52 protein-coding genes and 1 tRNA gene (1 of these 53 only partly in view) are annotated in these 56,307 nt (G+C 66.3%); 26 read left to right on the top strand and 27 right to left on the bottom strand.

From position 1 onward, the window contains the following. The 3 genes from POM99_RS09980 to POM99_RS09970 all read right to left on the bottom strand — a co-directional run. Window positions 1-152: the beginning of a hypothetical protein gene (locus POM99_RS09980; protein WP_277277313.1), read on the bottom strand. The gene continues 271 nt to the left of window position 1, outside the view; 152 of the gene's 423 nt are visible here — the first part of the coding sequence; the start codon lies at window positions 150-152; the stop codon falls past the left edge of the window. A 109-nt stretch (window positions 153-261) separates the two neighbouring features. Continuing rightward, window positions 262-1,704, bottom strand: a complete 1,443-nt coding sequence (gene tldD / locus POM99_RS09975; protein ID WP_277277311.1) for a metalloprotease TldD — start codon at window positions 1,702-1,704, stop codon at window positions 262-264. A 128-nt stretch (window positions 1,705-1,832) separates the two neighbouring features. After that, window positions 1,833-2,075, bottom strand: coding sequence for a zinc-finger domain-containing protein (locus tag POM99_RS09970; protein WP_277277309.1), 243 nt, complete (start codon window positions 2,073-2,075; stop codon window positions 1,833-1,835). Window positions 2,076-2,146: 71 nt separating this feature from the next. Between POM99_RS09970 and POM99_RS09965 the strand changes: the two genes are divergently transcribed. Further along, the gene (locus POM99_RS09965; protein WP_277277307.1) at window positions 2,147-3,085 is read left to right on the top strand and encodes an ABC transporter ATP-binding protein; all 939 of its coding nucleotides are present in this window, start codon (window positions 2,147-2,149) and stop codon (window positions 3,083-3,085) included. Window positions 3,086-3,091: 6 nt separating this feature from the next. Here POM99_RS09965 and POM99_RS09960 read toward each other — a convergent pair whose 3' ends face one another. After that, a complete protein-coding gene (locus POM99_RS09960) occupies window positions 3,092-3,238 on the bottom strand; it encodes a hypothetical protein (RefSeq protein WP_277277306.1) in 147 nt (48 codons plus the stop codon). Window positions 3,239-3,477: 239 nt separating this feature from the next. Between POM99_RS09960 and nadB the strand changes: the two genes are divergently transcribed. After that, entirely contained in the window at window positions 3,478-5,070 is a 1,593-nt protein-coding gene (nadB, locus tag POM99_RS09955; protein WP_277277555.1) for an L-aspartate oxidase, read from the top strand. Between the two features lie 159 nt (window positions 5,071-5,229). On the opposite strand, the gene POM99_RS09950 is transcribed toward nadB, so the two are convergent. Further along, window positions 5,230-5,478 (bottom strand): GlsB/YeaQ/YmgE family stress response membrane protein, encoded by a 249-nt coding sequence (locus POM99_RS09950; protein ID WP_277277553.1) that lies wholly within the window; start codon window positions 5,476-5,478, stop codon window positions 5,230-5,232. A gap of 526 nt (window positions 5,479-6,004) precedes the next feature. On the opposite strand from POM99_RS09950, the gene POM99_RS09945 reads away from it, so the two are divergent. Both POM99_RS09945 and POM99_RS09940 read left to right on the top strand, forming a co-directional pair. Then, window positions 6,005-8,011 carry a ribonucleoside-diphosphate reductase subunit alpha gene (locus POM99_RS09945; RefSeq protein WP_277277304.1) on the top strand — a complete coding sequence of 669 codons (2,007 nt, stop codon included), beginning with the start codon at window positions 6,005-6,007 and terminating at the stop codon, window positions 8,009-8,011. Window positions 8,012-8,279: 268 nt separating this feature from the next. Then, window positions 8,280-8,669: a PepSY-associated TM helix domain-containing protein gene (locus POM99_RS09940; RefSeq protein ID WP_277277302.1), complete on the top strand. Its 390-nt coding sequence runs from the start codon at window positions 8,280-8,282 to the stop codon at window positions 8,667-8,669. A gap of 374 nt (window positions 8,670-9,043) precedes the next feature. Here POM99_RS09940 and POM99_RS09935 read toward each other — a convergent pair whose 3' ends face one another. Further along, window positions 9,044-9,304 (bottom strand): DUF2171 domain-containing protein, encoded by a 261-nt coding sequence (locus POM99_RS09935; protein ID WP_277277551.1) that lies wholly within the window; start codon window positions 9,302-9,304, stop codon window positions 9,044-9,046. 672 nt (window positions 9,305-9,976) lie between these two features. On the opposite strand from POM99_RS09935, the gene POM99_RS09930 reads away from it, so the two are divergent. The 3 genes from POM99_RS09930 to socB all read left to right on the top strand — a co-directional run bounded on the left by POM99_RS09930 (window position 9,977) and on the right by socB (window position 12,359). Beyond that, the gene (locus POM99_RS09930) at window positions 9,977-11,026 is read left to right on the top strand and encodes a ribonucleotide-diphosphate reductase subunit beta (protein ID WP_277277300.1); all 1,050 of its coding nucleotides are present in this window, start codon (window positions 9,977-9,979) and stop codon (window positions 11,024-11,026) included. Between the two features lie 81 nt (window positions 11,027-11,107). After that, window positions 11,108-11,662 (top strand): type VI toxin-antitoxin system SocA family antitoxin, encoded by a 555-nt coding sequence (gene socA / locus POM99_RS22480; RefSeq protein ID WP_369011638.1) that lies wholly within the window; start codon window positions 11,108-11,110, stop codon window positions 11,660-11,662. Next, complete coding sequence (gene socB / locus POM99_RS09925) at window positions 11,643-12,359, top strand: type VI toxin-antitoxin system SocB family DNA replication inhibitor toxin (RefSeq protein WP_277277299.1); 717 nt, start codon at window positions 11,643-11,645, stop codon at window positions 12,357-12,359. Before socA ends, socB begins: the two co-directional genes overlap by 20 nt. A 690-nt stretch (window positions 12,360-13,049) precedes the next feature. Here socB and fumC read toward each other — a convergent pair. The 3 genes from fumC to POM99_RS09910 form a co-directional block, all read right to left on the bottom strand. After that, entirely contained in the window at window positions 13,050-14,426 is a 1,377-nt protein-coding gene (gene fumC, locus POM99_RS09920) for a class II fumarate hydratase (protein WP_277277297.1), read from the bottom strand. Window positions 14,427-14,623: 197 nt separating this feature from the next. Then, complete coding sequence (locus POM99_RS09915) at window positions 14,624-14,881, bottom strand: hypothetical protein (protein ID WP_277277296.1); 258 nt, start codon at window positions 14,879-14,881, stop codon at window positions 14,624-14,626. A 123-nt stretch (window positions 14,882-15,004) separates the two neighbouring features. Continuing rightward, window positions 15,005-15,310, bottom strand: coding sequence for a hypothetical protein (locus POM99_RS09910; RefSeq protein WP_277277294.1), 306 nt, complete (start codon window positions 15,308-15,310; stop codon window positions 15,005-15,007). Window positions 15,311-15,395: 85 nt separating this feature from the next. Here POM99_RS09910 and POM99_RS09905 point away from each other — a divergent pair, with 85 nt between their 5' ends. After that, window positions 15,396-16,592, top strand: coding sequence for a cation:proton antiporter (locus POM99_RS09905; RefSeq protein WP_277277549.1), 1,197 nt, complete (start codon window positions 15,396-15,398; stop codon window positions 16,590-16,592). Window positions 16,593-16,752: 160 nt separating this feature from the next. Further along, window positions 16,753-17,556 (top strand): hypothetical protein, encoded by an 804-nt coding sequence (locus tag POM99_RS09900; protein ID WP_277277292.1) that lies wholly within the window; start codon window positions 16,753-16,755, stop codon window positions 17,554-17,556. Window positions 17,557-17,722: 166 nt separating this feature from the next. On the opposite strand, the gene POM99_RS09895 is transcribed toward POM99_RS09900, so the two are convergent. From POM99_RS09895 to POM99_RS09885, 3 genes are all read right to left on the bottom strand, one after another. Further along, window positions 17,723-18,169: a hypothetical protein gene (locus tag POM99_RS09895; protein WP_277277290.1), complete on the bottom strand. Its 447-nt coding sequence runs from the start codon at window positions 18,167-18,169 to the stop codon at window positions 17,723-17,725. Between the two features lie 42 nt (window positions 18,170-18,211). Further along, the gene (locus POM99_RS09890; protein WP_277277288.1) at window positions 18,212-20,647 is read right to left on the bottom strand and encodes an FtsK/SpoIIIE family DNA translocase; all 2,436 of its coding nucleotides are present in this window, start codon (window positions 20,645-20,647) and stop codon (window positions 18,212-18,214) included. Window positions 20,648-20,731: 84 nt separating this feature from the next. Beyond that, a complete protein-coding gene (locus POM99_RS09885) occupies window positions 20,732-21,229 on the bottom strand; it encodes a thiamine phosphate synthase (RefSeq protein ID WP_277277286.1) in 498 nt (165 codons plus the stop codon). A gap of 22 nt (window positions 21,230-21,251) precedes the next feature. Between POM99_RS09885 and POM99_RS09880 the strand changes: the two genes are divergently transcribed. Together POM99_RS09880 and POM99_RS22395 are read left to right on the top strand one after the other, a co-directional pair. Next, window positions 21,252-21,911 carry a YggS family pyridoxal phosphate-dependent enzyme gene (locus POM99_RS09880; protein ID WP_277277284.1) on the top strand — a complete coding sequence of 220 codons (660 nt, stop codon included), beginning with the start codon at window positions 21,252-21,254 and terminating at the stop codon, window positions 21,909-21,911. Window positions 21,912-22,053: 142 nt separating this feature from the next. Beyond that, window positions 22,054-23,343: a GGDEF domain-containing protein gene (locus tag POM99_RS22395; protein ID WP_277277282.1), complete on the top strand. Its 1,290-nt coding sequence runs from the start codon at window positions 22,054-22,056 to the stop codon at window positions 23,341-23,343. Between the two features lie 7 nt (window positions 23,344-23,350). On the opposite strand, the gene pyk is transcribed toward POM99_RS22395, so the two are convergent. Continuing rightward, a complete protein-coding gene (pyk, locus tag POM99_RS09870) occupies window positions 23,351-24,814 on the bottom strand; it encodes a pyruvate kinase (RefSeq protein WP_277277280.1) in 1,464 nt (487 codons plus the stop codon). A gap of 109 nt (window positions 24,815-24,923) precedes the next feature. On the opposite strand from pyk, the gene POM99_RS09865 reads away from it, so the two are divergent. Together POM99_RS09865 and POM99_RS09860 are read left to right on the top strand one after the other, a co-directional pair. Further along, window positions 24,924-25,235, top strand: coding sequence for a DUF1244 domain-containing protein (locus POM99_RS09865; RefSeq protein ID WP_277277279.1), 312 nt, complete (start codon window positions 24,924-24,926; stop codon window positions 25,233-25,235). A gap of 143 nt (window positions 25,236-25,378) precedes the next feature. Beyond that, a complete protein-coding gene (locus POM99_RS09860) occupies window positions 25,379-27,457 on the top strand; it encodes an acyltransferase family protein (protein WP_313792127.1) in 2,079 nt (692 codons plus the stop codon). On the opposite strand, the gene POM99_RS09855 is transcribed toward POM99_RS09860, so the two are convergent. The 5 genes from POM99_RS09855 to POM99_RS09835 form a co-directional block, all read right to left on the bottom strand. After that, window positions 27,454-28,149: an HPP family protein gene (locus tag POM99_RS09855; protein WP_277277546.1), complete on the bottom strand. Its 696-nt coding sequence runs from the start codon at window positions 28,147-28,149 to the stop codon at window positions 27,454-27,456. The two genes, POM99_RS09860 and POM99_RS09855, sit on opposite strands and share 4 nt — an antisense overlap. Before the next feature lie 163 nt (window positions 28,150-28,312). Next, window positions 28,313-28,852 (bottom strand): 30S ribosomal protein S9, encoded by a 540-nt coding sequence (gene rpsI, locus POM99_RS09850; protein ID WP_277277277.1) that lies wholly within the window; start codon window positions 28,850-28,852, stop codon window positions 28,313-28,315. Window positions 28,853-28,855: 3 nt separating this feature from the next. Beyond that, entirely contained in the window at window positions 28,856-29,335 is a 480-nt protein-coding gene (rplM, locus tag POM99_RS09845; RefSeq protein ID WP_277277274.1) for a 50S ribosomal protein L13, read from the bottom strand. Between the two features lie 149 nt (window positions 29,336-29,484). Next, window positions 29,485-29,814 (bottom strand): divalent-cation tolerance protein CutA, encoded by a 330-nt coding sequence (gene cutA, locus POM99_RS09840; protein WP_277277272.1) that lies wholly within the window; start codon window positions 29,812-29,814, stop codon window positions 29,485-29,487. 1 nt (window position 29,815) lies between these two features. Next, complete coding sequence (locus tag POM99_RS09835; protein WP_277277270.1) at window positions 29,816-30,883, bottom strand: COX15/CtaA family protein; 1,068 nt, start codon at window positions 30,881-30,883, stop codon at window positions 29,816-29,818. A 148-nt stretch (window positions 30,884-31,031) separates the two neighbouring features. Between POM99_RS09835 and POM99_RS09830 the strand changes: the two genes are divergently transcribed. From POM99_RS09830 to POM99_RS09820, 3 genes are read left to right on the top strand one after another with little or no spacing between them, the layout of a single operon-like run. After that, window positions 31,032-31,415 carry a MerC domain-containing protein gene (locus POM99_RS09830; RefSeq protein WP_279644578.1) on the top strand — a complete coding sequence of 128 codons (384 nt, stop codon included), beginning with the start codon at window positions 31,032-31,034 and terminating at the stop codon, window positions 31,413-31,415. A 51-nt stretch (window positions 31,416-31,466) separates the two neighbouring features. Next, on the top strand, window positions 31,467-32,456 hold the full coding sequence (gene thiS, locus POM99_RS09825; protein ID WP_277277267.1) for a sulfur carrier protein ThiS: 990 nt from the start codon (window positions 31,467-31,469) through the stop codon (window positions 32,454-32,456). Beyond that, on the top strand, window positions 32,456-32,800 hold the full coding sequence (locus tag POM99_RS09820) for a DUF2322 family protein (RefSeq protein WP_277277265.1): 345 nt from the start codon (window positions 32,456-32,458) through the stop codon (window positions 32,798-32,800). Before thiS ends, POM99_RS09820 begins: the two co-directional genes overlap by 1 nt. A 39-nt stretch (window positions 32,801-32,839) precedes the next feature. Here the strand turns inward: POM99_RS09820 and POM99_RS09815 are convergent, their stop codons facing one another. Together POM99_RS09815 and POM99_RS09810 are read right to left on the bottom strand one after the other, a co-directional pair. Further along, window positions 32,840-35,101, bottom strand: coding sequence for an NADP-dependent malic enzyme (locus tag POM99_RS09815; RefSeq protein WP_277277263.1), 2,262 nt, complete (start codon window positions 35,099-35,101; stop codon window positions 32,840-32,842). A 153-nt stretch (window positions 35,102-35,254) separates the two neighbouring features. Continuing rightward, window positions 35,255-36,892 (bottom strand): hypothetical protein, encoded by a 1,638-nt coding sequence (locus POM99_RS09810; RefSeq protein WP_277277261.1) that lies wholly within the window; start codon window positions 36,890-36,892, stop codon window positions 35,255-35,257. Window positions 36,893-37,000: 108 nt separating this feature from the next. On the opposite strand from POM99_RS09810, the gene mutS reads away from it, so the two are divergent. Together mutS and POM99_RS09800 are read left to right on the top strand one after the other, a co-directional pair. Further along, a complete protein-coding gene (gene mutS, locus POM99_RS09805; protein WP_277277259.1) occupies window positions 37,001-39,577 on the top strand; it encodes a DNA mismatch repair protein MutS in 2,577 nt (858 codons plus the stop codon). Window positions 39,578-39,585: 8 nt separating this feature from the next. Continuing rightward, complete coding sequence (locus POM99_RS09800) at window positions 39,586-40,206, top strand: 5'-methylthioadenosine/S-adenosylhomocysteine nucleosidase (RefSeq protein WP_277277257.1); 621 nt, start codon at window positions 39,586-39,588, stop codon at window positions 40,204-40,206. Between the two features lie 116 nt (window positions 40,207-40,322). On the opposite strand, the gene POM99_RS09795 is transcribed toward POM99_RS09800, so the two are convergent. Then, the gene (locus POM99_RS09795; protein ID WP_438823001.1) at window positions 40,323-40,664 is read right to left on the bottom strand and encodes an endonuclease domain-containing protein; all 342 of its coding nucleotides are present in this window, start codon (window positions 40,662-40,664) and stop codon (window positions 40,323-40,325) included. 403 nt (window positions 40,665-41,067) lie between these two features. Further along, complete coding sequence (locus POM99_RS09790; RefSeq protein ID WP_277277254.1) at window positions 41,068-42,291, bottom strand: NupC/NupG family nucleoside CNT transporter; 1,224 nt, start codon at window positions 42,289-42,291, stop codon at window positions 41,068-41,070. A gap of 120 nt (window positions 42,292-42,411) precedes the next feature. Here POM99_RS09790 and argB point away from each other — a divergent pair, with 120 nt between their 5' ends. The 6 genes from argB (at window position 42,412) to POM99_RS09760 (ending at window position 46,869) form a co-directional block, all read left to right on the top strand. Then, complete coding sequence (gene argB, locus POM99_RS09785) at window positions 42,412-43,332, top strand: acetylglutamate kinase (RefSeq protein WP_277277252.1); 921 nt, start codon at window positions 42,412-42,414, stop codon at window positions 43,330-43,332. Then, complete coding sequence (locus tag POM99_RS09780) at window positions 43,329-43,913, top strand: hypothetical protein (RefSeq protein WP_277277250.1); 585 nt, start codon at window positions 43,329-43,331, stop codon at window positions 43,911-43,913. Before argB ends, POM99_RS09780 begins: the two co-directional genes overlap by 4 nt. 220 nt (window positions 43,914-44,133) lie before the next feature. Beyond that, the gene (locus tag POM99_RS09775) at window positions 44,134-44,433 is read left to right on the top strand and encodes a YggT family protein (protein ID WP_277277248.1); all 300 of its coding nucleotides are present in this window, start codon (window positions 44,134-44,136) and stop codon (window positions 44,431-44,433) included. A 25-nt stretch (window positions 44,434-44,458) separates the two neighbouring features. Continuing rightward, complete coding sequence (gene folD, locus POM99_RS09770) at window positions 44,459-45,352, top strand: bifunctional methylenetetrahydrofolate dehydrogenase/methenyltetrahydrofolate cyclohydrolase FolD (protein WP_277277246.1); 894 nt, start codon at window positions 44,459-44,461, stop codon at window positions 45,350-45,352. 142 nt (window positions 45,353-45,494) lie between these two features. Beyond that, window positions 45,495-46,244 carry a hypothetical protein gene (locus tag POM99_RS09765; protein ID WP_277277244.1) on the top strand — a complete coding sequence of 250 codons (750 nt, stop codon included), beginning with the start codon at window positions 45,495-45,497 and terminating at the stop codon, window positions 46,242-46,244. A 4-nt stretch (window positions 46,245-46,248) separates the two neighbouring features. Continuing rightward, window positions 46,249-46,869 (top strand): MarC family protein, encoded by a 621-nt coding sequence (locus POM99_RS09760; protein WP_277277242.1) that lies wholly within the window; start codon window positions 46,249-46,251, stop codon window positions 46,867-46,869. A 145-nt stretch (window positions 46,870-47,014) separates the two neighbouring features. Here POM99_RS09760 and POM99_RS09755 read toward each other — a convergent pair whose 3' ends face one another. Both POM99_RS09755 and POM99_RS09750 read right to left on the bottom strand, forming a co-directional pair. After that, window positions 47,015-47,638, bottom strand: a complete 624-nt coding sequence (locus tag POM99_RS09755; RefSeq protein ID WP_277277240.1) for an LON peptidase substrate-binding domain-containing protein — start codon at window positions 47,636-47,638, stop codon at window positions 47,015-47,017. A 4-nt stretch (window positions 47,639-47,642) separates the two neighbouring features. Beyond that, on the bottom strand, window positions 47,643-48,551 hold the full coding sequence (locus POM99_RS09750; protein ID WP_277277238.1) for a tetratricopeptide repeat protein: 909 nt from the start codon (window positions 48,549-48,551) through the stop codon (window positions 47,643-47,645). A 226-nt stretch (window positions 48,552-48,777) separates the two neighbouring features. Here POM99_RS09750 and POM99_RS09745 point away from each other — a divergent pair. After that, window positions 48,778-48,852, top strand: a tRNA-Gly gene (locus tag POM99_RS09745). 546 nt (window positions 48,853-49,398) lie between these two features. Here POM99_RS09745 and POM99_RS09740 read toward each other — a convergent pair. The 3 genes from POM99_RS09740 to POM99_RS09730 form a co-directional block, all read right to left on the bottom strand. Next, window positions 49,399-50,589, bottom strand: a complete 1,191-nt coding sequence (locus tag POM99_RS09740; protein ID WP_277277237.1) for an MFS transporter — start codon at window positions 50,587-50,589, stop codon at window positions 49,399-49,401. Beyond that, window positions 50,586-52,799 carry an alpha-ketoacid dehydrogenase subunit alpha/beta gene (locus POM99_RS09735; RefSeq protein ID WP_277277235.1) on the bottom strand — a complete coding sequence of 738 codons (2,214 nt, stop codon included), beginning with the start codon at window positions 52,797-52,799 and terminating at the stop codon, window positions 50,586-50,588. The genes POM99_RS09740 and POM99_RS09735 overlap by 4 nt, the downstream gene beginning before the upstream one ends. A gap of 158 nt (window positions 52,800-52,957) precedes the next feature. Continuing rightward, window positions 52,958-54,508 carry a TonB-dependent receptor gene (locus POM99_RS09730; protein ID WP_277277233.1) on the bottom strand — a complete coding sequence of 517 codons (1,551 nt, stop codon included), beginning with the start codon at window positions 54,506-54,508 and terminating at the stop codon, window positions 52,958-52,960. Between the two features lie 167 nt (window positions 54,509-54,675). Between POM99_RS09730 and POM99_RS09725 the strand changes: the two genes are divergently transcribed. Beyond that, window positions 54,676-56,154, top strand: coding sequence for an NAD-dependent succinate-semialdehyde dehydrogenase (locus tag POM99_RS09725; RefSeq protein ID WP_333907584.1), 1,479 nt, complete (start codon window positions 54,676-54,678; stop codon window positions 56,152-56,154). Window positions 56,155-56,307: the final 153 nt, after the last annotated feature.

The following is a 56,307-nucleotide window of genomic DNA, read 5'->3' as shown; positions in this document are numbered from 1 at the left end:
ATGCAATTGACCGGCTCGCCCGCCACGCGGCCTTCGAGAAGCTTGGCGAGTTGCTGCTCGCCGGTCAGCCGCGGCTTCGCGAGTGCGGGAGCGCCTAGCGCCAGCGCACCGGTTGCGAGCGCTGCGGCGGCGATGAAGGTCATTCTAGCCATGTCTTGCCTGCCTTTCCCAACAATTCGATCTGCGATCGATAGCCGTTGCCGGCTGAACCATCGCTGAAGGTCAAACGCGCAGGCGTGGCAAAACCTTCGCCCGCGCGCCTCAGGCGGTGCCGCCCACGGTCAGACCTTCCACCAGCAGCGTCGGCTGGCCCACGCCGGCGGGCACGCTCTGCCCACCCTTGCCGCACACCCCCACGCCTTCGTCCAGTTCAAGATCGTTGCCGATGCCGGTCACGCGCGTCAGCACCGTCGGCCCGTCGCCGATCAGCGTAGCGCCCTTGATCGGCGCGCCCAGCTTGCCGTTTTCCACGCGATAGGCCTCGGTACAGGTGAACACGAACTTGCCGCTGGTGATGTCCACCTGCCCGCCACCGAAGGACTTGGCATAGATGCCGTCCTTCATCCGCGAGAGCAGCTCGGCCGGATCGTCGTTGCCGCTGCGCATGAAGGTGTTGGTCATGCGCGGCATCGGCGCATGGGCGTAGTTCTCCCGGCGCCCGTTGCCGGTGGGCTCCACGCCCATCAGCCGCGCGTTCAGCCGGTCCTGGATATAGCCTTTCAGGATGCCGTCCTCGATCAGGATATTCTCCTGCGTCGGCGTACCCTCGTCATCGATGGAGAGCGATCCCCGCCGCCCGCCGCCGAGCATGCTGGGCAGAGATCCGTCGTCGATCACCGTCACCCCGGGCGCGGCCACGCGCTGGCCAATGCGGCCGGAAAAGGCGCTGGTGCCCTTGCGGTTGAAATCGCCTTCCAGGCCATGCCCCACCGCTTCGTGCAGCAGCACACCGGGCCAGCCGGGGCCAAGCAGAACGGTCATCTCGCCGGCCGGCGCCGCCACCGATTCAAGGTTGGTCAGCGCCTGTGACAGCGCCGTGTCGATGGCCCGGTTCCAGGTCTCGGGCGCGAACAGGTCGTCATAAAGCCGCCGCCCGCCGATGCCGAAGCTGCCAGTCTCGCGCCGCCCGTTCTGTTCGGCCACGATGGACACGTTCAGCCGCACCAGCGGGCGCACGTCATGCGCCACGAAGCCATCGGCGCGGACGATCTCCACCACCGACCAGCTGGCCGAAAGCGAGGCGGAAACCTGCGCCACGCGCGGATCGCGGGCGCGGGCTGCGGCGTCGATCTGCTCCAGCAGCCGCACCTTTGCCTCGAACGGCACGGCGTCGAGCGGCGAGGCGTCGGTGTAGAGGTGGCGATTGTTCCTGCGCGGCGGCGGCACGGGCTGGCCCTTCGCCGGATCGAGCAGGCGCAGCGTTTCCCCGGCGCGGGCGATCGCCGCAGCCGAAATCTCGTTGGCATGGGCGAACCCGGTCATCTCGCCAGAAACACCGCGCAGGCCGAACCCGGCATCGCGCGAATAGTCTGCCGTCTTCAGCCGCCCGTCATCGAAGCCGAAGCTCTCGCTGGCGATGAACTGCAGGTAAAGCTCGCCATCGTCGCAGGCGGAAAGCGCCTGCGCGGTAAGGCGCTGGGCGTCATCGGGCGTTAGCAGGCCGGAGCGGTAGAGCAGCGAGCGGGTGTCGGTCGTTTCGATCATCCCGAGGGATATAGGGCGCACCAGCGTGCCGCGCCATATCCCAGCCGAGTCTTTTCATAGAGCGCCTTTGGCATCCGCCAAGGGCCGGCAGCACCGACCAACTCCCGGTCACGCCCTCTTGGACGAACTCACTCCGGGTTGATATCCCCGGCGCTCACCTCGTGCAGGCCGGGCGCAGCAGGGCCACCCTTCAGCACGAAGCGGCGGTCGCAGTATCCGCATTCGGCAAAGCCGGTTTCGTCGATCTCCAGCCACACGCGCGGGTGACCCAGCGCGGCGGGCTTTACCGCGGCGGTGCCGCGAATGCCGGATGCGCCATCGCACATCACGCGGGTGGAATCGACAAGCACGGTTTCGGGCGGCTGGATCATGCGCCGCCGCTAGCAAATGGAAGGAGCACAGACAATTGCGTTTTGAGACCTTATCGGGCAGGCAGCGCGGCATGGAAGAGACCCCCGCAATCCGCATCCGTGACCTCGTCAAGCGCTATGCCCCCGCGGGGCAGGGCGAAGGCAAGCTCGCGCTCTCCGGCGTCAGCTTCGATGTGCCGCAGGGGCAGATCTTCGGCCTGCTGGGCCCGAATGGCGCAGGCAAGTCCACCTTGATCAACACGCTTGCCGGGCTGGTGATGAAGTCCAGCGGCACCGTGGAAATCTGGGGCCACAATATCGACCATGCGCAGCGCAACGCCAAGGCCTGCATCGGCATCGTGCCGCAGGAGATCGTGTTCGATCCCTTCTTCACCCCGATCGAGGTGCTGGAGATCCAGGCCGGGCTTTATGGCGTGCCCAAGGCAATGCGCCGGTCGATGGAACTGCTGCGCGCGGTGCATCTGGCAGACAAGGCCAATGCCTATGCCCGTTCGCTGTCCGGCGGGATGAAGCGCCGCCTGCTGATCGCCAAGGCCATGGTCCATTCCCCGCCGATCCTTGTGCTCGACGAGCCGACTGCCGGCGTGGACGTGGAATTGCGGCGGCAGCTGTGGGAACTGGTAGGGGAATTGAACAGCCAGGGCGTCACCGTGGTGCTCACCACGCATTACCTGGAAGAGGCGGAGCAGCTGTGCGACCGCATCGCCATCATCAACCATGGCAAGCTGATCACCGACAAGCCGACGCGCGAGCTGGTGGAGATGGCGCGCGAGAAGATCGTGGTACTCACGCTCGACCGGGCGGTGGAGGCAGCACCTGCGCACGAGAAGTTCATGAAGAGCGCCGTGACCGGCGAGCGCACCGTCGAGATCGGCTATGACAAGGACCGCATGAACGCGGGCGAAGTGCTCGCACTGGTGCAGGGCCAAGGTTACGGCATTGTCGACGTGTCCACGCGCGAAGCCGATCTGGAAGATGTGTTCGTTACGCTGACCAGCCGCGCCGCCTGAACCGCCTTACGCCGGAGCGGACTCGTCGGGCGGAGCCTCGCGCCACCGCCCCTTGCCCACCCGGCGCAGCGGCTGGCCACAGTTCTGGCACGATGCGACATAGTGTGCGCCGTTCCAGCGGATCTCGGTGCGCACCGGGCGATGACGGTTCAACAGGCACGCGAGCTTGGCGAACATTGGCCCCCGACTCCAAAATGGACTAAGTAGCAATACGTAGTTTGTGCTGCATTTGCGAATGAAAAGTCAGCCAGGTGCTAATTTTCGGACATCGCGCCATGCTGCACCGCCCACAAAGGCATCGGTGCTTTTCAAATCGGTGCATGGCGGGCAAAGCAGCCTCCAAGATTGCGCCTGCCGTTTCCCGCGCTGGCGCCAGCGGAGCCTGAACTGTGATCCAGCACGACGTTCTCATCATCGGGTCCGGCGCCGCCGGGCTGACTGCCGCGTTGGTGCTGGCGGAACGGTGCAAGGTGCTGGTCCTGGCCAAGGGCGCGCTCGATGGGGGGTCCACCGCCTGGGCACAGGGCGGCATCGCCGCCGTGCTGGACGAAGGTGACACCTTCGAAGACCACATCCGCGACACGATGATCGCGGGTGGCGGCCTCAACCGGCGCGAGACGGTGGAATTCGTGGTCGAGCACGCGCCCGAGGCGATCCGCCGGCTTGCCGAAATAGGTGTGCCCTTCAACGCAGAGGCGGGTGCGCTGCACCTGACCCGCGAAGGCGGCCATTCGCACCGCCGTATCGTTCATGTTGACGACGCCACGGGCTTTGCCGTGCAGAAGGCGCTGATCGCCGCGGCCAAGGCCCACCCCAACATCACGCTGAAGCCCGACATGGTCGTGGTCGATCTCGTAACCGATCGCCATCGCGGAGACGGCAAGCCCGGCAATCGCGTGTGGGGCGTCTATGCATTGGACCAGTCGACCGGGCGGGTCGGCTGCTTCTCTGCGCGCGCCACCATCCTCGCCACTGGCGGCGCAGGCCGCACATACCTGTTCAGCACCGCTCCACGCGGCGCGACCGGCGATGGCATTGCGATGGCGTGGCGGGCTGGCGCGCGCGTCTCCAACATGGAATTCATGCAGTTCCACCCCACCTGCCTCTACAATCTTGAGGTCAAGAACTTCCTGATTACCGAGGCAGTGCGCGGCGAAGGCGGGCATCTGAAGCTGCCGCCCGGCGTGCCCGGCGGTGGGGAGCGCTTCATGCCCCGCTTCGACCCGCGCGAGGAACTGGCCCCGCGTGACATCGTCGCCCGCGCCATCGACCACGAGATCAAGCGACTGGGCCTCGACTACGTCCATCTCGATATCAGCCACAAGGACCCGGAGTTCGTCCGCGGCCACTTCCCCAACATCTATGAACGGCTTCTGGGGCTGGGCATCGACATGACGAAGGAGCCGATCCCGGTTGTGCCTGCGCAGCATTATACCTGCGGCGGCGTGTTGATCGATCTCAACGGCCGCACCGATCTGCCGGGCCTCTATGCTGTGGGCGAGTGCTCGGAAAGCGGGCTGCACGGGGCCAATCGCCTGGCCAGCAACTCGCTGCTCGAATGCTTCGTCTTCGGCGATGCCGCCGCGCGCGACATCCTTGCCCGCTGGGACCAGTTCGAGGCCCCGCCCAAGCTGCGCGCGTGGGATGAAAGCCGCGTCACCGATTCCGACGAGGAAGTGGTGATCAAGCAGAACTGGACCGAGCTGCGCCGCTTCATGTGGAACTATGTCGGCATCGTGCGCACCAACAAGCGGCTGGAGCGCGCCGCCCACCGCATCAAGCTGCTGCGCAACGAAGTGGCGGAATACTACCAGCACTTCCGCGTCAGCGCCGACCTGATCGAGCTGCGCAACCTGGTGGACACCGCAAGCCTGATCATCAAGAGCGCCCGCGCCCGCCGCGAAAGCCGCGGCCTGCACTTCAACCAGGACTATCCCGAAACCCAGCCCGCCGCGCGTGACACGATCCTCGTACCCGATCGCTGAGGGAGTATGAGTTGAGTGCGGGAAACCTATCCGGGTTTCCCTTGCGGCACCGGCCCACTCCCCCGCCCGGCCACCCACCGAAGTGTACCCTGAATGGGTGGCCGGGCGGGGGAGTGGGCCGGTGCCGCAAGCACCTGACGGATGTCAGGGGCGCACAAATCAAAAATGCCGCCCCAGGAAGATCAGCACCATCGCGCCCAGCACCGATCCGATGCAGCCCGCGCGGCTGAAGCCTTCGCTCCATGGCCGTCCGTCGCGCCAGCTCGCGGCAAGCCCCGCCACCAGCGAGCCACCGATGCCGAGCAGGATGGTGCGGCCCAGGCCCATGTCGACTGGCCCCGGATAGAGGAACTGCGCGACCAGCCCCACCAGCAGGCCGGAAAGAAGGATCGAGATCAGGTTCAGCACGGACAAGCCCTATTCCTGTGGACACGCGATATGGGGGCGGTTGACCGGTTCTTGTCCACAATTTGCTGACCGACCCCAAAAAAAATCCGACTGGCGTCATTTGCCCCTTGAACAGCGGCTGCGTCCACGCGTCGCTGCACTGCACAATGACTGTCACTGCGGTGAAACGAATCGCACGTGCGACGAAGCGAATCGGTGATGCCCCCTTTCCCCCCTTGTGTTGGAATCGCGATCAGGCACTATGGGTTGTGGTCGGGTTCAGGGGGGACCTCTAAACCTAGTTTTCAAAGGGGACGGTGCGGAACCGCGTCAGCGCGAAAGCGGGTGCTTTCGTGACGGGGTCCCCTGTCCTTGGCGGAATTGCGCGGGTGCAGGCGCAGGGGTGGGAAGTCGTTCCCCATTCGTTCTGCATCTGGTATGGATCGGGTCGCACCGATTCTCGATTGAATTGCCGGGGGCCTGCCTCCGGCCGTGTTGGCAACGGCTGGACCTTTCGGGGCCGGCCACGAGTTTCGGGGGCTGTGGCGTGGATTTCAGGACCGGGGATGGCGACGTGAGCAACGGTGACGTGTCGGTGCAGGACGAGCTGGGCCTGCTGGGCGGCGATGTCGTCTCGCCGGAAGCAAAGAAGGCAGTCGAGATGAGTGCGGAAGACAAGGGTAGCGAAGCGCTGGTGGCCGCCATGGCGGCAGCGGTTGAGGCCGCGCCCAAGGACGATTCCAAGAAGATCAACGCCCGCCGCTTCAGCATCGTCACCGATGCCTCGCGCGATGCCCGCCTGACCGATTTCGGCAAGGACACGCTCGACGATCGCTACCTGCTTCCCGGCGAAAAGTACCAGGACCTGTTCGCCCGCGTGGCCGATGCCTATGCCGACGATCAGGAGCACGCCCAGCGCCTGTACGACTACATCTCCAAGCTGTGGTTCATGCCCGCCACCCCCGTGCTGTCCAACGGCGGCACCGGGCGCGGCCTGCCGATCTCGTGCTACCTGAACTCGGTGGATGACAGCCTTGAAGGCATCGTCGCAACCTGGAACGAGAACGTGTGGCTGGCCAGCCGCGGCGGCGGCATCGGCACCTATTGGGGCCAGGTCCGCGGCATTGGCGAAAGCGTCGGCCTCAACGGCAAGACCAGCGGCATCATCCCCTTCGTCCGGGTGATGGACAGCCTCACCCTCGCGATCTCGCAGGGTTCGCTGCGCCGCGGCTCGGCCGCCTGCTACCTCGACATCTCGCACCCCGAGATCGAGGAGTTCCTCGAGATCCGCAAGCCTTCGGGCGACTTCAACCGCAAGGCGCTGAACCTCCACCACGGCGTGCTGCTGACCGACGAGTTCATGGAAGCGGTGCGCGATGGCGCCGAGTTTGCGCTGCGCAGCCCCAAGGACGGCTCGGTGCGCGGCAAGGTCGATGCGCGCAGCCTGTTCCAGAAGCTGGTGGAAACCCGCCTCGCCACCGGCGAGCCCTACATCGTGTTCAATGACACGGTGAACCGCATGATGCCCAAGCATCACCGCGACCTGGGGCTGAAGGTCTCCACCTCCAACCTCTGTTCGGAAATCACGCTGCCCACCGGGCGTGACCACCTCGGCAACGATCGCACCGCGGTGTGCTGCCTGTCCTCGCTCAATCTCGAGACCTGGGACGAATGGAACGGCGACAAGCGCTTCATCGAGGACGTGCTGCGCTTCCTTGACAACGTGCTGCAGGACTACATCGATCGCGCGCCGTCCGAGATGGCCCGCGCCAAGTATTCCGCCATGCGCGAACGCAGCGTCGGCATGGGCGTGATGGGCTTCCACTCGTTCCTGCAGATGAAGGGCATCGCCTTTGAATCCGCGATGGCCAAGGCGTGGAACCTCAAGATGTTCAAGCACATCGCCGCCAAGGCGGACGAGGCTTCGCTGCTGCTCGCGCAGGAACGCGGGCCCTGCCCCGATGCCGCGGACATGGGCGTGATGCAGCGCTTCAGCTGCAAGATGGCGATCGCGCCCACCGCGTCGATCAGCATCATCTGCGGCGGCACCAGCGCCTGCATCGAACCGATCCCGGCGAACATCTACACGCACAAGACGCTGTCGGGTTCGTTCGTGGTCGAAAACCCCTACCTGAAGAAGCTGCTGGCGGAAAAGAGCAAGGATTCCACCAACGTGTGGAACTCGATCCTCGAACATGGCGGCTCGGTCCAGCACCTCGATTTCCTCAGCCCTGAGGAAAAGGCGGTCTACAAGACCAGCTTCGAGATCGACCAGCGCTGGCTGCTGGAATTCGCGGCCGACCGCACACCCTTCATCGACCAGGCGCAGAGCCTCAACCTCTACATCCCCGCCGACGTCGACAAGTGGGACCTGATGATGCTGCACTTCCAGGCGTGGGAGCGCGGGATCAAGAGCCTGTACTACCTGCGCTCCAAGTCGGTCCAGCGCGCCGGGTTCGCCGGCGGGGTGGAGGCGGACAACACCGCCGAAGCGCCCAAGATCGAACTCAGCGCCGGCCAGACCGACTACGAGGAATGCCTCGCCTGCCAGTGATGGCGGGCGGGTGGCATCGCCATGGCGCACGCGGGCTCCTCCGACGAGCCCCTCCCCTTCAGGGGAGGGGTTGGGGTGGGGGATCTCCGCACCCACCGCGCCCTTAGGCAAACCACGAAGCAATACGTCCGGAACCCAACGATACAAACCGCGACACTTTGCGGATTGCCCTGCGCTGCGACAATGCGCGACAGAGAGCCTGCTTGCACGATGCCAGTCAGGCTGTTTATAGTTGCGAGTAATTCGCAATATCGAAAGGGATCGTTCTATGCGCAAGTGGCACCGCTGGCTTTCGGTGTTCTTCTCCGTGTTCCTGCTGTGGATCGCCGTAACCGGCACGCTCAGCCAGGTCGTGCCGCTGATGGCGGGAGACGACGACGACAAGCCGAAGGCCGCGCAGGTGGAACAGAAGCCCGCCTTCGTCTGTCCGCCGGACTATTTCTGCCGGCCCAAGCCCAAGGAAGGCGATCCGCGTGCGATCGTGGGCCTGCTGCATCACCTGCACTCGGGCGAAAGCTTCGGCCCGGCCGGCGTGCTGATCGGCACGCTCAGCGGCTTTGCGATGATCTTCTTCAGCTTCTCCGGCCTGTGGCTCTACGTCCAGATGTGGCGCAACCGCAAGGATCGCGGCGTGAAGCCCGGCTGGTTCTGGAAGTAGGCAAGTTATTTGTTGGGTGCGGGAAGCCCCTCCGGGCTTCCCTTTGCGGCACCAGCCCACTCCCCCGCCCGGCCACCCATTCAGGATACTCACGTGGGTGGCCGGGCGGGGGAGTGGGCTGGTGCCGCAAGCCTTCGACGGATGTCGAAGGCGCACCAAACAAAAGACCCGGGCCGGGGGAGTGGGCTGGTGCAGCGCCCGGCTGGCGGATGCCAGACGGGCATCGCCGCGAGGCGATCCGAACGGAAAAGAAAAACGCCCCCTCTTGCGAGGAGGCGCCTTCCGGTCGCGTGGCACGACCTGGCCCCGAAGGGGACGGGGCTTTCGCTGCGGGGCGGGGTCGCAGCACGACCACAACGCCCGCCCCGATCGGCTTATTCCTCTTCTTCCATGCCATAGGCGACATCGCCGTTGGCCGAGAGGCGCACCGTGTCGCCCTCCACTCCGGCGACCAGGCCGAGCGAAATGTAGTGGTGGTGGCCCGAATGGGCACCCATCCCGCTGTCCGCCTTGGTCAGCTTGATGCGGTGGCCGTCCACATGGTCCACTGTGCCCACGTGCGCGCCATCGGCGCCGATCACGGCCATGTGCTCGCGGATCTGCGCGGCCACGCCAGTCTGCGCGCCCCCGCCCATCTGGCCGGACCGGCCGGCTTCGAACTGGGCCTGCTGCCCTTCGGTGCCCGAATTGGCGTCGGCGCTGCCCATCTGGCCCTGCGAGCCCTGCTGCTGGTTCATCTGGCCATCACCCTGCCAGCGCGCACCGCCTTCCTGCTGGTCCGCACCGCCGGGGCTGCGGATGCCGGACTGCTGCGGCGCGCCATTGCCGGTGCCGGTGACATTGCGGGAATCGTTGGGTTCGTATTCGCCCACGGCGAATCTCCTTGCGTTGTGGTCGCTTGCGCCGGGGTCGCTGCCCCACGCGCTTCTGCACCCCCAATGCCGCCCCCAGCCCGCCGTTCCCCGTGGTTAACGCGTAAGCACACCCCCGCGCCGGGCTGCGCGCGGCCTGCGACAAAGCGCATCACCGAGTCTTTGTTGGGTGCGCCCCTGGCATCCGTCAGGGGCTTGGCGGCACCGGCCCACTCCCCCGCCCGGCCACCCATTCAGGATACTCGCGTGGGTGGCCGGGCGGGGGAGTGGGCCGGTGCCGCAAGGGAAACGCGGAGGCGTTTCCCGTACCCGACAAAGACTCTTTCCCGCGCCCCTCGTACCGGTGGAAAACACCGCCCCCTTCCCCCCGCGTGCGCTTTCGCCGCGGGCCGCCACGCCCTATCTTGAACGTCAGCACCGCACAGGAATCGAACCATGCCCCTTCTTGAAGCCCGCAAGACCTACAAGCCCTTCGAATATCCCTGGGCGTTCGATTTCTGGAAGCGCCAGCAGCAGGTGCACTGGCTGCCCGAGGAAGTGCCGCTGGGCGAGGATTGCCGCGATTGGGCGCAGAAGATCAGCGACCATGAACGCAACCTGCTCACGCAGATCTTCCGCTTCTTCACCCAGGCCGACGTGGAAGTGCAGAACTGCTACCACGAACAGTACGGCCGCGTGTTCAAGCCGACCGAGATCAAGATGATGCTGGCCGCCTTTTCCAACATGGAGACGGTGCACATTGCCGCCTACAGCCACCTGCTTGACACCATCGGCATGCCCGAGACCGAATACGGCATGTTCCTGGAGTACGAGGAGCTGAAGGCCAAGCATGACTACATGCACACCTTCGGCGTGGAGAACGACGAGGACATCGCCCGCACCCTCGCCATGTTCGGCGGCTTCACCGAAGGCATGCAGCTTTTCGCCAGCTTCGCCATGCTGATGAACTTCCCCCGCTTCAACAAGATGAAGGGCATGGGCCAGATCGTCAGCTGGTCGGTGCGCGATGAATCGCTGCATTGCGAAGGCATCACCAAGCTGTTCCACACGTTCGTGAAGGAGCGGGACTGCCTGACCAAGGCGGTGAAGGAAGACATCATCGATTGCTGCCAGAAGACGGTGCGGCTGGAAGACGCCTTCATCGATCTCGCCTTCGAACAGGGCCCGGTGCCGGGCATGAGCGCCAAGGACATCAAGCGCTACATCCGCTTCATCGCCGATTGGCGGCTGGGCCAGCTGGGCTTCCAGCCGATCTACATGATCGAGGATCACCCGCTGCCCTGGCTGGCCCCGCTGCTCAACGGGGTGGAGCACGCCAACTTCTTCGAAACCCGCGCCACCGAATATTCCAAGGCCGCCACCCGCGGCAACTGGAACGACGTCTGGTCCAGCTTCGACAGCCGCCGCAAGGCCAAGACCGCCGCGAACGCAGACGCGGGCGGCGAGGTCGAGGTGGATATGTTTGGCGGGATCGCGGCGGAGTGAATTTGCTTTGAGATGCTGAAGGGAGTTATGAAGCGAGGGTGAAAATCCCTCGCTTCATCAACTTCAGAAAAGTGTTGCAACATGGAAGACCATCCACCCTATGATCCGAGGTCGATTGCCAATTACCTCTTGGAAATGGCGTGGAAGTATGAATTAAATATAACCCATCTGTCCTTGCAGAAGATTATTTATTTCCTTCACGAGAGGTTTCTAAAGGAGACTGGCACTCCACTTTGCAAAGGATACTTTGTTGCGTGGAAGCACGGTCCTGTGCACCCACAAATTTGGAGTACCTTCAAGAACGCGGGTAGAGAGCCTATTCGGCATCATGCCTATGGATTAGACATATTAACTGGTCTTCCATCCCAAGTTCCCGTGATAGAAAACAAAAAAGTTCAATTGTACCTCACTTCGAAAGGTTTGGACCTGATCTCAGTGCCAGCCCACCGTCTTGTAGGTCTGTCACACCTTCCTGGCAGCCCTTGGGACCGTGTTACCAAACGAAGTGGGGGACAAAGGGAGTACGGATCAAGAATATCTGACGAACTTATGCTAAGCTCGCGGTCTGCAGGAGTTGCACCTATTCGCGAGTCGCTAGAAGGAAACGAGGATCTTTATGAGCAGCCGCCTTCCTGACACTGAACTTTGCAATCTGGCTTTTTTGCCGCCTGAGGAAAAACAACGTCATCTCATTGCGTTTGAAAAGCCGAAGCAGATCAAAGGAACTTATCAGCCGTTTCGCAAAGTCTTCCCTGACGCTATTAATTTGCAGTTTCCGCTATTCGGATCAACTCTCCAGTTAGCTAATCTCGAAGCAATCAAGGCTCGCCTAGCGCTCGAATGCCGAGGCAGTGAGGCAGTGCTTTCGATGAATGTGGCGATCGCTGAGGCGACATTTGCTTACGCGATTCAGCATGGGATCGAAGCAACTCAGATCGATGTGGTGTCTTTGGGATTCTCCGGAATTGCCAACCATGAGTTCGGTCTCAATCTGCTGATCCGTTATCGAGATCACGCAGCTATCGTGTTTTTGGACCTCCGGCGAACGAATGGCCTCAGCCACTCCGGGCGCCAGTTCATGTTTTCTGCGCTACACCAGCGCTTCCGCATCGCTTACCCTGACTTGTCGGCCGCACAGCTGGAGATTTGGTGTTATCGCAATAACAAGGACAGGACGCTGGTCTGTATCAATGAGCCAAGCACGTACTTCGATTTCGCCGATATGGAAGTAGACGTCGCAGAGACTTACGCAATCTGGAATGCGATAAAAATCGCGGAAGAGCCGAAGCGCAGGGCATCTGGCAATGGTCGCCCGACTCCTTTCGGTTTCTAGAAGTCATGGCCACGTTTACGTCGCACACGTCAAACTTGACAAAACGAACCAAATAGGTTATATGCCCCAGCCTTGGACCGGGAGCGGGCATGGCCGGCTTCGCCCTCGCTCCTTCGGGTCAGGCCCCTCAGGCCGAAGCCCGACGCGACCGGCGCGGGTTCGGCATCGCGGGGAACTGGCAGCCTTGCCAGCACGAGGGCGTAAAGCCCCAGCCCCGGGCAAATCCCAAGCCAAAGCAACGGACGGCGGATGTGGGGCGGTGGTTCAGCCGCGTGCATGCGTCGGACAAGGGCCCGGGTCGGGCCTCCGGCACGAAACGGCATCCCGCTTCCCGGCGGACCTACGGTGACCTATCCGTGTGACGCTCCCGGCCTCTTCCCCTTGCCAATGGCGCTACGGACCGGGCTGGCACGCGAGCCGCCACCCGGCATCGAGCTTCCGTCCGGTCACAGGCTGCGCCGAAGCGGCAGCAACGCCCCGCCCGGCCACTCGCAAATGCGCGCTGCCCGCCCTCCCCTGCGGCGCCACGCATGGCGCCCGCACCGGTCGCGCAGGTCCGTCTTGATCCTCAGGCAAAAGTCCGGGCTCGCCGCCGGATGCTCCTCCATGCCCCCTCCCCGCTCATCCTGAGCTTGTCGAAGGACAGGGAAGGGGGTCGGGGGTGGGCTCTTTCCCCCACCACGGCGCCGATCACACCATGTCCCCCGGCCGCACCAGCCGGTCAAAGGTCGCTGCGTCCACCAGCCCGCTCTGCAGCCCCGCCTCGCGCAGGGTCAGCCCTTCGGCATGGGCCAGCTTGGCGATGCGGGCGGCATTGTCGTATCCGATCTCGGGCGCCAGCGCGGTCACCAGCATCAGCGAACGTTCCACCAGCTCGCCGATGCGCCGCTCGTCGGCCTGCAGCCCTTCCACGCAGCGCGCGGCGAAGCTTACCATCCCCACCGCCAGCAGGTGCATCGATCGCAGCACCGCGGCGCCGATCATGGGCTTGAACACGTTCAGCTCAAGATGCCCCTGCATCCCGCCCACGGTCACCGCCTGATGATTGCCGATCACCTGCGCGGCCACCATGGTCAGCATCTCGGCCTGGGTCGGGTTGACCTTGCCCGGCATGATCGAGCTGCCCGGCTCGTTCGCCGGAAGCATCAGCTCGCCCAGCCCCGATCGCGGGCCGGAGCCGAGCAGGCGGATGTCGTTGGCGATCTTGGTCAGCGCCACCGCCAGCGTGGCCAGCGTGGCCGAAAACTGCACCAGCGCATCGTTGCTGGCCAGCGCCTCGAACGCGTTGGGCGCGGGCACGAAGGCATGGCCGGTCAACCTCGCCAGCTCCGCCGCCATCGCCGCCGAAAAGCCTTCCGGCGCGTTCAGCCCCGTGCCCACCGCCGTGCCCCCCTGCGCCAGCCGCAGCAGGTGGCTTTCCGCATCGCGCAGCCGCTGATACGCATCGCGCAACTGCTGGACATAGCCGGAAAACTCCTGCCCCAGCGTCAGCGGCGTGGCATCCTGCAGGTGGGTACGCCCGATCTTGACCAGCCCGACCCAGCCTTTCGCCTTGGCATCCAGCGCACCGCACAGCCGGTCGAGCGCGGGGACCAGATCACGGTTCAGCGCCACCACCGCCGCCACGTGCAGCGCGGTGGGAAAGCTGTCGTTGCTCGATTGGCCCCGGTTTACATGATCGTTGGGATGCACCGGGCTCTTGCCCCCGCGCGTTCCGGCCAGCCGTTCGTTGGCCACGCCGGCGATCACCTCGTTCACGTTCATGTTGGTCTGGGTGCCGCTGCCGGTCTGCCAGATCACCAGCGGAAACTGATCGTCAAAGCGCCCGGCGGCGACATCGGCTGCAGCCGCCTCGATCGCATCTGCCAGCCCCTTGTCCAGCCCGTGCGCGCGGTTCACCCGCGCCGCCGCCTGCTTCACCAGCGCCAGCGCATGGACGATGCCCAACGGCATCTGCTCCATCGGCCCGAACGGAAAGTTGTCGATGCTGCGCTGGGTCTGCGCGCCCCAATAGACCGCGTCCGGCACTTCCACCGGGCCGAGCGAATCGGTTTCCAATCGGGGCACAGGCTGTCTCCTCAGGGCCTTTGAATGGCCGAGGTTACGCCCCGTTCCCCGATCGGCAAAGGCAGTCCCCGCTTGGGTCAAGTTGCGGCACCGGCCCGCTCTTCCGCCCGGACGCCCACCTGTGGGATGCTCTGGGTGGCCGGGCGGGGGAGTGGGCCGGTGCCGCGCGATCCGAAACGCAGTTTCGGATCAAAAGATCAATGGTGCTGCTGTTCCTGGGCGTGGCGGCGGTGGAAATCGGCCTCCACGCTGGCGCCGGTGAGATTGGCGAGCACGCCCAGCGCGGCGCCCAGGCCCTTTTCGGCGAAGCAATCGACCACCGTCTTGGCATCCTGCCCGCGCTCTACCGCCATTGTGCGCAGCGCGCGGACCATGTCTTCGAACTCGATCTCGGTCAGCCGCGCGGCCTTCCATTCCTCGCGGCGAACGAAGGTATCGTGCATGTTGTAGCTCATCGGCGGTCCTCTCCCGTGGTCCTCCATCCATGCACAGGGGTATCGGGCAGGCACGGCGGTTTGCTTGCACACCGGCTAGGGGCGAATGCGGAGTCCGGCGGAAGCCGGGATTCAGCCTGGCCTTCAGCCCAATCGCACCGGGCCGGGATCGCCCCGTTCCGCAATCAGGCGGGCGCGCGCATGGGCGCGGGCACGCAAGTATCTGGAATCGATCTCGGTTTCCAAGAGACCTGCCCCCTCGCCCAGATGCGCCAGCGCGGCGGGCAACCCGCGTTCGGCCAGCACGGCCAGCATCGGCACCGGATGCAGGCCCAGTTCGGCGGCCAGCGCCTTCAGCGCGCGGACCATTTCGGTGAATTCGAATTCGGTTGCCCTCGCGGAATCATGTTCTTCCTTGCGCAACAGGGCTTTTCCGAGATCAATGGTCATCGACGGAACTCCTGCCAGCCAAGGTGGCGCGCATGGGGGTGCAAGACAAGACGATAACCAACGGGGAGCGGTGATGATGCCGGCGATGGCCACCAGCGAAGTGTTCCTGATTGCGCTGACGGTGATCCTTGCCGTGCCCTATGCGGTGTGGCGCCTGCTGCGCACCGACCATTACGCGCCACTGGTGGTGGTGCAGATCGTCGGCGGCATCCTGCTCGGCCCCGGGGTGGCGGGGGCGTTGTTTCCCGAAGCGCACAGGTTCGTGTTCAACCCGCAGGTGCTGACCGCGCTGAACGGCGTGGCATGGTGGGCGGTGATGATGTTCGTGTTCAGCGCCGGGCTGGAACTGGATCTGGGCGATGCCTGGGAGAACCGCCGCGAGACGGCGGTGACCGCCGCCGCCGCACTGCTGACCCCGCTGGCGCTGGGCGCGCTGGCGGCGGCGTGGCTGTTCCGCACGCCAGGCTGGATCGGCCCGCTGGGCAGCTATCCCCAGGCGGTAATGGGCATCGGCATGGCCTGCGCGGTAACCGCGCTGCCCATCCTGGTGCTGCTGATGGAAAAGATGGGCATCCTGCGCACCCCGCTGGGCGCGCGGCTGCTGCGCTATGCCAGCCTTGACGATATCCTGATCTGGGGGGTGCTGGCGCTGATCCTGCTGGATTGGCACCGCATCGAGCGGCAGGGCTGGTTCCTGATCGGCTTTGCCGTGGCATCGTGGGCGGTGCGGCGGCTGGTGGCGGCGATTCCGGAAGGTGACCGCTGGCCGGTGGCGCTGGTGTGGCTGGCGGCCTGCGGCTTTGCCGCGGACTGGAGCGGCCTGCACTTCATGGTGGGCGCGTTCCTGGCGGGCGCGGTGCTGGAGGCGCGCTGGTTTGACGAGGCACGGCGCGACCAGTTCCGCCAGTTCCTGCTGTTGACCATCATGCCGGTGTTCTTCCTTTCCACCGGGCTGCGCACGCAATGGGGCGCGGGGCTGGGCGGCATGGGCGGGGCGATGGTGTTCGGCGCAGCGGCGCTGTTCCTTGTCGCATCGGTGGCGGGCAAGCTGCTGGGCGTGCAGATCGCCGGCAGGGTGCTGGGCTGGAAGCCGGGCGAGGCGGGCGTGATCGGCTGGATGCTGCAGACCAAGGCGCTGATCATGATCATCTTCGTCAACGTGCTGCTGGACAAGCAGATCATCACGCCCGAAACGTTCACCGCGCTGCTGCTGATGGCGGTGGCATCGACCATGCTGACCACGCCGGTGGTGCGGCCACGGCTGGCGAGGATGGGGCTTTAGGAGGATGGGGGTTCAGACCCTCGGCAGCAACGTTCTGGACCGCTCTGGATTGCCACGTCGGCTTTGCCTCCTTGCAACGACGAGAGTGTGCGAAGGGACGCCATCGCCCTTTTAGCAACCCTGACTTGCCAGCGTGAAACGGGTTGCATAGCCTGACTCGATGGGGGAAACGGGCGAAGACGGGGGTCAGCGCGCGCGCATGGATACGGGCACAGCTGTGCCCGCGCACAACGCTGCCAGCACCCCCCCGCCAGAGGGGGAAGCAGGCGTGGACATCCACAAACCCAAGCCGGTGCATTCGATCCGGGAATTCCTGAACGAGATCCTTGTCATCATCACCGGCGTGCTGATCGCGCTGGGGCTGGAGCAGGCGGTGGAGAGCTGGCACCATGCCGAGCAGGTCGCCGACGCGCGCGAGACGCTGCGCGAGGAGCTGGCGGTGAACCTGGCCGCCCTGCGCCACACGCAGCGCAATTCGCCGTGCCTGATCGCCAATGCCGACCGCATGGTGGCGCTGATCGACAGCGTGGATCCGGCAAAGATCAGGGCGTTCGCCCGGCAGGCCAACGATCCTGCGCATACCGCGCCGGGCGGCCGCATGAGTCCCGGCATGCTGTCGCTGCGCCTTCGGGCATGGGAGACGGCCAGCTCCTCGGGCCTGCTCGCCTATATGGCCCCGCGCGAGAAGCTCGCGTTTGCGGCGGCCTACAGCCGGGTGGACCTCGAGAAGCGGTATAGGGTGCTGTTTTCCGACATGTCGCCCGAGATCGGTGCGCGGGCCGAGGTCTTCGACGGGTCGCACGAGGAGGCGCAGGCCCTGAAGCGCCTGATCATCGAGCAGCGCGGTTTCTATGCAACGCGAATGAAGAGCCCGTTCAAGGAAATCGTGGACGTGGTGGGCGACTACAAACTGAGGGACGACCCGACCAAGGCACTGCCCACCTGCGTGCCGATCGGCGTGTGACCGTCCCTGCCCTCCCCTGCAAGGAGAGGGGGCCGTCCGCGGCGGGGTGGAGGGGTAACGGGCTTGGCGCAGTGGCTGGCCCGGTGGGCGCGGTGGTGGATGCTACCCCTCCGTCAGCCTTGCGGCTGCCACCTCCCCTGCGAGGGGAGGGTAGCGGGCTGACACCTTACTGGAATACGGCGATGTCGTCGTCTTCGAAGGACGGCACCCCTTTGAGCACCCACGCGGCACGGATCCCGTTGAACACAAACCTGCCGATCACGAGGCACACCGCCGAAAGTGGTATGGCGAAAAAGATCGAGAAGGCGTCAGCCAACCAAATTGCGAATTGCACCGATATCCCCAGCAGCACGATCATCATCAGGATCATGGCTACGCCTGCATAGACCCCTTGGCCGATCCGGAAACGCCAGGCAGCGATCATCGAAACAATGAACACCGAAGCGACTGCTGCGAGAAACCAATAGGGTATCGTGGCAAGATCGAATGCGCGCAGGACCCGCATCGCCAAATAGCCATAGACACAGCCAAAAAGGAGGCAGGCAGCGCTGGCCGTACCCGTTGCTCCCCGCGCGCCGAAGCGCGTGGTCAGATCTACTTCGAAAACCGACATGATTGCCCCCGGCCCCCAAATCAAACTCAGATCACCCCGCAATCACAGCGGATTGCCGTCCTTGTCGCGGTAGATTTCGCGGCGGCCGACGTGGTTGGAAGGGCCGACGAAGCCGTCTGCTTCCATGCGTTCGATCCACTTGGACGCGGTGTTGTAGCCAACGCCCATCTGGCGCTGGATCCAGCTGGCCGAGGCCTTCTGGCTTTCGAACACCAGCTGGCACACCTGGCGGTACTTGCGCTCCTCGGGGTTGTCGCTGGCGGTGGCGTCGAGATCGTCGAAGCCGAAGCCGCCGTCCTCGGGTTCTTCGGTGACCGAATCGACGTATTCGGGCGAGCCCTGCGCGCGCCAGTGGTCGGCCACCTTCTCCACTTCCTCGTCGGAAACGAACGGGCCGTGGACGCGCTTGATCGGGTCGGTGGCGGGCTTGTAGAGCATGTCGCCCTTGCCCAGCAGCTGTTCGGCGCCCTGTTCACCCAGGATGGTGCGGCTGTCGATCCGGCTGGTGACGGCGAAGCTGATGCGGGTGGGCAGGTTGGCCTTGATCACGCCGGTGATGACGTCGACCGAGGGGCGCTGCGTGGCCATGATCAGGTGGATGCCGGCGGCGCGGCTCTTCTGGCTGAGACGCTGGATCAGGACTTCGATTTCCTTGCCCACGGTGACCATGAGGTCGGCCAGCTCGTCGACGATGACGACGATCTGGGGCAGGACCTGGTAATCGAGCTGCTGTTCCTCGAAGATCTCCTCGCCCGTATCGGGATCGAAGCCGACCTGGATGCGGCGGCCGAGCGGCTTGCCCTTTGACGCGGCGGCGCGGACCTTTTCATTGAAGCCGGAAAGGTTGCGCACGCCGATCGAGGACATCTGGCGATAGCGGCGCTCCATTTCCTCTACCGCCCACTTCAGCGCGCGCACCGCCTTGGGCGGTTCGGTGACCACGGGGGAGAGCAGGTGCGGGATATCGTCGTAGCTCTTGAGTTCCAGCACCTTGGGATCGACGAGGATCATGCGGCACTGCGCCGGGGTGAGCCGGTAGAGCAGCGAGAGCAGGATGCAGTTGAGCCCGACCGACTTGCCCGAGCCGGTGGTGCCGGCCACGAGCAGGTGGGGCATGGTGGCAAGATCGGCCACGATCGGTTCGCCGGCGATGTCCTTGCCCAGGATGATCGGCAGCAGGCCCTTGTGGCTGGCGAACTTTTCGCACTCCACCAGTTCCCGGAAACTGACCATGTCGCGCACCGCATTGGGCAGTTCGATGCCCATCACCGTGCGGCCAGGGATGGAGGAGACGCGCGCGGAGATCGCGCTCATGTTGCGGGCGATATCGTCGGCCAGGCCGATCACGCGGCTGGCCTTGATGCCGGGCGCGGGCTCCAGTTCGTACATGGTGACGACCGGGCCGGTGCGGACGGCAGTGATTTCACCCTTCACGTTGAAATCATCGAGCACGTTTTCAAGCAGGCGCGCGTTGCGTTCCAGCCCGAGCTTGTCGATCTTGGGCTGCGCGCTGGCGGGCGGTTCGGCCAGCAGGGCGGAGGCCGGCAGTTCGAAGCGATCGAACAGGTCACCCTGCTTCGTCGGCTGCGCCGGCGCGGTGGCCACCTTGGGCCGGGTCTGCGGATCGGTGATCTCGGTGGGGCGGCGCGGGGGCTGGCCGGAGGTGGCCTCGACACCGGAGACAACGGGGGCATCGCCATCGGCCACGTCAAAGGGGATGGGCGGTTCGGCCCCGGCACTGCGCCGATCCTTGCGCTTTTCCTTCCGCTGCGGCGCCTCAAGCCCTTCAGGCATGGGCAACGCGGGGGCGCGGCGCAGCACGGCAGGGATGGTCAGCAGGCTGAGCCAATCGAGTGCGAAGACCCGGCCGGCAAGGAACAGGCCACCGCCCAGCGTGACGAGCGCGAAGACCAGGATCACCCAGCCCTGTGCCGGGCCGGCAAAGTGACCGATCCAGCGCACCAGTGCGGCGCCGAGCAGGCCGGAAAGGCCGCCGAAGCCGGCAGGCAGGGTCGCCCCGCCGTCCGTAAAGGCCAACGAGAGCGTGGTGCCGACCAGCACCATTGCGCCCAGCAGGAGCAGCACCAGCCGCCACCAGGCCGGCCAGGAGGGCAGTTCTTCGTCATCCTCGGTGAGCTCGACCAGGTCCCCGGCCGAATCCCACAGGCGCCGCGCGAAGACGAACAGCAGCGGCAGCACAAGCGCACCGGGCAGGCCGACGGCCATGAGCAGGCGTTCCGAAACCCACGCCCCGCCAAGGCCCATCCAGTTTTCCACCGGGCTGCCCGAGGCGGTGCTGCCCGAAGGGTCGGTCTGGGTATAGCTGAGCAGCGACAGCGCCAGGAACACCATCAGCGCGAACAGCAGCGCGCCGCCGATCAGCTCGGCACTGCGGCGGAAGCTGCGCTTGAGAATGGCGCGCCAATCACCGCCGCCGGAGCGGCGACCAGTCGCCGATGTGAGTGCCCTCGATGCCATGAAACCCGTCCCTTCGCGGAACATAATGCGCCCGAAGGGGAGTCACCGTCAAGAATCCAAGGGATTCCAGCCGCTTTTTTGCGATCAGCGGAAAGCGTCTATGGCGGCCCAGCCGTGCACGGGCAGGCCGCGGGCGCGCTTCCAATCCATCCCGCCCAGCGCGATCACCGGCAGCGGGCTTTGCCGCGCCAGCAGCAGGAAGCGCACCGGGCCCAGCACCCGCCCCCCGGGATGCGAGCGCGTGGGGAATACCGGGGAGAGCAGCACGGCATGGGCCTGCGCCCGAGCCGCATCGCCGATTTCTCGCAGCGAATGCGCCGTGGCCAGCCTCAGCGGCGCACGGCGGGCAAGCCGGGCCGCAGGGCCATAGCCGGGGCCGGACAGCACCATCTGCACGCCGCGCACTGCGCAGAGGCGGCGCAACTGCGCCAGCCGCTGGTCGCGTTCCGCTTCGGGCAGGTGATAGTGGCGAAAGACCAGCGCGCTGCCACGCGGCAGGCGGGCGATCGCGCGATCCAGCGCGGCATCGTTGCGCCGGTCGGTCAGGAGGATGCACTTCGGCACGGGGTAGCGCTTCGCCATCGTGGCGCTATAGCACCGCGCCATGCAGGAAGCCCACACGCCCCTTTCCGACATCCGCGCCCGCATCGCGCAGGCCGCCCGCATCGCCCGCCGCGACCCCGCCGGGGTGACGCTGGTGGCGGTGAGCAAGACCAAGCCGGCCAGTGCTATCGAATCGCTGATCGCAGCGGGGCAGGCGGTGTTCGGCGAGAACCGGGTGCAGGAGGCGCAGGACAAGTGGCCCGCCCTGCGCGAGGCGCACCCCGAGGTGCTGCTGCACCTGGTGGGCCAGCTGCAGTCCAACAAGGCCGAGGATGCGGTGCGCCTGTTCGACTGCATCCATTCGCTGGACCGCCCTTCGTTGCTGACCGCGCTGGCCAAGGCGATGGACAGGACGGGGCGGCGCGTGCCGCTGTTCGTGCAGGTGAACATCGGCGCCGAGGAGCAGAAGGGCGGCTGCGCGATCGCAGACCTGCCCGCGCTGCTGGCGCAGGCGCGCACGGCCGACCTGCCGGTGCAGGGCCTGATGTGCGTGCCGCCGGCGGGAATCGAGGCGGCGCCGTTCTTCGCGCTGCTGGGCAAGCTGGCCGCGGACAACGGCGTTTCCGGCCTGAGCATGGGCATGAGCGACGACTTCGAGACCGCGGTGATGCTGGGCGCCACGCACATCCGGGTTGGGTCTGCCCTGTTTGGCGCGAGGTAGCACACGAACCGCCGATAGCGCCGGGATCAAGATGATCAATTTGGCGCTTTCACAGATGGTTAGCAGGACATCAACCCTTGCCTGCGCATTGGTGCGGAGCGGCGTTTAAGAGCTGGCAACCGATTTGGGTTATTCTGCCCGGGTGACCCAGCTCGCCATCTTGCCCGCGCCCAGCATCGACCTCGATCGCGTCTACAGAGCGACGATGTGGCTGCAGGTACTCGCCATCGGCCTTGCCGCCTATCATGACGGCACCGATAACCAGTTTCGCGATCCGTTGCTTTCGGGCCTGCTCGTGACGCTGTGCGTCAGCCTGGCGATCCAGCTTTACCTGAGCAGCATCGCCAAACGCGCGAGTGCGGAACAGGCCGATGTGCACCGCGATTCGCAGCAGGCGCGTTCGCGCACCGAAGAGCTGTTCGGCATGACCGACATGCTGCAGGCGGCGGAAACCTATGACGATGCGGGCGCGGTGCTGCAGGCGACGGCGCGCAAGCTGCTGCCCGAACACGGCGTGGCGCTGTATGTCTTCAACAATTCGCGCGACCGGCTGGATCTGGCGCGCAGCTGGGACCTGCCGGAAGGGTATGCCCCCTCACCCACGCTTTCGCCCAACAACTGCTGGGCGCTGAAGCGCGGCAAGACCCACGTGAACGTGCCCACTATCGGCGGCCTGTGCTGCAGCCATCATGCCGGATCGGTCTCCACGGTGGAAATCCCGATGATGGCCTGCGGGCAGCTGCATGGCCTGCTGGTGCTCGCTCGCGGAGACGTGGATCAGATCGAGAACCCCGCAAAGGAAGTTCTGGAGGTGACCCGCCTGGGCAGGTCACTGGCCGATTCGATGTCGCTGGCGCTGTCCAACATCGCGCTGCGCGAAAAGCTTCGCACGCAATCGCTGCGCGATCCGCTGACCGGCCTGTACAACCGCCGCTATATGGAAGATGCGCTGGAACGGTTCCTGTCACTGGGATCGCGCAACGGGTCGGCCACGTCGGTGATCATGCTGGACCTGGACAACTTCAAATCGCTGAACGACCAGTATGGCCATGCCAAGGGCGATGCGGTGCTGCGCGATGCCGCGGCGCAGATCGTGGGCGCATTGCGGCCCAGCGACGTGACCTGCCGCTATGGCGGGGAAGAGCTGATGGCGATCCTGCCCGATTGCGGGCTGGAAGATGCGGCGCTGAAGGCCGACCAGATCCGCGCACGCATTGCCGCGCTGTCCGAACTTCACGGCTGCGCGATCAGCGCGTCGTTCGGCGTCGCCTGCATGCCTGAAAGCGCCGGCTCGGCCAGTGATATCCTGCCGCAGGCAGACGCTGCGCTCTATGCCGCGAAGCTGGCGGGCAAGAACCGGGTGCACACCGCCGAATCACGCATGCCGCGCGAAGCATCAGGCCCACGCCTGGCGGTAACCGGCAAGCGCTGAAGACGGTTCAGGCCTGCCGTTCGTTGTAACGGCTGAGTTCGTCGCCGCTGAGCGTCACCACGTGGAGCAGGTTGGTGGCCCCGGGCGTGCCGAAGGGAACACCCGCAAGCGCGATCAGCTTTGACCCCGCAACGCCGAAGCCGTGGCGCAGCGCCATGCGCTTGCCCTTGGCGATCATCTCTTCGAAGCTGCCGATATCCTTGGTGGAAACGGCATGCGCGCCCCACAGCAGGCCCAGCTTGCGCGCCGTCTTGGCCGAAGGGGTGAGCACCAGCATGGGCACGCCGGGCCGTTCGCGCGCCACGCGGCGTGCGGTGGAACCCGATCCGGTGAAGACGATGATGCCCGAGATCGGCAGCGCGCGGGCGATGCTGGCGCTGGCTTCGGCCAAGGCATCGGCGGTGGTGGGATCGGGAGTGGTTTCGATGAAGTGGACGCGCGCGGCATAGCCGGGATCGGCCTCCACCTGCGCGGCGATGCGGTGCATGATCGTCACCGCTTCTTCCGGCCAGGCGCCGGCGGCGGTTTCGGCCGAGAGCATGACCGCGTCGGCGCCATCATAGACGGCGTTGGCCACGTCAGACACTTCGGCGCGGGTGGGCGTGGGCGACTCGATCATCGATTCGAGCATCTGCGTGGCGACGACCACCGGCTTGCCCTGCCGCCGCGCGCCTTCGACGATGCGCTTCTGCAGCGGGGGGACTTCCTCGGGATTCAGTTCGACGCCAAGGTCGCCACGCGCGACCATGATGCCGTCGGACAGTTCGATGATTTCGTCCAGCCGGCCGATCGCAGCCGGTTTTTCGATCTTGGCCATCAGCGACCCATAGCCGCCCATCAGGCGGCGCGCCTCGGCCACGTCTTCGGGCCGCTGCACGAAGGACAGCGCAATCCAGTCAGCCCCCTGCTCCACCGCGAACGACAGGTCGCGCCGGTCCTTTTCGGTGAGAGCGGGCACGGGCACCACGGCATCGGGCACGTTCACGCCCTTGCGATCCGAGATCACGCCGCCGACTTCGGCCGAGCAGAGGATCTCGTTCGCATCGGCGCGGATCACGCGCAGGCGCAGCTTGCCATCGTCGATCAGCAGGCGCTGTCCCTTCTGCAGGATGCCGAAGAGTTCGGGATGGGGCAGGCACACCCGATTCTCGTCGCCCGGCTCGGGATTGCGATCGAGCGTGAAGTGGCCCGAATGGCGGATGACGGCGCGGCCTTCCTTGAAGGTTCCGACACGCAGCTTTGGCCCCTGCAGATCGCACAGGATGGTGACCGGGCGGCCCAGCTTGCGCTCCATCGCGCGGATCGAGGCGATGGTCTCGGCATGGGTGGCATGATCGCCGTGGCTCATGTTGACGCGGAAGGCGTCAGCGCCGGCACGAAACAGCTTTTCCAGCATTTCGGGCGAGCGGCTGGCCGGCCCGACTGTGGCGAGGATCTTCACCTTGCGCCCACGGGGATCCATCACAGCCATGTCAAAAACCTCACATTGTCCGCCTGCACCATCGCGCCGACGGCTTTGATCCGGGCGCGCTATGGCCTATGCGCCAGCAAAACCCAAGACCTGCCAAGGAATGATTTCCATGGATACGAATTTATCCGAAGCCATAGACACCCTGCCCGATGCCGTGGCGGCACAGGCGTTCCGCAGGCTGGTCCGGCACCTGCGCCACCGGCACGATGCGCAGAACATCGACCTGATGGGACTGGCGGGGTTCTGCCGCAACTGCCTGGCCGACTGGATCATCGAAGCGGGTGCGGAGCTTGACAAGGCGGCGGCGCGAGAGGTGATCCACGGCATGCCCGCGGCCGAATGGAAGGCGAAGTTCCAGACCGAGGCCACGCCGGAACAACTGGCGCGGATGGACGAGAGCCTGAAGAAGAACGCGCGCTGAACCTGACTGACGCTCGCGGGCGATCAGATCGAACCTACGTTTGAAATGAGATTATCTTGCGATAGCATCACGGGATAGGTAGTTACCCCTAACATGTTGGGGGTAACGGCCATTCCAAGCGGCAGGTTGCCGGGATATTCCCGGTGAGCCAGCCTGTGCAGGGCGTTGCTGCAGGTGGCCGGCCCTTCAATGGCGGGTCTGCCCCACCCGGTTTGCCGACGAGGACCAGCCCTACAGGAAACGAGCCCTCAGAGAATCCAACGATAGCGAATACCGGCTATCGACCGGAAATCGACGGCCTGCGCGCCGTGGCGGTGGTTCCGGTGATCCTGTTCCACGCCGGGCTGGGGCCGTTCCACGGCGGGTTCGCGGGCGTTGATGTGTTCTTTGCGATCAGCGGCTTCCTGATCACGCGGCTGCTGGTGGCAGACCTGCAGGCGGGCGCGTTTTCCATCGCGGGCTTCTATGAACGGCGGGTGCGGCGCATCCTGCCGGCGCTGTTCCTGGTGATGGTGGCGTGTGTCCCTTTTGCCTGGGCGTGGCTGCTGCCATCGCAGCTCGACGATTTCGGCAAGAGCCTGGTGGCGGTGTGCCTGTTCGCCTCCAACGTGCTGTTCTGGCGTGAACAGGGCTATTTCGGCGCAGACACCGCGCTGAAGCCGCTGCTTCACACCTGGAGCCTGGCGGTGGAGGAGCAGTTCTACATCGCGTTCCCGCTGCTGTTGTGGGCGCTGTGGCGCTGGGCCGGCGGGCGCAGGTGGCTGCCGGCGGTGCTGGGCGCGCTGGCGCTGGCGAGCCTGGCGCTGTCGCAATGGAGCACGGTTCATGCCGCGCAGGCGGGGTTCTACCTGGCGCCGGGGCGGGCATGGGAACTGCTGGCGGGTGCGATCTGCGCCCTGCTGCCCGAGGCGAAGGTGCGCGCAGGCGCGGTCCGACATGTGCCGGGGCTGGCAGGGCTGGGCATGATTGCGGCGGCGGTGCTGCTGTTCAGCGAGGATTCGGCGTTTCCGGGGTTGCTGGCGCTGCTGCCGGTGGGCGGAGCGCTGCTGGTGCTGCGGCACGGTGGCGCGGGGACGGCAGCCGGGCGGGTGCTGGCACATCCGTTGCCGCGCGGAATCGGGCTGGTCAGCTACAGCGCCTATCTGTGGCACCAGCCATTGTTCACGTTCGCCCGCGCGCAGTCCGCCGCGCTGCCGGGCAAGGTGGAGATGGCGGCACTGGCGCTGCTGGCGATCGGGCTGGGTGCATTGAGCTGGTGGTTCGTGGAGCTGCCATTCCGCCGGCGCGGGGCGGGGCCGCTGCCACGACGGGGTGCGGTCTTTGCCGGGGCGCTGGCGGGCATGGCGGTGCTGGCGGGTGCGGGCGTAGTGCTGCACCGGGCGCACGGGTTTCCGGCGCGACCGGCGGCGAATGGCACGATGGGCGCGCTGGAGCAGCGGCTGGCGATCAACTTCGGGCTGGGGCCTGAGTGCGAGGGGCGCTTCACCCTTTCTCCCGCGTGCGCCACGGCGGAAAAGCCCGACATGCTGCTGTGGGGTGACAGCTTCGCCATGCACCTGGCGCCCGGGCTGATGGCGGGGCCGCGCCGCCCGGCCTTGCGACAGATGACCATATCGAGCTGCGCGCCATTGCTGGACATCGGACTGATGGCGGCGGGGCGCGACTATGATCCGGCGGCGGCGCGCGACTGCATCGCCTTCGATGAACAGGTGCTGGGCTGGCTGAAGGCGAACCGGCAGGTGCGCACGGTGGTGCTGGCTTCACCCTTCACGATGTACAGCGACCTGGCGATGGACCGGGCCGGGCATGTCGCCACGGCCACGCCCGATCGGGTGGCTGACGCGCTGCGGCGCACGGTGGCGGCGATCCGGGCGACGGGCGCGCGGGTGGTGGTGATCGCCCCACCGCCGAACGATGGCACCAACCTGGGCCAGTGCCTGGCCCGCGCGGCGCGCAACGGGCAGCTTTCGGGCGATACCGGATCCCCCTGCGATTTCCCGCGGGCACAGGCGAAGAACTATCCCGACGCGCTGATGGCGCGGATTGCGCCGGTGGTGCCGGTGATCCGGCTGGACACGATGGTCTGCCCCCGGGAGACGTGCCTGGCGCAGCATGACGGGCGGATGATCTGGCGCGATGACGGGCACCTGTCGATCGAGGGCTCGCGCTGGCTGGGCGCGCGATACCATTGGGCGGCGCTGGCGCGGCAGTTGGCGCGCTAGCGCCGCGATTGCCAGCGTTGCAGCACGCGCTGTTCAACCTCGCGGAACAGGGCGTCGAGATCGTTGCGATCGACGTCCAGCACTTCGTCCCAATCGGCGAGCACGGCATCGAGATCGGCGGCGATATAGGTGCCGGCCCAGGTGCCCTGCGGCATGGCGGGCGCGGGGTGCGGGCGGTGGGGCCAGGGATGGCCGGTCAGGTTGTTCCACAGCGATCCGGCGAGCACCAGCAACCCGACGTTTAGGGCAAGCGGCAGGAGCAGGAAATCCCAGCCCCAGTGGCTGGTCTGAGCCCCGAGCGCGCAGAGCAGCGCACAGGCGCCGCCGGGTGGGTGCAGGCAGCGGCCCAGCGTCATGGCCGCGATGGCAACGCTGACGGCGATCGCTGCGGCCAGCCACGGCGCGCTCAGCAGATGGCCGCACAGCAGGCCGATGGCGGCGGAAAGCATGTTGCCGCCGAACACCGACCACGGCTGTGCCAGCGGGCTGGCAGGCACGGCAAAGACCAGCACGGCCGAAGCGCCGAGCGGCGCGACCAGCCATGGCGCGGCGGCATGTCCGGTGGCGCGCGTGACGGCCTGCGTCACCAATCCCGCCAGCGCGATGCCGATCAGCGCGCCAAGCGCATTGCGCACCCAGCCGAGCCGGCCGCCGGGCCGCAACTGCGCGCGTTCCAGCGCGGTGATCACCATGCTACGCAATGCGGCGTCCTTCCCCGGCCAGTTTCTCGCGCGGGTCCATACACGGGCAGGCGGGCGCCGCCAGACGGTTTCGTGGTTCCAGGCCTTTGATGCACAAACGAAAACGCCCGGCACTGGGCCGGGCGTTTCCTGTTCGACACTGTCGAAGGCTGGATCAGCGCTTCGAGAACTGGAACGAACGACGGGCCTTGGCGCGGCCGTACTTCTTGCGTTCCACGACGCGGGGGTCGCGGGTCAGGAAGCCGGCGGCCTTGACCGCGCTGCGCAGGGCAGGTTCGAACTTGGTCAGCGCCTGGGCGATGCCGTGCTTGACCGCGCCGGCCTGGCCCGAAAGGCCACCGCCCTTGACGGTGCAGACGATGTCGTACTGGCCTTCGCGACCGGCGACGGCGAACGGCTGGTTGATCACCAGGCGCAGCGTCGGACGGGCGAAATAGACTTCCTGGTCACGGCCATTGACAGTGACCTTGCCCGAGCCGGGCTTCAGCCACACGCGGGCAACGGCGTCCTTGCGGCGGCCGGTGGCGTAGGAACGGCCCTGCGCGTCCACTTCGCGATCGCGCAGCGGCATGGTGGGGGCGGCGGGAACGACCGGGGCTTCGGCATCGGCCGAAGGCGCAGCGGCCGGAGCGGGAGCGGCGGCGGTGAGGTTCTTCAGGTCCGCCAGGCTCGAAACGGAATCGGTGTCGGACATGTCTTACGCACCCACCTTGTTCTTGCGGTTCATCGAAGCGACGTCGAGCGCTTCGGGCTGGGTTCCGCCATGCGGATGCTCGGCACCGGCATAGAGGTGCAGGGCGCGCATCTGCGCACGGCCGAGAGGACCGCGCGGGATCATGCGTTCCACCGCCTTTTCAAGCACGCGCTCAGGGAAGCGGCCGCCGAGGACCTTGTCCGCGGTGACTTCCTTGATGCCGCCGGCATAGCCGGTGTGCTTGTAGTAGGTCTTGTCCTTCAGCTTGTTGCCGGTGAACTTCACCTTGTCGGCGTTGATCACGACAACGTGATCGCCGCAATCGACGTGGGGCGTGAAGCTGGGCTTGTGCTTGCCGCGCAGATGGTTGGCGATGATCACGGCGAGGCGGCCGACGACCAGACCTTCGGCATCGATCAGATGCCACTTCTTTTCCACCTCGGCCGGCTTGATCGACCGGGTGACCTTGCTGAGAGCCTTCATGGCTGGGTCATTCCCCTGATACTTGGTGCACCGCGCGCGAATCCGCCAAGGGACGCCACGCACGGCGAGGAAGCGCGCCTTTGTTGCATGACAGCCGCAGAGTCAAGCTTTCGGGCGGGTTTGCGGAGAGGTAAAATAATACCGCATCGTCAATCCGGCACGATTTCCGCCGCCAGCCAGCCCACCGTGGCCGATCCCGCGGCATCGCAGACCCAGCCCGCGATGGCCGGCGCTTCATAGGGATGGAGTGCCTCAAGCCGGGCGATGGCGCGGGCCAGCGCGGTGGAGGTGGTCTTGAACAGCACGCCCACTTCCCGGCCTTCGCCCCGCGCGCCCTTCCAGCGGTAGAGCGAGCGGACACCGGGTAGGATATTGGCGCAGGCGACGAGTCCTTCGTCGAGCAGCGCGCCCGCCACGGCTTCCGCGCTCGCTTCATCGGCAAAGGGGCACCAGATCAGCGCGGCGCCCGGTTCGTCCATGTCAGCGAGTCCGGCCGAGCGCGTGCGCGCCCCAGGTTGTGGCGATGACCAGCAGCGCGCCGGTGAGCTGGTGCAGCACCGCGATCCACAGCGACACGCCCGACCAGACCGTGGCGATGCCGAGCAGGATCTGCGTGCCGAACACGCTGTGCACGGCGATGGAGGCGGGGCGCGCGGTCTTGCGCAGGCGGCGCGCCAGCACGACCAGCACGACCACAACGGCCCAGGCCCACCAGCGGTGGACGAAGTGGACGAGGAAGGGATCGTGGGTGAAGGCGAAGAGGCCCCCGCGCGACCAATCGATGCCTGCGGGGAAGAACGAGCCCTGCATCAGCGGCCAGGCCGTCCAGTTGAACCAGCCGCCGCCTGCCGATGTGCCCGCGCGCAGGCCGGCGAGCAGCGCGCCATAGAACAGCTGCAGCACCAGCATGGCAAGCGCGAGGCCACCGAGCCCGGTCATCCGCGCCGGCGCCTCACCCCGGGCATGGGCGCGCAGATCGAGCGCGGTCCAGACGATGCCGGCCAGCGTGAACAGCGCGACCAGCAGGTGCGTGGCCAGGCGGAAGTGGCTGACCTTCACATCGTGGACGATGCCCGACTTGACCATCCACCAGCCAACCGCCCCCTGCAGCGCGCCGAGCGCCAGCAGCGCAAGCAGGCGCGGCTTGTATCCTTGCGGGATCATCCCGCGCACCCAGAACCACGCCAGCGGTGCGGCGAAGGCAAGGCCGATGGTGCGCGCCAGCAGGCGGTGGACCCATTCCCAGAAGAAGATGAACTTGTAGGTCGCCAGCGTCATGCCGGCCGGGCCATTGACGAGGATGTATTGCGGGGTCTGCCGGTACTTGGCGAATTCGGCCTGCCACGCGGCCTCGGTCAAGGGCGGCAGCGCACCCGAAACCGGGTTCCATTCGGTGATCGAAACGCCCGATTCGGTCAGCCGGGTGATGCCGCCGACGACCACGATGGCAACGATCATCGCCGCCACCACCCACAGCCAGCGCACCAACGCCAGCGGCGATGCAGACGACGGGACTGCGGGGCGATCAAGGACCTGGGCCGTGTTCATTGCCGCGCACCCTTGGGCCAGCGGAGCCCGCCTTTGCAAGATGGTAATTCCGGGCAGCAGGGCCTGCCTGAACGGGCAGGCGCGCCAAGAGGGTAACGGCCGCGAAAATGCCGGGCACCCCATTGCGTCATGTTATAGTGTTACATATATGGACGCGGTGCGTGACTCGCTTCTTGCCCTGCGCGCCCGGCTTGATCGGGTTGGCGTCATCCTTTCCGGGCTGTGCCTGGTGCATTGCCTTGCCGGGCTGTTCCTGATCGGCGTGCTCGGGCTGGGCGGCGGCGCCTTGCTGGCCCCGTCGATCCATCGCGTGGGGCTGGGGCTGGCAGTGGTGGTGGGCGCGCTGACGATCGGCATCGGCGCGATACGCCACGGCCGGATGCTGCCGCTGGCGCTGGGCGGCACGGGCGTGGCGCTGATGGCGGCGGCGGTGATCGCGGGCCATGGCAGCGCCGAAGCGGTGCTGACGATCTGTGGCGTGGTGCTGGTGGCCAGCGCGCATATCGTGAACATCCGCAAGGGCGCGTGCTGAACGCCACTCTGGCAGGTTGCATGGACCGCAAGGGCCGCTAAAGCACCGGGCATGACCGGCACCCTTTCCCTGATCGTCAACGGCGAACCCCGCCGCGCCGCACCCGGCACCGTGGCGGACCTGGTCCGCAGCCTGGAGCTGAACCCTGCGAAGGTCGCGGTGGAGCGCAATGGCGAGATCGTGCCCCGATCGACGCTGGCCGACGTGGCCATTGCCGATGGGGACGTGCTGGAAATCGTGCACTTTGTTGGCGGAGGACAAGAGGACGTGACTGAAGATACCTGGACCGTTGCGGGCCGCACGTTCCGGTCACGCCTGATCGTGGGCACCGGCAAGTACAAGGACTTTGCCCAGAACGCCGCGGCGGTTGAGGCTTCGGGCGCGGAGATCGTGACCGTGGCGGTGCGCCGCGTGAACGTGAGCGATCCCAAGGCGCCGATGCTGACCGACTTCATCGACCCGAAGAAGATCACCTACCTGCCCAACACCGCCGGCTGCTTCACCGCCGAGGACGCGATCCGCACGCTGCGGCTGGCGCGCGAGGCGGGCGGATGGGACCTGGTGAAGCTGGAAGTGCTGGGCGAGGCGAAGACGCTCTATCCCAACATGGTCGAAACCATCCGCGCCACCGAAGTGCTGGCAAAGGAAGGCTTCAAGCCGATGGTCTATTGCACCGATGATCCCATCGCGGCCAAGCAGCTGGAGGATGCGGGCGCGGTGGCGGTGATGCCGCTGGGCGCGCCGATCGGATCGGGCCTGGGCATCCAGAACCGCGTGACCATCCGCCTGATCGTGGAAGGGGCAAGCGTGCCGGTGCTGGTTGATGCCGGCGTTGGCACGGCGAGCGATGCGGCCGTGGCGATGGAGCTGGGCTGCGACGGCGTGCTGATGAACACCGCGATTGCCGAGGCGAAGGATCCGCTGCTGATGGCGCGGGCGATGAAGCTGAGCGTGGAGGCCGGCCGCGCCGCCTATCGCGCCGGGCGCATGGGCACGCGCAAGTATGCCGATCCCAGCAGCCCGCTGGCGGGGTTGATCTGATGGTGCAGGCAATCACGCCGGGCGCAGCGTTCAAGGACAACCTGGCGCTGTTGCCCCCGATCGAGGGCCTCGCGCGGATCGACCTGACCAATGGCGCCGGCGCGGTGGTGGCAAGCATCCCCAACGAGCCAGGCAAGCAGGGTTCGCTGGCGGTCTATCACTACCTGAAGCGGGCGTTCGGCCGGCTGGATGCGGCGGCGGCAGAGCACGCGCTGCTGGTGTTCGGCGAACACACCGCCGACGCGCGCAACCGCCCCGGCGCACATCCCAACGTGGACCGGCTGATCGCGGTGGCCGAAGGCGGCGAAGCGCTGGATATCGTGGTGGTGCCCGTCGCGGGCTGAACGACGGCCTCGATCACCGAGGCCGTCGTGCGTGGTTGATCAGCCCGCCACGCCGGCTGCGGCGAGGACGGCCAGCGTCAGGATATCGGGCGCGATTGCGGTCATCGGGGCGATCTGCACCGGCTTTTCCATGCCGACCATCATCGGGCCGATCACCGCATTGCCAGCCAGTTCGCGCAGCAGCTTTGCCGAGATGTTGGCCGATTGCAGGCCGGGCATGATCAGCACGTTGGCGGGGCCGGACAGTCGGCTAAACGGATAGTTGGCCTGAACCTTGGGGTTCAGCGCGGCATCGGGCGCCATTTCGCCTTCGTATTCGAAGCCGGGCTGCTTTTCATCGAGGATGGCCACCGCCTCGCGGATCGAATCGAGCCACTTGCCATAGGGGTTGCCGAAGGTGGAGTACGACAGGAACGCCACGCGCGGTTCGTGGCCCATGCGGCGGGCGACGGCGGCGGTTTCCATGGCGATGTGGGCGAGGTCTTCCGCCGAGGGGCGTTCGTTCACCGTGGTATCGGCCAGGAACACGGTATAGTTCTTGGCGACCATCAGGTGGATACCGAAGGGCAGGTGGCCGGGCTTGGGGTCCAGCACCTGGCGCACTTCCTTCATCGACTGGGCGAAGGTGCGCGTCATGCCGGTGATCAGCGCATCGCCATGGCCGAGCGCGACCAGCGCCGAGGCAAAGACGTTGCGGTCCTGGTTGACCATGCGCTTGACGTCGCGCTCCATGAAGCCGCGGCGCTGCAGGCGGGCATAGAGATAGTCCACCATGTCGGGCACCAGCGGCGAGACCGCGGAGTTGTGGATCTCAAAGCTTTCGGGATCGCCGACGCCCAGTTCGACCAGCTTGTCGAGCACCGGCTGGGTGCGGCCGACAAGGACCGGGGTGCCATAGCCGAAATCGCGGAACTGGATCGCGGCGCGCAGCACCACTTCGTTCTCCGCTTCGGCAAAGACCACCCGCTTCGGATTGACCTTGGCCTGGGCGAAGACGTTGGTGAGCACCGAGGTGGTGGGGTTGAGCCGCGCCTTGAGGCTGGTGCGATACGCGTCGAAATCCTCGATCGGCTTCTGCGCCACGCCCGAATCCATCGCCGCCTTGGCCACGGCAGAGGACACGACCTCCATCAGGCGGGGATCGAACGGCGCGGGGATGATGTAGTCCAGCCCGAAGGTGTGGTTCTGGCCATAGGCGGCGGCCACTTCCTCGGGCACCGGCTCACGCGCCAGCTCTGCAATGGCGCGGGCGGCGGCGATCTTCATCTCTTCGTTGATCGCGGTGGCGCGCACATCCAGCGCGCCGCGGAAGATGAAGGGGAAGCCGAGCACGTTGTTGACCTGGTTCGGATAGTCCGAACGGCCGGTGGCGACGATGCAGTCGGGCCGCGCAGCCTTCGCCTCGGGCGGGGTGATTTCCGGATCGGGGTTTGCCATGGCGAAGATGATCGGCTGCGGCGCCATCTTCTTGACCATTTCGGGCGTGACCGCATCCTTGACCGACAGGCCCAGAAAGATGTCCGCGCCCTGCATCGCTTCTTCCAGTGTGCGGTGAGGGGTATCGACCGCATGGGCGGACTTGAACTGATCGACCCCGGCGCGGCCGGTGTAGATCACGCCCTTGCTGTCACACATGATCACGTTTTCATGCCGCACGCCCATCGCCTTGATCAGCGCGGTGCAGGCAATCGCGGCGGCGCCAGCGCCGTTGACCACGACCTTCACGTCGTTGAGGCTGCGCCCCGTGAGGAAGCAGGCATTGAGCAGGCCGGCGGCGGAGATGATCGCGGTGCCGTGCTGGTCGTCATGCATCACCGGAATCTTCAGGCGTTCCTTCAGCGCCTGTTCGATGATGAAGCATTCGGGCGCCTTGATGTCTTCAAGGTTGATACCGCCGAAGCTGGGTTCCATCAGCGTGACCGCGTCGATGATCGCCTGCGGGTCTTCGGTGGCGAGTTCGATGTCGATCGAATCGACGTCGGCAAAGCGCTTGAACAGCACCGCCTTGCCCTCCATCACCGGCTTGGACGCCAGCGCGCCGAGATTGCCGAGGCCGAGGATGGCGGTGCCGTTGGAGATCACCGCGACGAGATTGCCCTTGGCGGTGTAGTCATAGGCGGTGGAAGGATCATCGGCGATGGCGCGCACCGGCACGGCGACGCCCGGCGAATAGGCCAGCGACAGATCGCGCTGGGTCGCCATCGGCTTGCTGGCGATGATCTCGATCTTACCCGGCCGGATCGTGTTGTGGTAGAAAAGCGCTTCGCGTTCGGTGAAACGGACGTTGCTTTCCTCGGTCATCGTATACCCTCCCCACGTTCGCAATCCGCGCCATAGACGCGGTTCGGTGCCTGTCCGACCTTGGCCGTTACGTCAAGGCGGGCCCGATGCAGATTTGCATTGGGCAAGTTGCAGTTTTTGCGATTGGCGACCGCGAACAAAATCCGGAATGCGTCAGAAATCCTTGGGCTGCCAGGTGGGGAAGCCCAGCGGGCGCACCGCGAAGAGCAGGCTGCGGCCTTCCTGCCAGACCAGCTGTAGGCGCGGATCGGGGCGGCGCGGCAGGCCGGTGTCGATCAGCCATACGTAATCGACCCGCTCGATCGGCGCATACCTGAGCGCGCTGTCCACGCTGCGCAGGCGGCCGCCCTGGCACTTGCGCGACCACACGAATTCCGATGGGTCTGCAGTGAAATTGCGACCGGGGCGGAAGCGCGGGATCACCATGTGCAGGCCGGGCACGGCCCAGTTGTCGTTCACCCAGGCCTGGCGATAGAGGCTGGCAAGGCTGGCGAGGTGATCGCGCCGGGTGTTGCGCCACGATTCCTCGAGGCAGGAGTGTTCGACAAAGGCGAGCACGCGACTGCCGGGCTCGACATGGTGGAGCGCGGAGAGCTGCTTGCGGTAATCCTCGGCATAATCGGCAAAGCTCGATCCGGTGACGACGAGCCGCACCGCGAGCAGCGCCATGCCGACATAGGCCACCATTCGCGCCCGATTGTCCTTTGCCCCGCTCCAGTCCTGCAGGCCCAGTGCCAGCATCATGGCCACCGGGAACAGGCGCACGTCGACGAAGGCGGAACCGTTGATGTCGCTGGGGATCGCCACGAACAGCATGAACACCAGCAGCCCGGGCAGCGCCTGCTGCCATTTCCACCGCGCGCCCAGCAGCCAGCCCAGCAGCACCAGCGCGAAGCATGAGATCGTGGTGGCGGCATCGAGCAGCAGCGACTGGTCACGCAGCGTCAGGATCAGGTACCAGGCCTTCTGGTCCCACCGCCAACGGTTGAGGCTGCGCACCGGTTCGGGCGAGAAGAACTTCCACAGCACGATGGTGACCACCGTGGCGATCAGCGGCCAGCACAGCACCAGCAGGCGCCGGCCCACGGCCATCCAGTCGGTCTCGTCCCGCACGGTGCGCCACATCGAAGGGCGCCACCAGCCCTTGGGCAGGCGATCGATCTCACGCCCCACGGCGTTGCCGCCAACCATCAGGAACAGCAGCAGCCCGCCGATGGCGTGGCACAGCATGGCCACCGGCTGCGCCACCATCAGCATCGCGGCGCGCTTCTTCGGCTGCTTTTCCAGCCAGACCGAGGCAGCGAAGGCAGACAGCGAGAGCCCGGTGGCGAGGATATAGTTGAGGAAGCCGGTAAGCAGCGGGAAGCTGAACACGAACATCAGCGCCCAGGCCGCGCCATGCCCGCCGCGCGCATTGAGCATGCGGATCGAAGCGAGGCAGCCACCCGCGAACAGGCCGGTGGCCAGCACCGTGCTCCACCATCCGGCGGCAAGGATGCCGAACTGCGCGCCCAGCACCTTCATCAGCACGCCGCCGCCGATGTTCAGCGTGAACACCCATTTCCAGCTGAAGTACTTTTCCAGCGGGTTGCCCGGCCCGGCAGCCTCGATCGCGGCGGCACCCATGTGGCCCGGCACGTCGATCAGCGGCGGCACTTCCACCAGGAAGAACGGCATGCACACGAACAGCACGCCCAGCGCGATGCCCGGCCCCGAAAGCCACGGCAGCGCGCCCGCGCGTTCCCACATCGTCCGCAGAGCGAACAGCCAGTCCTTGTCGCGGGTCTGCATCAGCCCCTTCGCATGTTCCGGAATTGTTTATATCCCGGCGTCGATGGTTTGAGAAACACGTGCGGCTGGTCTAGCCACCAGCGCGTGACCCCTAATGCCCCAACTCCGATGATGGCGCAATATCTTGCGCTGAAAGAACAGGCGGGTGACTGCCTGCTGTTCTACCGCATGGGGGACTTCTTCGAGCTGTTCTTCGACGATGCGAAGACGGCGGCGCAGGTGCTGGACATCGCGCTGACCAGCCGGGGCGAACATGCCGGGGCGCCCATCCCGATGTGCGGGGTGCCGGTGCATTCGGCCGAAGGATACCTTGCCCGGCTGATCAAGGCGGGCTGCCGCGTGGCCATTGCCGAACAGACCGAAAGCCCCGAGGAAGCGCGAAAGCGCGGCGGTTCCAAGGCCCTGGTGACGCGTGACATCGTGCGCTTCGTCACCGCCGGTACGCTGACCGAGGAGGCGCTGCTCAACCCGCGCAGCGCCAACGTGCTGGCCGCGGTGTGCGAGGTGCGCGGCAGTATCGGGATCGCGGCATGCGACATCTCCACGGGCCGCATGGAGCTGGAGGAATGCAGCGTCGAGGCGATGCCCGCCGCGCTTGCCCGCCTGTCCGCCAGCGAGCTGGTGGCGCCCGAAGACTTCGCCCACGGCCCGCTGGAAGCGATTGCTTGCCCGGCCCGCGCCTTCGCCAGCGAATCGGGCGAGGCGCGGCTGCGCGAGCTGCACGGCGTGGCGACGCTGGACGGATTCGGCCAGTTCGGCCGGGCAATGCTGGCCGCCGCAGGGGGCCTGATCGCCTATCTCGACCACGTGGGGCGTGGGCGGCTGCCGCTGCTGCTGCCGCCGGTGGTGCGCGAGGCGGGCGGCCACATGGCGATGGACGAGGCGACGCGCGCCAGCCTCGAAATCCTCGTGTCCAGCGGCGGCGCGCGCAAGGGCAGCCTGTTCGAGGCGGTGGACCGCTGCGTGACCGGCGCGGGCGCGCGGCTGCTGGCCGAAGACCTTTCCGCCCCGCTGACCAACCTGGCCGCGATTCGCCGTCGTCTGGAGCTGGTGAGCTGGCTGCACGACGATCCGCTGCTGCGTGGCGACATCCGCGCCGTGCTGCGCGCCGCGCCAGATCTTGGCCGCGCGCTGGGCCGGGTGGTGGCGGGGCGCGGCTCCCCGCGTGATCTGGGCCAGCTGCGCGATGGCCTCACCGAGGCGACACGGCTGGAAATGCTGCTGTCCGCGCGCACCGACCGGCCCGAGCTGGCCAGCGCATTGCTGCCCCACTTGCGCGGGCATGGCGCACTGATCGACCTGTTCGCGCGCGCGCTGGTGCCCGCGCCGCCCACCGAACGATCGCAGGGCGGTTTCATTGCCGAAGGATACGACGCCGCGCTTGATGAACTGCGCCGCGCCTCGGGCAATTCGCGCCGCGCCATCGCCGCGCTTGAGGCGAAGTATCGGGACCAGACCGGCGTTGCCGCGCTGAAGATCCGCCACAACGGCGTGCTGGGCTATTTCATCGAGGTGCCCGCGAAGCACGCCGACCGGCTGATGCAGCCCGACAGCGGCTTCACCCACCGCCAGACCATGGCGGGCGCGGTCCGCTTCAATGCGCTGGCGCTGCACGAGGAGGCGAGCCGCATCGCCGAATCGGGCGGGCATGCGCTGGCGGCGGAAGAAGCGCACTTCGAGGAGCTGACCGCCCGCGCCGTCGCCGCGCGCGAGGCCATCGCCACCACCGCCGCCGCGCTCGCCCGGCTGGACGTGGCGGCGGGACAGGCCGAGCGCGCCGCGGAAGGCGGCTGGACCCTGCCCCATGTGGTGGAGGAACCCTGCCTGCAGATCGCCGGCGGACGGCACCCGGTGGTCGAGGCCGCGCTGGCCGCCAGGGGCGAGCGCTTCGTGGCCAACGACTGTACCCTGGGCGAACGCGACCGGCTGTGGCTGGTGGGCGGGCCGAACATGGGCGGCAAGTCCACCTTCCTGCGCCAGAACGCGCTGATCGTGCTGCTGGCGCAGGCGGGCGGCTTCGTGCCCGCGCAGGCCGCCACGATCGGGCTGGTCGACCGCCTGTTCAGCCGCGTGGGCGCGGCGGACAACCTGGCGCGCGGGCGATCGACCTTCATGGTCGAGATGGTGGAAACCGCTGCGATCCTTTCGCAGGCGACCGAGCGCAGCTTCGTGGTGCTCGACGAAGTGGGGCGCGGAACCTCCACCTACGACGGCCTCGCGCTGGCCTGGGCGGTGGCCGAGGCAGTGCACGAGGTGAACCGCTGCCGCTGCCTCTTCGCCACGCATTACCACGAACTCGCCCGGCTGGCCGAGACCTGCGACGCGCTGTCGCTCCACCACGTGCGCGCCCGCGAATGGAAGGGCGACCTGGTGCTGCTGCACGAGCTGGCCGAAGGCCCGGCGGACAAGAGCTATGGCCTTGCCGTCGCGCGGCTGGCAGGGGTGCCCGCGCCGGTGGTCAAGCGGGCGAAGTCGGTGCTCGACAAGCTGGAAAAGGGCCGCGCCGCCACTGGAGGCCTCGCCGCCGGGCTCGACGACCTGCCCCTCTTCGCCGCCGCGATCGAGGCCGCCGAGGAAAAGGTCGACGCCCTGCGCGACCGGCTCAACACGCTGGACATCGACGCCCTCTCCCCGCGCGAGGCGCTGGACATGCTGTATCAGCTGAAGACCATGGCGAACGGATAGGACCAGCAATGCAGATCCCTCCCCTCGCCCCGCTGGGCCGCAAGCGCGCGCTGTTCGTAATGGCGGCGGAGCCGGAATACGGCGCAAACCTGCGCGCGCGGTTCACGCCGCTGATGGTCGGCGTCGGGCCGGTGGAAGCGGCGCTGCATACCGGCATGGCGCTGGCCCGGCTGGAGGCGCGGGGCGAGCGGCCCGACCTCGTAGTCTCGGTCGGCTCGGCCGGTTCGCGCAAGTGCCCGCTGGGCGAAGTGTTCCAGATCAGCGCGGTGTCATGGCGCGATATCGACGCATCGGCTTTAGGGTTTCCCAAGGGGCTGGTGCCGTTCCTCGACGAACCGCACGAGCTGCCGCTGGAAACCCCACTGGCCCTGCCCGCGGTGACGCTCAGCACCGGCGGCAACGTGGTGAGCGGCGATGCCTGGCACGGCATCGCGGCGGACATGGCCGACATGGAGACCTATGCCGTGGCCCGCGCCTGCCGCCACGTGGGCGTGCCGCTGGTGGGCCTGCGCGGCGTGTCCGACGGGCCGGGCGAACTGACCGGCGCGCACGACTGGCGCCGCCTGCTTGACCACCTCGACGGCAAGCTGGCCGAAGCGGTGGACATGCTCGCCGCGCATTACGGCTGAAACCCCATCCTCCCCTGGCAGGCGAGGTGGCAGCGCGCAGCGCTGACGGAGGGGTAGCGGCTTGGCGCTGCGCCCCGCCGGATATCACCGCGCTTGGTCAATACCCCTCCACCACCCTACGGGCGGTCCCCCTCCCCTTGCAGGGGAGGATGTCCGGGCCAGCCATGCAGCGCGTACTTCGCAATCGCTTCCGCTGTCCCGACGGGGTCCTTCAGAACCCGCATCGCCGCGATCCGCAGCACCCTGATCCCCTGGTTTTCCAGCCACAGCGTTCGCACCCGGTCACGCTCGGGCCGATCCCCAGTGTTGTGCGCATGCCCCTCGATCTCGATGGCCAGCTTCGCCTCGGCACAGAAGATATCGAGCACATACCGCCCCGCCGGATGCTGCCGCCTGAACTTCAGCCCTTCCGGCCGCAACCGCAACTGTCGCCACAGCAGCACCTCGGGCAAGGACATCGCCTGCCGCAGTCCTGCCGCCCGGTGCTGCGTGTTCTTCGGCCCATGAGGCATGCAACGTAACGTGCGCCATGTTCAATCCCATGCCAACCCCCATCCTCCCCTGGCAGGGGAGGTGGCAGCCGCAGGCTGACGGAGGGGTAGCGGTTGGCGTTGCGCCCGGCCGGAAACCACCGCGCCTGCCCAATACCCCTCCACCACCCTTCGGGCGGTCCCCCTCCCCTTCCAGGGGAGGATTATGGGGTTACTGGGTGACAAAGAGGCCCCCCGGCGCGCATGACTGGCACCGCCTGCTCGACCAACTCGACGGCAGGCTGGCCAAGGCGGTGGACATGCTCGCCGCGCATTACGGGTAGTTATCACTCTGCCTTACCCCCCTCCCCGCCGGGGAGGGGCATCTGCTTCAGACAAACATGCCCGCCAGTGCCGCGCTCATCAAGTTGCTCAGCGCGCCCGCCGCAAGTGCGCGCAGGCCCAGTTTCGCGATCATCGGGCGCTGGTTGGGGGCGAGGCTGCCCGTCACCGCCATCTGTATGGCGATCGAGCAGAAGTTGGCGAAGCCGCACAGGGCGAAGGTGACGATGGCCACGGTGCGGGCGGAAAGGTCCTTTGCCTGCCCCAGATCGATGAAAGCCACGAATTCGTTGAGCACGATCTTGGAGCCGAACAGGCCGCCCGCGCGCAGGGCCTCGGCCCAGTCAGGCGCGCCGAGCAGGAGGAAGAGGGGTGCGAAGACGGGGCCAAGGATTCCTTCGAACGAGAGGCCGGGATGGCCGGCCAGACCGCCGATCCAGCCGAGCAGGCCATTGGCCAGCGCCACCAGCGCGACGAAGGCCATGACCATGCCGCCGACCGCCACCGCCAGCTTCACCCCCGTCTGCGCGCCCATGGCTGCGGCCATGATCAGGTTGGCGGGGCGTTCGCCTTCATCGGGCGCGGCGAGTTCAACTTCGCCCTGCAACGCCATGCCGGGGGGATCGGGCATGATCAGCTTGGCCATAAGCACGCCGCCGGGCGCAGACATGAACGCGGCGGCGACGAGGTAATCCACCCGGATGCCCATGGCGGCATAGGCGGCGAGGATCGTGCCGGCCACGCCCGCCATGCCCACGCTCATCACGCAGAACAGCTGCGACGGGGCGAGGCCGGCGAGATAGGGGCGGATCACCAAGGGCGATTCGCTCTGGCCGACGAAGATGTTGCTGGCGGCGCACAGCGCCTCCACCCGGCTGATCCCGGTGATCCGTTCCAGCGCGCCGCCGATCCAGCGGATTGCCAGCGGCATCAGCCCGATGTGATAGAGCACCGAGATCAGCGCGGCGAAGAACACGATGGTGGGCAGGGCCGAAATGACGAAGCTGTTGCCGCCGATCTCGGGCTTGGCGAGAGGGCCGAAGGCGAAGGCCACCCCGGCGCGGGCGAAGCCGAGCAGCGCCTCCACCGCATGGGCCGCGCCCTGCAGCGCGCGGTTTCCGGCGGGGACATGGAGCACCAGCACGGCCAGCCCCGCCTGCAGCGCAAAGGCCGGTGCGACCACGCGCAGCCGAATGGCGCGGCGATTTGTGGAGAGCGCCAGCGCGGCGAGCACGATCAGCGCCATCGCGGCCAGGCTCATCGCCAAGTGCATTGCAGTCCCCCTTCAGCGCCCGTCCGGCATGGTCTGGCGCGCGCAATCCGCGCGGTCAACGCCCTTGCCCCATCACGAATCCGCTTCATTTTTCCGGCCAAAGGCGTAAGGGCGCGCGCCATGACCACGCCTGCCGACCCTTACGCCGCCTATCGCCAGTCGATGCTGGACAAGGCCGAGACCCTGATCGAGGCGCTGCCCTATCTGCAGCGCTATGCCGGGCGCACCTTCGTGGTGAAGTATGGCGGCCACGCCATGGGCGATCCCGAGCTGGCGCACGACTTTGCACAGGATATCGTGCTGCTGAAGGCGGTGGGGATCAACCCGGTGGTGGTACACGGCGGCGGGCCGCAGATCGGCCGCATGCTGAAGGCGCTGGGCATCGAATCGCACTTCGTCAACGGCCTGCGCGTGACCGACAAGCAGACCGCCGAGGTCGCCGAGATGGTGCTGGCCGGCGCGATCAACAAGGAACTGGTCAGCTGGATCAGCCGTGCCGGGGGCAAGGCCATCGGCATTTCCGGCAAGGACGGCGGCATGGTCCTTGCCCGCAAGGTACAGTCAAAGGCGCCCAAGGCGATCGAGGACGATGGCGAGCCGCTGGTGGTGGACCTGGGCTTCGTGGGCGAGCCCGAGAAGATCGATACCAGCGTGATCGACACCGTGTGCGCCGCCGGGATGATCCCGGTGATCGCGCCGATCGGCGTGGGCAAGGATGGCGAAACCTACAACATCAATGCCGACACCATGGCCGGATCGATTGCGGCAGCGCTGGGCGCGGCGCGGCTGTTCCTGCTGACCGACGTGCCGGGCGTGCTGGACAAGGACAAGCAGCTGCTGACCGACCTGCGCCCTGCCGACATCGCGCGGCTGGCCGAGGACGGCACGATCCAGGGCGGCATGATTCCCAAGCTGGAAACCTGCGTCCATGCGGTGGAGGCAGGCTGCGAGGCGGCGGTGGTTCTGGATGGCCGGGTGCCCCACGCCATGCTGCTGGAAATCTTCACCGCGCGCGGCGCGGGCACGCTGATCCGGGCGTGATCGGGCTGGCGCCGGGAACTTCGCGCGTCCCGGCGAGTCTGGCGCGCATGATCCGCGCCTGCCTTTCCGCCGCCTGCGCATCCGCGCTCGCCATCAATCTTGCCGGATGCGACCGCGCGCCGGAACCGGCACCGACCGCCTCGGCCGTGGCTGAACCGGCGCCCGTGGTGGCGACCGCCGCGCCCGCCCCTTCGGCCACGCCGACGGCCGAGATCGCCACGCCGGGCCAGCCTTCGCAATCGCGCGATCCTGCCGAAGTGATGAAGGACTGGGCCAAGGCGGTGCAGATGCGCGATTGGGCCACAGTGCGCGCCTTCTGGGGTGAAAAGGGCGAGAAGAGCGGCCTTTCGACACAGGATTTCGCGGCGAAGTGGGCCAGCCTGCTGGACCCCAAGGTGACGGTCTATCCCGGCGAGCAGGAAGGCGCGGCGGGATCATCGTACTACACCGCGCCGGTGCGGATCATCGACGGGCCGCGCACGGTGCGGGGCGACGTGGTGCTGCGGCGGGTGAACGACGTGCCCGGCGCCACCGAAGAGCAGCTGCGCTGGCACATCGAAAGCAGCACGATCGCGCCCTGATTTCGCGTAAGTTGAAAACGACTGAGGAGGGGCTGAAACCGGTTGAGAGGGCGTTGAACCCCTTTGAACCGGGTTGAAACACGCATTGCGCGCTTGCAAAATTTGTATGCAACACATACAGAATTGGCCCACGCCGCAGCCATCGCGGCGAGGGAGCCCTTGTGGCTTCGGGAGAGGGTCGGCTAGGAGCGTGCACTCCTATCTGACAAGGGAACGCGAAATGCTGTTGTTCACGCTGATCTCGGCCATATCGCAGCTGATCGACATCGTCGTGATGGTGGTGATCGTGCAGTTCGTGCTGAGCCTGCTGATCGTCTTCAACGTGGTGAACCTGCACAACAAGGCGGTTTCCGCCGTGTGGACCGCGCTGGGCGCCATTCTCGATCCCATGCTCAACCCGATACGCCGGGTCATGCCGAACACCGGGGGCATCGATTTTTCGCCGATGATCCTGATCTTCGGCCTGCGCATCCTGGTGCAGGTGCTGTTCTTCCTCGCTTCGATGGCCACGTCGATCTGACCACAATCATAACGGAAGTGCCGACATGACTGCCGCGATCATCGATGGAAAGGCCTTTGCCGCGAACCTGCGGGCGAAGGTGGGAGAACTGGCCGCTTCGTTCGAGGCCAAGGCCGGCCGCAAGGCGGGGCTGGCCGTGGTGCTGGTGGGCGAGGACCCGGCCAGCCAGGTCTATGTGCGGTCAAAGGGCAAGAGCACGCTGGAAGCGGGCATGAACAGCTTTGAACACAAGCTGCCGGCCGACACCGCCGAGGCCGACCTGCTGGCCGTGGTGGAAAAGCTGAACGCCGATCCCGCCGTCGACGGCATCCTGGTGCAGCTGCCGTTGCCCCGGCACATGGACGAGCAGAAGGTGATCGCCACGATCAGCCCGGACAAGGACGTGGACGGGTTCCACGTGACCAACGCCGGCCGCCTTGCCGTGGGCCAGCCGGGCTTCGTGCCCTGTACGCCGCTGGGCTGCCTGATGCTGCTGAAGGACAGGCTGGGCGATCTTTCCGGGCTGGACGCGGTGGTGATCGGCCGGTCGAACATCGTTGGCAAGCCGATGGCGCAGCTGCTGATCGCGGAAAGCTGCACCGTGACGGTGGCGCACAGCCGCACGAAGAACCTGGCCGACGTGGTGAAGCGCGCCGACATCGTGGTGGCGGCGGTGGGCCGGCCCGAGATGGTCAAGGCCGACTGGATCAAGCCAGGCGCAACGGTGATCGACGTGGGCATCAACCGCGTGCCAGCGGCCGAGGAAGGCAAGACGAAGCTGGTGGGCGACGTGGACTATGCCGGCGTGGCCGAAGTGGCCGGTGCGATCACGCCGGTGCCGGGCGGCGTGGGGCCGATGACGATTGCGGTGCTGCTGCGCAATGCGCTGGTGGCCGCGTTCCGCAACGAAGGGCTGGACCTGCCGGCGGACGCGATCTGAGGTCGCGGGGCGGGGGGGGATTGCCCACCCCTAACCCCTCCCGCAAGCGGGAGGGGGACTTTGCAGCGCTTCCTTCTCCCCTCCCGCACGCGGGAGGGGCTGGGGGTGGGCACGGCGCGGCGCTTCGGCTAGGCTCGCCCGCATGAAGCGCCCTTTCCTTGCCGTCGTTTCCCTTTCCCTCATGCTTGCCGCCCCCGCCTTCGCCCAGCGGGCGGGCGGTGATCCGCGTGCGATGACCCCGGTGGGCAATCCCAGCGCGCTGGTGGCGGCGGAGCTGGCCTTTGCGCGGCTGGCGCAGGAAAAGGGGCAGTGGACCGCCTTCGACGCCACCGCCGATGACGAGGCCGAGATGTTCGTGCCGCAGCGCACCTTGGCCCGGCCCTGGCTGAAGAAGCGCGCCAACCCGCCGCAGGCGGTGCAGTGGCAGGCGCAGAAGGCCTGGGTATCGTGCGATGGCAGCGCGGGCGTGACCTATGGCGCGTACCAGGCGCCCGGTGGTGAAAGCGGCTGGTTCTCCACGGTGTGGAAGCGCGACAGGAAGGGCCAGTACAAGTGGGTGCTGGACCAGGGCGCGGACCTTGCCAGCCCCCTGCCCGCGGCGGACTGGCTGGAAGGCAAGGTGGCCGACTGCCCGGCCCGCCCGCGCCGACCCGAAGGCGAAGGACCGACTCCGCCCAGGCCGCAGAAGGGCCCGCCGCCGATGCGCCCGCTGGCCGGCCCCATCCCGCCGGTTTCCGCCCCGCAGGCGGACAACAAGGACGGGCAGGCCAACGATGGATCGCTGGCCTGGCGATCGACCGTGCAGGGCGATGGCAGCCGCGTGTGGACGGTGTGGATGTGGAAGGACGGGGCCATGGGCGAAGTGCTGCACCTGACCGCGAAGGCGGGCTGAGGCGATGCTGGAACTGTTCCTTTCCGCCTTCGTCACGCTGTTCGTGGTGATCGACCCGCCGGGCTGCGCGCCGATCTATGCCGGGCTGACCGCCCATGCCAGCGCGAAGCAGGCGTTCAGCATGGCCATGCGCGCCTGCCTGATCGCCACGGGCATCCTGCTGGTGTTCGCCTTGTTCGGCGAAGACCTGCTGGGCGCGCTGCATATCGAGCTGGACGCCTTCCGCATCGCCGGCGGGATCATGCTGTTCCTGATCGCGCTGGACATGGTGTTCGAAAAGCGCACCGAGCGCCGCGAGGAACGCGCCGAGAAGGTGCGCAGCGCGCAGCCGCATGTGGAGGACGTTTCGGTGTTCCCCATGGCCATGCCGATGCTGGCGGGCCCCGGCTCCATCGCATCGGTGATGCTGCTGACCGCGCGGGCGCACGGCACCACCGAGACGCTGGTGATCCTCTCCGCGCTGGCGGTGGTGATGCTGCTGAGCTTCCTCGCGCTCGTCGCCGCCCGCCCGATCATCCGCGCGCTGGGATCGCAAGTGGAGGCGGTGATCACCCGCCTGCTGGGCGTGCTGCTGGCGGCGCTGGCCGCGCAGTTCGTGATCGATGGGATCAAGGCGCAGTTTTGAGGGTGCGGAAAGCCCATCCGGGCTTTCCTTTGCGGCACCGGCCCACTCCCCCGCCCGGCCACCCATTCAGGGTACTCTCGTGGGTGGCCGGGCGGGGGAGTGGGCCGGTGCCGCAAGCCTTCCGCGGAGGCGGAAGACGCACCAATCATTGAAGAGTCACCCGCCCATCGTCGTCATCGTGGCGGCCGAAGAACTGCATGAGCTGCACCAGCAGTTCGCAACGTTCGCCGAGCGTCGGCGCTTCGAGCAGGGCCTGCTTGGCGGCGGAATCGAAGGGGGCGATCTGGGAGACGCCGTTGATCAGCGACATGTCGTCAAGCCGGCCGACCGAATCCCAATCCACCGCATAGCCCTGCGCATCGGCGAACTTGCGCGCTTCGCGTTCGAACGAGGCGCGTTCGATGGCGCTGAGCACGGCGTCGGCATCGTCTTCCAGCAGTTGCGCCTCAACCTGCCGGAACGGGGTAGTTACTTCGAGTTCGCGCAGCACACGGAAGCGGCTGAGGCCTTCGAGGACGATGTTGAAGCGGCCGTCCTCAAGCGCTTCCACATCCGCGATCTTGCCCACGCAGCCCACGCTGAACAGCGGCGCACCTTCGACCGCGGCCTGCGGCTGGATCATCGCGATGCGCCGGTCACGCGCCAGGGCATCGCTGACCATGGCGCGATAGCGCGGTTCGAAGATGTGCAGCGGCAATTGCAGGCCGGGGAACAGCAGCGCCCCCGCCAACGGGAAGATCGACAGCCGCACCGTGCCCGCCGTGGCCATGGCCTTAACCGAACAGCACGGTGGAAAGCTTGCGCCGGGTGGCGGCGACCCACGGGTCTTCCAGCCCGATCGCCTCGAAGATCTGCAGCAGCCGCGCCCGCGCCGCGCCATCGTTCCAGGAGCGGTCCTTGGCCACCATGGCCAGCAGCAGCTTCGCCGCCTCGTCGCGGTCACCCGCCGCATAGAGTCCGTTGGCGAGCGCCAGCTGCGCGTCCATGTCTTCCGGGTTTGTGGCCACCGCAGCGCGCAGGCCGGCGAGTTCGCCTTCCTCGGGCGCGTCCTCCGCCAGCGCGAGCGCGGACCTGGCCTGCGCCATGACCGGATCGTTGGCGATTTCGGGCGGCAGCGCGGCCAGCACTTCGGCCGCCTCGTCCTTCTGCCCGGCCAGCAGCAGCGCGCGGATCAGCCCGGAATGGGCGGGCGCGCTGTCGGGCGCGATCTCGACGATCTGCGAGAAGATGCCGGCGGCGCGTTCGCCATCGCCGGTGCCGAGCACGTCCTCGCCCATGGCGAGCAGGGGGCCAATGTCTTGCGCCGGTTCGTCACCCGCCTGCACCGGCAGCTGCTTGAGGATCTGGTCGAGATACTGCTTCAGCTGCGATTCGCTGCGCGCCGGGGTGAGGTCCGCCACCGGCTGCCCCTGGAACATGGCATAGACCGTGGGGATCGAACGCACCTGGAACTGCGCGGCGATGAACTTCTCCTCGTCCACGTTCACCTTGGCGAGGATCACGCCCTTGTCGGCATACTCGGCCGCCACCTTTTCCAGCAGCGGGGTCAACGCCTTGCACGGGCCGCACCATTCCGCCCAGAAATCGAGGATGACCAGCTTGGTCATCGAAGGTTCGACCACGTTCTTGCGGAAGCGGTCGACGGCTTTCTGTTCGTCGAGGTTCAGGCCAAGGCTTGCCAATTGCGGTCTCCGGGTGCGGACGCGCGCGTCCTGTCTTTGCGCCACCATGTGGGAATGCAGATGCATTCGGCAAGTGCAATCGGGTGCGCAATCGGGAACAGACGGCGCTTTCCGCACCGGCAGGAAAGGAAAGTGCATTTGGGGGGTTGCGCCAATCCCGACTCACCGTTAGAGGCCCCCACACCCCAGCCGGACGGGGACTTTCCCACCGGCCAGAAACGCACGAGCGGGCGTAGCTCAGGGGTAGAGCACAACCTTGCCAAGGTTGGGGTCGAGGGTTCGAATCCCTTCGCCCGCTCCAGTTTCTCTTCAAGCAGTCAGCCCTTAGATCAAGCGCAGAGCTTCCCTGCCGGGAACCCTCTGGTTCCTTTGCTGCGCTACGCGGCAAGCCGCTTCGCCGGGCGGTTCGAATCCCTTCGCCCGCTCCAGTTTCTCTTCAAGCAGTCAGCCCTTAGATCAAGCGCAGAGCTTCCCTGCCGGGAACCCTCTGGTTTCTTTGCTGCGCTGCGCGGCAAGCCGCTTCGCCGGGCGGTTCGAATCCCTTCGCCCGCTCCAGTTTCTCTTCAGCAGTCAGCCCTTAGATCGAGCGCAGGGCTTCCCTGAGGGGAACCCTCTGAGTCCCTTGCTGCGCTGCGCGGCAAGCCGCTTCGCCGGGCGGTTCGAATCCCTTCGCCCGCTCCAGTCTGTCAACGGCTCAGCGAAGGCCTGCGGTCCACAGTCCAAAAGACAACATGCCCGGATCGTGCCCTGGTCTTCCGGGCCGCGTTCGGATTTCGGGGAAGATACGGCTCAAAAACTCCGCATCAGATGCACAGGGTGCAGAGTTCCCCAATGCCTGGGGTGGTCTTCAGGGAAGGCGTCCGAGGAGCGTGGCGGAACCCCAGGCCAGTCCAAGCAATGCCATGCCGCCGGTGACGACGAGGTTTGCATTGCCGGAATGCTCCACGATCTGTCCGGCGATGAAGGGACCGGCAGCAAGTCCGAGGCCGGTCACCATCATGCCTTCCGCCATCAGTTCTCCGTTGGTGTCGAACTTGCCAATGGCCGCAAAGATATAGGGCACGACAAAGGTCCAGGCGAACTTGAACGCAAAGGCCCCCGCCAGGAACGCGGCGAGGGTGCCGCCAAGCCCGATGACCGCCGTGCTCGTGATCAGGATCCCGTAGCCCACGGCCAGCTTGATCCCGATCGATGCGCGGCCGCTGAGAATGCCAGCCAGGGCTGATCCGAGGATCCCGCAGACCGTGGCGCCCGACAGGACGTTGCCGATCGCTTGCGGAGAAAGGTGGGCCTGCGCCCCGAAATCTGCGGCAAAGGTCCAGATGCCCGCCATACCCACGTAGAAGCAGAAAATGGCCGGGAAACGCAGCAGCAGCAGGCCTCCACGAGGTGACGCGCGCATGGGCCGGGCGTGGTCTTGGCGCTGCGATCCCGCCGAGAGGGATTTCAGCATGGGCATCGCGGAGAACATCAGCACGCCAAGAACCATGAAATAGGAACCGAGGCCGAAAGCTTCGAACAGCCGGGGGAGCGCGGCCAGTCCGATCACCCCTCCAACAAGTTGGCCCGTAATGAGAAGCGCGATCGCGCGGCTGGAATCATCGCTGTCGTTCGCATTGGCAAGGCAGACGGTAGACAGCAGCGCGGCGGCCGTGACGGTGACGAGACGGACCGGCACCAGCCACGCGAAGTGATGGATCGCAAGGGGGGTGCATATCGATCCCGCTGCGAAGACGATGGCGGAAACCAAGGCCACTGTCCGCCAGTTCGAGCGCGGCAGGATGCGCGAGCCGGCCAGTCCGGCGAAGAAATAGCCGGCGAATTCGATGGAAAAGTAGGTTCCGACCTGCGCCGGACTGTAGCCAAGCTTCGCGGCCAGTTCGATGGCGATGGCCGGGCCGCACAGCAGGCTGGTGTTGCACAGCCCGCCAAACACGAAGATGGCCAGCAGGCGCAATGTCTGGCCTGTCAGCCGGCAACGCTGGTGCCGTTGCGGAGAAGCTGGCTGCGGCGTTGCCAAGGGATCTTCGGCGATCACGGCCTGACCTCCGCGTGTCCTGCAACGGACAGACCGATATCGCGATAGGCCTCGATCAGGGCGGTGACCACTTCTTCGGTGCCGGCATAGGCAGCACGTTCGAGCACGCGCGAGACGCTGGGTGCGGCTTCGCTCCCCGTCACTCGCTTGACTGGCTGGTCCAGCCAGTCGAACAGTCGGCGCTGGACCTCGTCGGAAACCCAGGCGCCGTAGGACGTGCCTTCGGCACCCTGTTCCACGATCAACAAGCTGCCGGTCTTCATCACGCTGGCCGAGACGGTTTCCCAGTCGAAACTGGCGCGATCGAGCCACCGCAGATCGATGACCTCGGCGTCGCAGCCCGTCAGGTCGACCGCTTCCAGCACGCGATCGACCATCGCCAGATAGGTCAGGACGGTGAGCCGGGACCCCTGACGTCTGATCGATGCCTTGCCCACCGGGATGGCGTAGTCAAGGTCGCCCGCCGGGACCGGGCCGGTGCGGGAATAGAGATCGACGTGCTCGATCACCAGAACCGGATCATCACATGCCAGGGCCGCGTTCATCGCCCCGATGTAGTCGAAGGGCGTGGAGGGGGCGACGATGCGCCAGCCCGGATTGGTGGCGAAGATGCCGGCCGGGTCCATGCTGTGCTGCGAACCATAGCCGGTGCCGATCGCGATCTTGGTGCGCAGGACCAGCGGCACGGGGTGATCGCCGCCGAACATGTGCCGGGCCTTGCCGATCTGGTTGAACACCTGATCAGCTGCAACCCACATGAAATCCGGGTACATGAATTCAACAACCGGCCGGAACCGGGCATCGAGAGCTATGCCCCCGCCCAGCCCGACGAAGGCGTTCTCGCTGATCGGGGTGCCCAGCACCCGGTCAGGGAAGCGCTCGGCCAGACCGCGTGTCGCACCATTGGTGCCACCCTTGAGCCGATGGACATCCTCGCCCATGACGACGACCCGGTCATCGGTCTCCATCCGCCTGGCCATGACCCCGGCAACCGCATCGATCATCTTGATATCGGCGACTTCGCCGCGATAGGTGCCTGCCTCGAGCGTCCGCAGGTGTTGCGTCTCCGACAGGTCGCCCCTGATCCCGACGTCGCGGAAGGTGGGCGACGGCCAAAGTGCAGGCTTTATCCGGCTGCGTCCATCACGCTCGGGATCGGATTCGGTCAAGCTGGCGGCGGCATTGTGCATTGCCGTGATGCACCGCTGCCGCAGCGCATCGACGGCCTCCTGCGTGATCAGGTTGCGCCGGATCATCTCGCCCGATACCCGATCAAGCGGATCGCGCTTGCGCCATTCCGCTTCCTCGGCCTTGCGGCGATAGCCGAAGGCGCTGCCCGGCAGCGATCCGTTCTGGTGAAAGTAGCGGTAAACCTCGGCCTCGATCACCACCGGCCCCCGGCCGGAGCGCATGTGATCGAGCGCGCGGTCCATCACCAGCTTGGTCGCCAGCGGATCCATGCCGTCAACCCGCCAGCCCGGTATGCCGAAAGCCAGCGCACGCGAGGACAGCCGCGGTTCAGCCGTTGCCTCGTCCACCGCAGTGGCGACGGCATAGAGATTGTTCTCGATGAAAAAGCACATCGGCAGGCGCCAGGCCCCCGCGAGATTCATCGCTTCGAGCACCGAACCGATGTTGACCGCGCCATCCCCGAAGTAGCTGATGGTCACGTCGTCGGTGCGGGCGCGGCGCTGTGCCCAGGCGTGGCCCGCGGCCAGCGGAACGCCACCGCCGACGATGGCGTTGGTGCCAAGCGCTCCGGCCTCCTTCCATTGCAGGTGCATCGAGCCACCCCGGCCCCGGCAAAAGCCCTGGGCAAGACCCATGATCTCCGCCAGGGTTTTGACCAGGAGGTCATGCACGACGGGATCGATGGCCGCCATCGGGTCAAGCCCGGCTGGCGCGACAAAGCCGAGGGCCTTGGCGAGGAACTGATGGTGGCCCCGATGCGATCCGTTGATCGCATCCGATGGGCGCAGCCCGACGATCGAGCCCACCGCGCCCCCTTCCTGACCGATGCTGGAATGGGCGGGGCCATGAACGAGACCCTGTGCAGCGAGATCGAGGACTGTTTCTTCGAAGGCTCGAATGAGATGCAGCTGAGTCAGCATGGTCCCGAGCAGGACCGGTGAGGCACCGTCCCAGTCCGGTTCGCAGCTTGCGAGAACCTGCCACGAGGAATGGGGAGAGAGCTGCTCGATCTCCGGCACGGCAAGGTCTCCTGAACTGAGAAAGGTCAATTTGGGGGGATGCGCGCACAGGGGCGCGGCTGGGGAACGGCCCATCGACGCGCTGCCCCACCGCCGAACGGTTCTGTCCGATCATCAAAGGGAAAGGGGGCCGGGCACTTGCCACGGCCCCTGTTCGATCAGCGGAACTTGAATTCCACGGTTGCACCGAAAGTGCGCGGCGGGATGTAGCTGCGGCGCATGTTGCCGCCGAAGTTGAACTGCCAGGCCATCGTCCGCGTGTCGGAGATGTTCTTGATCCAGGCGCTCAGGGCCCAGCCCGCGTTCGGCCCGGTCAACCCGATCGTTGCATTATGCAGCAGGGATCCTTCGGTATAGTTGAACGGGTTGTTGTCGATGCTGCGCCAGTTGTTGCCGGTGTAGCTGCCATCGTACTGCAATGACAGATCAAGGTCGCCGGACAGCGGGATGTCATAGCGCGCCAGATAGTTGGCCGACCATTCGGGCGCGCTTTGCAGCTTGTTGCCGGTAAAGTCGTTCGCCGTGCCATCGCCATTGATGTCGCCCGAGCGGGTGATCCGGGTGTCGAGGTAGGTGGCCCCGCCGCGCAGGGTCAGGCCGCGGACAGGCATCCAGGTGATATCGCCTTCGGCACCGAACACCCGCGCATTGCCGATGTTGGAAAAGCGCTGGGTGAACACCCCGTTGACGAATACCTGCGTGAGCGACTGGAGATCATGATAGTCGTAATAGAACGACGCGAGGTTGAGGTTGAGCCCGCGCGCGAGTTTGCCCTTGTAGCCCACTTCGTAGGCGATTAGGCGCTCCTGCTTGGCACCCGGCAGCTGGTTTGGGTTGAGGATGAACTGGACCGAGAAGCCCCCTGATTTGACCCCCTGCGAGATCGAGGCATAGACCATATTGTCCGGATCGACCTTGTAATTGAGCCCGGCGCGGAACGAGAGGTTGGATTGCGAGACTTCGGTCGGGGTTTCGCCGAAGCTGAAGCCGGGGAATTCGAGGCTCGCCACGAACTTCTTGCGATACCACGAGCCACGCAGGCCGGTCGTGAGGGTCAACTTGTCGGTCAGTGCCCAGTCGACCTGGCCGAAGAGGCCGAGGTCGATGGCATCCTGGCGGACCGGCTCCAGATAAGGCGCTGAGCCGGCGAGGGTCTCGGCCGGGGTTTCATTGGACAGCGTGGCCCCACCGAACGAGCTGAAATTGACCTGGATCGCTTCACGCACGCTGGTGTCGTTCTTGACCAGTGCGGCTCCGGCGACCCACTTGTGGCGCGACCCAGCCGGGGAATTCAGGGCCCATTGACTTCCCAAGGTCCACGTCCGCTCCAGCACCTGCGATCCTCGCTTGGACAGCTTGATCTCCGGCGTCGGCCAGTCTTGTTCCGGGCGGCCAGCAGATTTTTCCGAAGACGCCCACAGCACCTCCTCGGGCAACACGTCGCAGACGTAGGTGCCGCTGCCAGTGGCGGCGCGCAGGTAGCCCTCGGCGACGAGTTGCTCGAACGCGGCTTTGACCGTGTTGCGGGACAGGTTCAGCGCCTGGGCCAGGTCGCGCGATGCGGGCAGGCGCGTGGACGGAGGGAGCCCGCCATCCAGTACCGCTTTGCGCAGGCAGTCGTAAAGCGACCGCTGCAATGTGGCGGCTTGCCGCATCGCGGCTCCAGCGGCCCAGCGTTCCTGAAGCAGATCGACTGCGGACAACGTCATTTGGGCCCTTGATTTTTCGCGTAGTGGATCTTTATGTTAGACTCAATTCGCAATGAAATGGAGGCGTACCCGACCGTTCCAGGCATGCTTGAGCGTGCTAGTCGGTCGAGGTTCGTCCCCGTTCGCGCACGCGGTTCGTGCGCCACCTCTGACCACTGGATCCTTCCATGACCAAACCCATCTCTCCGTTTCACCTGCTCAAAGACACCATGCTCCTGCGGACCGGCGCACTGATCAACGGCCAGTGGCTTGAAGGCGCGCGGCAGTTCGCGGTCACGGATCCGAGCACCGGCGCAAAGCTTGCCGACGTCGCGAACATGGGCGCAGAGGAAGCGGAGGTCGCGATTGCCGCCGCAGATGCCGCGCTGGGACCCTGGAAGGCTAAAACGGCCAAGGAGCGCAGCAACATCCTGCGCCGTTGGTTCGACCTGTTGATGGCCAATGTCGACGACCTCGCTCGCATCCTGACGGCCGAGCAGGGAAAACCGCTGGCCGAGGCGAAGGGAGAAGTCGCGTACGGGGCCAGCTTCGTCGAGTGGTACGCCGAGGAGGCCAAGCGGGTGGCTGGCGAGACCTTGCCCCAGTTCGACAACAACCGGCGGTTGTCGGTCCTGCGCCAACCCATCGGCGTCTGCGCCGCGATCACGCCATGGAACTTCCCCCTCGCCATGATCACCCGCAAGGTGGCTCCTGCATTGGCTGCAGGCTGCACCGTCGTCATCAAGCCTGCCGAGTTCACACCGCTGACGGCTCTTGCTGCGGCTGAACTGGCAGTGCGCGCTGGCATTCCGCCTGGCGTGCTGAACGTGCTGACAGCCGACAGCGACAACAGCGTGCAGGCCGGCAAGGTCTTCTGCTCCAGCGACAAGGTTCGCCACATCAGTTTCACCGGATCCACCGAGGTTGGCCGCATCCTGATGGCCCAAAGTGCGCCCACGGTCAAAAAGCTCGCGTTGGAACTGGGCGGCAATGCACCCTTCATCGTGTTTGACGATGCCGATCTCGTCTCGGCTGTTGAAGGCGCCATCGCCAGCAAGTACCGCAATGCTGGCCAGACCTGTGTGTGCGCCAACCGCATCTACGTGCAAGAGGCCGTGTACGACGCCTTTATCGACAAGTTCACCGCCAAGGTGAAGACGTTGAAGGTCGGCAATGGCTTTGACGAAGGCGTGGTGCAGGGGCCGCTGATCGAGCCCGCGGCGGTGGAGAAGGTGCAGCGTCACGTGGATGACGCAAAGGCCAAAGGCGCGCGGATTCTGGCCGGTGGCGCGAAGCTGCATGGCCAATTCTTCCAGCCCACCGTGGTGGCCGATGCGACCGCCGACATGCTCTGCGCGACGGAGGAAACGTTCGGTCCGCTGGCCCCGATCTTCAAGTTCAAGCACGAGGACGACGCCATCGCTGCAGCGAACAGTACGGAGTTCGGCTTGGCCAGCTACTTCTACAGCCGCGACATCGGTCGCATCACGCGCGTGTCCGAAGCCCTGGAATGCGGGATTCTTGGCGTGAATGCTGGCGTGATCGCGACGGAGCACGTTCCTTTCGGCGGCGTGAAGCAGTCCGGGCTGGGCCGCGAAGGCTCGCGCCACGGCATGGAGGAGTACCTGGAGATGAAATACATCTGCATCGGTGATGTGCTGCGCTGACCGCAATTCCTGAAGAACCCATCAACTATCAACCCACATTCTCCAAGTAAGTCGCTGATTTCGCTGTCGTAATCGTGATATTTCGCATATAAATCATGGCGTTGACGGCTGCGAGGGGCGCGTTTCATGGATCACCTGGAGGGTGCGGGCTTG

The sequence above is a fragment of the Novosphingobium cyanobacteriorum genome, assembly GCF_029436685.1.
Taxonomy (GTDB): Bacteria; Pseudomonadota; Alphaproteobacteria; order Sphingomonadales; family Sphingomonadaceae; genus Novosphingobium; species Novosphingobium cyanobacteriorum.
Note: the sequence above shows the minus strand (reverse complement) of the source record. Positions and strands in the feature narration are given on the sequence as shown.

Bases quoted from the DNA above. Each gene is read 5' to 3' on its own strand.
- POM99_RS09725 (WP_333907584.1), top strand. From the start codon at position 54,676: ATGACCAAACCCATCTCTCCGTTTCACCTGCTCAAAGACACCATGCTC.
- socA (WP_369011638.1), top strand. From the start codon at position 11,108: ATGGAAGACCATCCACCCTATGATCCGAGGTCGATTGCCAATTACCTC.
- thiS (WP_277277267.1), top strand. From the start codon at position 31,467: ATGACCGGCACCCTTTCCCTGATCGTCAACGGCGAACCCCGCCGCGCC.
- POM99_RS09810 (WP_277277261.1), bottom strand. From the start codon at position 36,892: ATGCAGACCCGCGACAAGGACTGGCTGTTCGCTCTGCGGACGATGTGG.
- mutS (WP_277277259.1), top strand. From the start codon at position 37,001: ATGATGGCGCAATATCTTGCGCTGAAAGAACAGGCGGGTGACTGCCTG.
- POM99_RS09855 (WP_277277546.1), bottom strand. From the start codon at position 28,149: ATGGTGATCACCGCGCTGGAACGCGCGCAGTTGCGGCCCGGCGGCCGG.
- POM99_RS09835 (WP_277277270.1), bottom strand. From the start codon at position 30,883: ATGAACACGGCCCAGGTCCTTGATCGCCCCGCAGTCCCGTCGTCTGCA.
- POM99_RS09930 (WP_277277300.1), top strand. From the start codon at position 9,977: ATGCCCCTTCTTGAAGCCCGCAAGACCTACAAGCCCTTCGAATATCCC.
- POM99_RS09970 (WP_277277309.1), bottom strand. From the start codon at position 2,075: ATGATCCAGCCGCCCGAAACCGTGCTTGTCGATTCCACCCGCGTGATG.
- POM99_RS09820 (WP_277277265.1), top strand. From the start codon at position 32,456: ATGGTGCAGGCAATCACGCCGGGCGCAGCGTTCAAGGACAACCTGGCG.
- POM99_RS09790 (WP_277277254.1), bottom strand. From the start codon at position 42,291: ATGCACTTGGCGATGAGCCTGGCCGCGATGGCGCTGATCGTGCTCGCC.
- POM99_RS09935 (WP_277277551.1), bottom strand. From the start codon at position 9,304: ATGGGCGGGGGCGCGCAGACTGGCGTGGCCGCGCAGATCCGCGAGCAC.
- POM99_RS09915 (WP_277277296.1), bottom strand. From the start codon at position 14,881: ATGAGCTACAACATGCACGATACCTTCGTTCGCCGCGAGGAATGGAAG.
- POM99_RS09765 (WP_277277244.1), top strand. From the start codon at position 45,495: ATGAAGCGCCCTTTCCTTGCCGTCGTTTCCCTTTCCCTCATGCTTGCC.
- POM99_RS09890 (WP_277277288.1), bottom strand. From the start codon at position 20,647: ATGGCATCGAGGGCACTCACATCGGCGACTGGTCGCCGCTCCGGCGGC.
- POM99_RS09965 (WP_277277307.1), top strand. From the start codon at position 2,147: ATGGAAGAGACCCCCGCAATCCGCATCCGTGACCTCGTCAAGCGCTAT.
- POM99_RS09815 (WP_277277263.1), bottom strand. From the start codon at position 35,101: ATGACCGAGGAAAGCAACGTCCGTTTCACCGAACGCGAAGCGCTTTTC.
- POM99_RS09900 (WP_277277292.1), top strand. From the start codon at position 16,753: ATGGGGGAAACGGGCGAAGACGGGGGTCAGCGCGCGCGCATGGATACG.
- rplM (WP_277277274.1), bottom strand. From the start codon at position 29,335: ATGAAGGCTCTCAGCAAGGTCACCCGGTCGATCAAGCCGGCCGAGGTG.
- cutA (WP_277277272.1), bottom strand. From the start codon at position 29,814: ATGGACGAACCGGGCGCCGCGCTGATCTGGTGCCCCTTTGCCGATGAA.
- POM99_RS09940 (WP_277277302.1), top strand. From the start codon at position 8,280: ATGCGCAAGTGGCACCGCTGGCTTTCGGTGTTCTTCTCCGTGTTCCTG.
- POM99_RS09775 (WP_277277248.1), top strand. From the start codon at position 44,134: ATGCTGTTGTTCACGCTGATCTCGGCCATATCGCAGCTGATCGACATC.
- POM99_RS09730 (WP_277277233.1), bottom strand. From the start codon at position 54,508: ATGACGTTGTCCGCAGTCGATCTGCTTCAGGAACGCTGGGCCGCTGGA.
- POM99_RS09910 (WP_277277294.1), bottom strand. From the start codon at position 15,310: ATGACCATTGATCTCGGAAAAGCCCTGTTGCGCAAGGAAGAACATGAT.
- rpsI (WP_277277277.1), bottom strand. From the start codon at position 28,852: ATGTCCGACACCGATTCCGTTTCGAGCCTGGCGGACCTGAAGAACCTC.
- POM99_RS09755 (WP_277277240.1), bottom strand. From the start codon at position 47,638: ATGGCCACGGCGGGCACGGTGCGGCTGTCGATCTTCCCGTTGGCGGGG.
- POM99_RS09795 (WP_438823001.1), bottom strand. From the start codon at position 40,664: ATGTCCTTGCCCGAGGTGCTGCTGTGGCGACAGTTGCGGTTGCGGCCG.
- POM99_RS09865 (WP_277277279.1), top strand. From the start codon at position 24,924: ATGGATACGAATTTATCCGAAGCCATAGACACCCTGCCCGATGCCGTG.
- POM99_RS09905 (WP_277277549.1), top strand. From the start codon at position 15,396: ATGGCCACCAGCGAAGTGTTCCTGATTGCGCTGACGGTGATCCTTGCC.
- argB (WP_277277252.1), top strand. From the start codon at position 42,412: ATGACCACGCCTGCCGACCCTTACGCCGCCTATCGCCAGTCGATGCTG.
- POM99_RS09880 (WP_277277284.1), top strand. From the start codon at position 21,252: ATGCAGGAAGCCCACACGCCCCTTTCCGACATCCGCGCCCGCATCGCG.
- POM99_RS09830 (WP_279644578.1), top strand. From the start codon at position 31,032: ATGGACGCGGTGCGTGACTCGCTTCTTGCCCTGCGCGCCCGGCTTGAT.
- folD (WP_277277246.1), top strand. From the start codon at position 44,459: ATGACTGCCGCGATCATCGATGGAAAGGCCTTTGCCGCGAACCTGCGG.
- socB (WP_277277299.1), top strand. From the start codon at position 11,643: ATGAGCAGCCGCCTTCCTGACACTGAACTTTGCAATCTGGCTTTTTTG.
- tldD (WP_277277311.1), bottom strand. From the start codon at position 1,704: ATGATCGAAACGACCGACACCCGCTCGCTGCTCTACCGCTCCGGCCTG.
- POM99_RS09800 (WP_277277257.1), top strand. From the start codon at position 39,586: ATGCAGATCCCTCCCCTCGCCCCGCTGGGCCGCAAGCGCGCGCTGTTC.
- POM99_RS09885 (WP_277277286.1), bottom strand. From the start codon at position 21,229: ATGGCGAAGCGCTACCCCGTGCCGAAGTGCATCCTCCTGACCGACCGG.
- POM99_RS09895 (WP_277277290.1), bottom strand. From the start codon at position 18,169: ATGTCGGTTTTCGAAGTAGATCTGACCACGCGCTTCGGCGCGCGGGGA.
- POM99_RS09760 (WP_277277242.1), top strand. From the start codon at position 46,249: ATGCTGGAACTGTTCCTTTCCGCCTTCGTCACGCTGTTCGTGGTGATC.
- pyk (WP_277277280.1), bottom strand. From the start codon at position 24,814: ATGGCTGTGATGGATCCCCGTGGGCGCAAGGTGAAGATCCTCGCCACA.